This is a genomic window from Ruegeria sp. F5 (assembly GCF_056533845.1).
Genome location: NZ_JBQFOU010000004.1, coordinates 54,173 through 111,843, shown reverse-complemented (window position 1 = coordinate 111,843; position 57,671 = coordinate 54,173). Strand labels below are relative to the sequence as shown.

Annotated in this window: 46 protein-coding genes and 2 tRNA genes (2 of these 48 running past the window's edge); 26 read left to right on the top strand and 22 right to left on the bottom strand. The window is 59.9% G+C overall.

What is annotated here, in order from left to right; genetic code table 11:
- Both ACR0K1_RS07785 and ACR0K1_RS07780 read left to right on the top strand, forming a co-directional pair.
- Positions 1–364, top strand: partial view of a hypothetical protein gene (locus ACR0K1_RS07785; protein WP_480849683.1) — the 3' portion only. 233 nt of this gene lie to the left of the window's left edge; only the last 364 of its 597 coding nucleotides appear in the window; its start codon lies off the left edge, out of view; it ends in the stop codon at positions 362–364.
- Positions 361–1,500, top strand: coding sequence for a hypothetical protein (locus ACR0K1_RS07780; RefSeq protein WP_480849680.1), 1,140 nt, complete (start codon positions 361–363; stop codon positions 1,498–1,500). The genes ACR0K1_RS07785 and ACR0K1_RS07780 overlap by 4 nt, the downstream gene beginning before the upstream one ends.
- A gap of 25 nt (positions 1,501–1,525) precedes the next feature.
- Here the strand turns inward: ACR0K1_RS07780 and tssM are convergent, their stop codons facing one another.
- From tssM to ACR0K1_RS07765, 3 genes are read right to left on the bottom strand one after another with little or no spacing between them, the layout of a single operon-like run.
- The gene (gene tssM / locus ACR0K1_RS07775) at positions 1,526–3,958 is read right to left on the bottom strand and encodes a type VI secretion system membrane subunit TssM (RefSeq protein ID WP_480849678.1); all 2,433 of its coding nucleotides are present in this window, start codon (positions 3,956–3,958) and stop codon (positions 1,526–1,528) included.
- Positions 3,959–3,960: 2 nt separating this feature from the next.
- Entirely contained in the window at positions 3,961–5,919 is a 1,959-nt protein-coding gene (locus ACR0K1_RS07770; RefSeq protein WP_480849676.1) for an nSTAND1 domain-containing NTPase, read from the bottom strand.
- Positions 5,916–7,406 (bottom strand): SIR2 family protein, encoded by a 1,491-nt coding sequence (locus ACR0K1_RS07765; RefSeq protein ID WP_480849674.1) that lies wholly within the window; start codon positions 7,404–7,406, stop codon positions 5,916–5,918. The genes ACR0K1_RS07770 and ACR0K1_RS07765 overlap by 4 nt, the downstream gene beginning before the upstream one ends.
- Positions 7,407–7,624: 218 nt before the next feature.
- Between ACR0K1_RS07765 and ACR0K1_RS07760 the strand changes: the two genes are divergently transcribed.
- From ACR0K1_RS07760 to ACR0K1_RS07740, 5 genes are all read left to right on the top strand, one after another.
- Entirely contained in the window at positions 7,625–7,966 is a 342-nt protein-coding gene (locus ACR0K1_RS07760) for a hypothetical protein (RefSeq protein ID WP_480849672.1), read from the top strand.
- Positions 7,935–9,422 (top strand): N-acetylmuramoyl-L-alanine amidase, encoded by a 1,488-nt coding sequence (locus tag ACR0K1_RS07755; protein WP_480849670.1) that lies wholly within the window; start codon positions 7,935–7,937, stop codon positions 9,420–9,422. Before ACR0K1_RS07760 ends, ACR0K1_RS07755 begins: the two co-directional genes overlap by 32 nt.
- A gap of 65 nt (positions 9,423–9,487) precedes the next feature.
- Positions 9,488–10,675 carry a patatin-like phospholipase family protein gene (locus ACR0K1_RS07750; protein WP_480849668.1) on the top strand — a complete coding sequence of 396 codons (1,188 nt, stop codon included), beginning with the start codon at positions 9,488–9,490 and terminating at the stop codon, positions 10,673–10,675.
- A 12-nt stretch (positions 10,676–10,687) separates the two neighbouring features.
- The gene (locus tag ACR0K1_RS07745) at positions 10,688–12,706 is read left to right on the top strand and encodes a tetratricopeptide repeat-containing protein (RefSeq protein ID WP_480849666.1); all 2,019 of its coding nucleotides are present in this window, start codon (positions 10,688–10,690) and stop codon (positions 12,704–12,706) included.
- A 226-nt stretch (positions 12,707–12,932) separates the two neighbouring features.
- Positions 12,933–14,705, top strand: a complete 1,773-nt coding sequence (locus ACR0K1_RS07740; RefSeq protein ID WP_480849664.1) for an ExeA family protein — start codon at positions 12,933–12,935, stop codon at positions 14,703–14,705.
- 25 nt (positions 14,706–14,730) lie between these two features.
- Here ACR0K1_RS07740 and ACR0K1_RS07735 read toward each other — a convergent pair whose 3' ends face one another.
- The 3 genes from ACR0K1_RS07735 to ACR0K1_RS07725 form a co-directional block, all read right to left on the bottom strand.
- Positions 14,731–15,789 (bottom strand): TAXI family TRAP transporter solute-binding subunit, encoded by a 1,059-nt coding sequence (locus tag ACR0K1_RS07735; protein ID WP_480849662.1) that lies wholly within the window; start codon positions 15,787–15,789, stop codon positions 14,731–14,733.
- 28 nt (positions 15,790–15,817) lie between these two features.
- A complete protein-coding gene (locus ACR0K1_RS07730) occupies positions 15,818–18,592 on the bottom strand; it encodes a coiled-coil domain-containing protein (RefSeq protein ID WP_480849660.1) in 2,775 nt (924 codons plus the stop codon).
- Between the two features lie 283 nt (positions 18,593–18,875).
- Positions 18,876–20,525, bottom strand: a complete 1,650-nt coding sequence (locus tag ACR0K1_RS07725; protein ID WP_480849658.1) for a tetratricopeptide repeat protein — start codon at positions 20,523–20,525, stop codon at positions 18,876–18,878.
- A 160-nt stretch (positions 20,526–20,685) separates the two neighbouring features.
- Here ACR0K1_RS07725 and xylB point away from each other — a divergent pair, with 160 nt between their 5' ends.
- A complete protein-coding gene (gene xylB / locus ACR0K1_RS07720) occupies positions 20,686–22,143 on the top strand; it encodes a xylulokinase (protein WP_480850074.1) in 1,458 nt (485 codons plus the stop codon).
- A complete protein-coding gene (locus ACR0K1_RS07715; protein ID WP_480849656.1) occupies positions 22,140–23,084 on the top strand; it encodes an aldose epimerase family protein in 945 nt (314 codons plus the stop codon). Before xylB ends, ACR0K1_RS07715 begins: the two co-directional genes overlap by 4 nt.
- Positions 23,085–23,114: 30 nt before the next feature.
- Here the strand turns inward: ACR0K1_RS07715 and trhA are convergent, their stop codons facing one another.
- The 5 genes from trhA to ACR0K1_RS07690 all read right to left on the bottom strand — a co-directional run bounded on the left by trhA (position 23,115) and on the right by ACR0K1_RS07690 (position 29,300).
- Positions 23,115–23,783, bottom strand: coding sequence for a PAQR family membrane homeostasis protein TrhA (trhA, locus tag ACR0K1_RS07710; RefSeq protein WP_480609956.1), 669 nt, complete (start codon positions 23,781–23,783; stop codon positions 23,115–23,117).
- Between the two features lie 63 nt (positions 23,784–23,846).
- A complete protein-coding gene (locus tag ACR0K1_RS07705) occupies positions 23,847–26,231 on the bottom strand; it encodes a fatty acid cis/trans isomerase (protein WP_480849653.1) in 2,385 nt (794 codons plus the stop codon).
- 74 nt (positions 26,232–26,305) lie between these two features.
- A complete protein-coding gene (locus tag ACR0K1_RS07700; protein WP_480849651.1) occupies positions 26,306–27,346 on the bottom strand; it encodes a TRAP transporter substrate-binding protein in 1,041 nt (346 codons plus the stop codon).
- 68 nt (positions 27,347–27,414) lie between these two features.
- On the bottom strand, positions 27,415–28,743 hold the full coding sequence (locus ACR0K1_RS07695; RefSeq protein ID WP_480609962.1) for a TRAP transporter large permease: 1,329 nt from the start codon (positions 28,741–28,743) through the stop codon (positions 27,415–27,417).
- Positions 28,740–29,300, bottom strand: coding sequence for a TRAP transporter small permease subunit (locus ACR0K1_RS07690; RefSeq protein WP_480609964.1), 561 nt, complete (start codon positions 29,298–29,300; stop codon positions 28,740–28,742). Before ACR0K1_RS07690 ends, ACR0K1_RS07695 begins: the two co-directional genes overlap by 4 nt.
- A 302-nt stretch (positions 29,301–29,602) precedes the next feature.
- Here ACR0K1_RS07690 and ACR0K1_RS07685 point away from each other — a divergent pair, with 302 nt between their 5' ends.
- The 8 genes from ACR0K1_RS07685 to ACR0K1_RS07650 all read left to right on the top strand — a co-directional run bounded on the left by ACR0K1_RS07685 (position 29,603) and on the right by ACR0K1_RS07650 (position 38,568).
- Complete coding sequence (locus ACR0K1_RS07685) at positions 29,603–31,006, top strand: MATE family efflux transporter (protein ID WP_480849649.1); 1,404 nt, start codon at positions 29,603–29,605, stop codon at positions 31,004–31,006.
- Positions 31,007–31,181: 175 nt separating this feature from the next.
- On the top strand, positions 31,182–32,543 hold the full coding sequence (locus ACR0K1_RS07680; protein WP_480849647.1) for a V-type ATP synthase subunit B: 1,362 nt from the start codon (positions 31,182–31,184) through the stop codon (positions 32,541–32,543).
- Complete coding sequence (locus ACR0K1_RS07675; RefSeq protein ID WP_480849645.1) at positions 32,521–33,126, top strand: V-type ATP synthase subunit D; 606 nt, start codon at positions 32,521–32,523, stop codon at positions 33,124–33,126. Before ACR0K1_RS07680 ends, ACR0K1_RS07675 begins: the two co-directional genes overlap by 23 nt.
- Positions 33,123–34,919 (top strand): V-type ATP synthase subunit I, encoded by a 1,797-nt coding sequence (locus ACR0K1_RS07670; protein WP_480849643.1) that lies wholly within the window; start codon positions 33,123–33,125, stop codon positions 34,917–34,919. Before ACR0K1_RS07675 ends, ACR0K1_RS07670 begins: the two co-directional genes overlap by 4 nt.
- Positions 34,916–35,359, top strand: coding sequence for an ATP synthase subunit C (locus tag ACR0K1_RS07665; RefSeq protein ID WP_152457528.1), 444 nt, complete (start codon positions 34,916–34,918; stop codon positions 35,357–35,359). Before ACR0K1_RS07670 ends, ACR0K1_RS07665 begins: the two co-directional genes overlap by 4 nt.
- Positions 35,359–36,036 carry a hypothetical protein gene (locus ACR0K1_RS07660; RefSeq protein ID WP_480849641.1) on the top strand — a complete coding sequence of 226 codons (678 nt, stop codon included), beginning with the start codon at positions 35,359–35,361 and terminating at the stop codon, positions 36,034–36,036. The genes ACR0K1_RS07665 and ACR0K1_RS07660 overlap by 1 nt, the downstream gene beginning before the upstream one ends.
- 1 nt (position 36,037) lies before the next feature.
- The gene (locus tag ACR0K1_RS07655; protein ID WP_480849639.1) at positions 36,038–36,730 is read left to right on the top strand and encodes a hypothetical protein; all 693 of its coding nucleotides are present in this window, start codon (positions 36,038–36,040) and stop codon (positions 36,728–36,730) included.
- Positions 36,727–38,568, top strand: coding sequence for a V-type ATP synthase subunit A (locus ACR0K1_RS07650; protein ID WP_480849637.1), 1,842 nt, complete (start codon positions 36,727–36,729; stop codon positions 38,566–38,568). The genes ACR0K1_RS07655 and ACR0K1_RS07650 overlap by 4 nt, the downstream gene beginning before the upstream one ends.
- A 7-nt stretch (positions 38,569–38,575) precedes the next feature.
- Here the strand turns inward: ACR0K1_RS07650 and ACR0K1_RS07645 are convergent.
- From ACR0K1_RS07645 to ACR0K1_RS07620, 6 genes are all read right to left on the bottom strand, one after another.
- A tRNA-Glu gene (locus ACR0K1_RS07645) sits at positions 38,576–38,650 on the bottom strand.
- Positions 38,651–38,672: 22 nt separating this feature from the next.
- Positions 38,673–38,747 (bottom strand) — tRNA-Glu (locus ACR0K1_RS07640).
- A gap of 98 nt (positions 38,748–38,845) precedes the next feature.
- On the bottom strand, positions 38,846–40,588 hold the full coding sequence (gene recJ / locus ACR0K1_RS07635) for a single-stranded-DNA-specific exonuclease RecJ (RefSeq protein WP_480849635.1): 1,743 nt from the start codon (positions 40,586–40,588) through the stop codon (positions 38,846–38,848).
- A 91-nt stretch (positions 40,589–40,679) separates the two neighbouring features.
- Positions 40,680–41,663: a class II fructose-bisphosphatase gene (gene glpX, locus ACR0K1_RS07630; RefSeq protein WP_480849633.1), complete on the bottom strand. Its 984-nt coding sequence runs from the start codon at positions 41,661–41,663 to the stop codon at positions 40,680–40,682.
- A gap of 69 nt (positions 41,664–41,732) precedes the next feature.
- Entirely contained in the window at positions 41,733–43,019 is a 1,287-nt protein-coding gene (locus ACR0K1_RS07625; protein WP_480849631.1) for a homoserine dehydrogenase, read from the bottom strand.
- A gap of 117 nt (positions 43,020–43,136) precedes the next feature.
- Positions 43,137–43,385 carry a hypothetical protein gene (locus ACR0K1_RS07620; protein ID WP_480609986.1) on the bottom strand — a complete coding sequence of 83 codons (249 nt, stop codon included), beginning with the start codon at positions 43,383–43,385 and terminating at the stop codon, positions 43,137–43,139.
- Between the two features lie 101 nt (positions 43,386–43,486).
- Between ACR0K1_RS07620 and ACR0K1_RS07615 the strand changes: the two genes are divergently transcribed.
- The gene (locus ACR0K1_RS07615; RefSeq protein WP_480849629.1) at positions 43,487–44,074 is read left to right on the top strand and encodes a TetR/AcrR family transcriptional regulator; all 588 of its coding nucleotides are present in this window, start codon (positions 43,487–43,489) and stop codon (positions 44,072–44,074) included.
- A gap of 24 nt (positions 44,075–44,098) precedes the next feature.
- On the opposite strand, the gene ACR0K1_RS07610 is transcribed toward ACR0K1_RS07615, so the two are convergent.
- Positions 44,099–45,010: a pirin family protein gene (locus tag ACR0K1_RS07610; protein ID WP_480849627.1), complete on the bottom strand. Its 912-nt coding sequence runs from the start codon at positions 45,008–45,010 to the stop codon at positions 44,099–44,101.
- Between the two features lie 157 nt (positions 45,011–45,167).
- Here ACR0K1_RS07610 and ACR0K1_RS07605 point away from each other — a divergent pair, with 157 nt between their 5' ends.
- Positions 45,168–45,635, top strand: a complete 468-nt coding sequence (locus ACR0K1_RS07605) for a hypothetical protein (RefSeq protein ID WP_480849625.1) — start codon at positions 45,168–45,170, stop codon at positions 45,633–45,635.
- Here the strand turns inward: ACR0K1_RS07605 and ACR0K1_RS07600 are convergent.
- The 3 genes from ACR0K1_RS07600 to ACR0K1_RS07590 are packed head-to-tail and all read right to left on the bottom strand — an operon-like array spanning position 45,632 to position 48,589.
- The gene (locus ACR0K1_RS07600) at positions 45,632–46,228 is read right to left on the bottom strand and encodes a TadE/TadG family type IV pilus assembly protein (protein ID WP_480849623.1); all 597 of its coding nucleotides are present in this window, start codon (positions 46,226–46,228) and stop codon (positions 45,632–45,634) included. The genes ACR0K1_RS07605 and ACR0K1_RS07600 overlap by 4 nt on opposite strands.
- Positions 46,209–46,799 carry a TadE/TadG family type IV pilus assembly protein gene (locus ACR0K1_RS07595; protein ID WP_480849621.1) on the bottom strand — a complete coding sequence of 197 codons (591 nt, stop codon included), beginning with the start codon at positions 46,797–46,799 and terminating at the stop codon, positions 46,209–46,211. The genes ACR0K1_RS07600 and ACR0K1_RS07595 overlap by 20 nt, the downstream gene beginning before the upstream one ends.
- Entirely contained in the window at positions 46,796–48,589 is a 1,794-nt protein-coding gene (locus ACR0K1_RS07590) for a pilus assembly protein TadG-related protein (protein WP_480849619.1), read from the bottom strand. Before ACR0K1_RS07590 ends, ACR0K1_RS07595 begins: the two co-directional genes overlap by 4 nt.
- Positions 48,590–49,014: 425 nt before the next feature.
- Between ACR0K1_RS07590 and ACR0K1_RS07585 the strand changes: the two genes are divergently transcribed.
- From ACR0K1_RS07585 to rpoD, 4 genes are all read left to right on the top strand, one after another.
- A complete protein-coding gene (locus ACR0K1_RS07585; protein WP_480849617.1) occupies positions 49,015–50,445 on the top strand; it encodes a Glu/Leu/Phe/Val family dehydrogenase in 1,431 nt (476 codons plus the stop codon).
- Positions 50,446–50,576: 131 nt separating this feature from the next.
- Positions 50,577–50,873 (top strand): hypothetical protein, encoded by a 297-nt coding sequence (locus tag ACR0K1_RS07580; protein ID WP_480609995.1) that lies wholly within the window; start codon positions 50,577–50,579, stop codon positions 50,871–50,873.
- Positions 50,874–50,954: 81 nt separating this feature from the next.
- On the top strand, positions 50,955–52,904 hold the full coding sequence (gene dnaG / locus ACR0K1_RS07575; protein WP_480849614.1) for a DNA primase: 1,950 nt from the start codon (positions 50,955–50,957) through the stop codon (positions 52,902–52,904).
- A gap of 114 nt (positions 52,905–53,018) precedes the next feature.
- A complete protein-coding gene (rpoD, locus tag ACR0K1_RS07570) occupies positions 53,019–55,007 on the top strand; it encodes an RNA polymerase sigma factor RpoD (RefSeq protein WP_480609998.1) in 1,989 nt (662 codons plus the stop codon).
- 175 nt (positions 55,008–55,182) lie between these two features.
- Here the strand turns inward: rpoD and ACR0K1_RS07565 are convergent, their stop codons facing one another.
- On the bottom strand, positions 55,183–56,202 hold the full coding sequence (locus ACR0K1_RS07565; protein ID WP_480849612.1) for a helix-turn-helix domain-containing protein: 1,020 nt from the start codon (positions 56,200–56,202) through the stop codon (positions 55,183–55,185).
- 222 nt (positions 56,203–56,424) lie between these two features.
- Between ACR0K1_RS07565 and ACR0K1_RS07560 the strand changes: the two genes are divergently transcribed.
- The 3 genes from ACR0K1_RS07560 to ACR0K1_RS07550 all read left to right on the top strand — a co-directional run.
- Positions 56,425–56,904 carry a thiol-disulfide oxidoreductase DCC family protein gene (locus tag ACR0K1_RS07560; RefSeq protein ID WP_480849610.1) on the top strand — a complete coding sequence of 160 codons (480 nt, stop codon included), beginning with the start codon at positions 56,425–56,427 and terminating at the stop codon, positions 56,902–56,904.
- Positions 56,905–56,907: 3 nt separating this feature from the next.
- On the top strand, positions 56,908–57,450 hold the full coding sequence (locus tag ACR0K1_RS07555) for a DUF4166 domain-containing protein (RefSeq protein WP_480849608.1): 543 nt from the start codon (positions 56,908–56,910) through the stop codon (positions 57,448–57,450).
- Positions 57,451–57,528: 78 nt separating this feature from the next.
- On the top strand, positions 57,529–57,671 hold the beginning of the coding sequence (locus ACR0K1_RS07550; RefSeq protein WP_480849606.1) for a hypothetical protein. It continues 262 nt past the right edge of the window; the window shows 143 of its 405 coding nt (coding positions 1–143); its start codon is at positions 57,529–57,531; the stop codon falls past the right edge of the window.

Genomic DNA, 57,671 nt, shown 5'->3' with positions numbered 1-57,671 from the left:
AATCGCCGCAATCAGTCGCTATGCCTTCAACACAACGCTTTCTATTCCCTTTGATCTTGTCGTTCTGGTGGCAAATGCGTTCGTGATCGCGGTCGCGATTTGCGGTGTTCGCTTTGCCATTGTTGGCAAAGCCGCCAGCCGCAATGGCACGGCGCTCTGGCTCAACCGTTTAGGGGCCGTTGGGTTCGCCGCGATCCTTGCATACCTGCAGTTTCAGACCGCTGTGGAGGCCTTTCTGACGCGATGGCGGCATGATTATTACAACGTTGAGCTTTTCCCGACATACTTTGCCGTTGCCGTCATCTTCAGTGTCGGTGCGATTGTCGCGCTCCTACGCCTGCTGCGTGGTGAGGAGGGGCCATGATCGCCGATCTGATCCTTCTAATTGTCATTGTATTGGGCATAGGTCTGCCAATTTTCTTCGGCATCTGGCCGCCCTTTGTTTTTGCCATTGGCGGGGCAGTGGTCTTTGTCGCGTCGGGCGTGCCGATGCATATGTTTGTGGGTTTCAGCCAGCAAAGCATCCTCAATGTGCTCAGCAGTTATACGATCATAATCCTGTTCTTTGCCGTTTTTGCCGCCCGCCTTTTTGCAACGCTTTACCTGCCGCCCAAGGGCGAGGGACCCTTGCCCGAAAGCTGGGCTGCCGTCGCGGGCGGTGGCGCGGGCGCGCTGGCGGCTGATGAGGCACCGGCCAGCGCTGAATTCGCCACGGCAGCGCCCTTGTCCCAATATCTGGCGGCCATCGCGCAGTTTGCGCCTTTGGCCGTGGGACCGATTGTGGCCGCCCTTGTGTCCGAATCCAGCATCGGTCTGAGCATCGTCCCGTTTCTTACCGTGGCTGTGGTTTTTGTTTTCCTCACGAAATACCTGGGACCAAATGAAAGCCCGCTGGAGCTAGAGGGATACTCGCGCGCCGACTGGTCGGGATACCTAGCTATTCCGGTGTTCAGCGTGGCCGTTCTGTCGGGGGTTCTGACACCGTCCGAGGCGCTGCCGTTTTCCGTTCTGTGGCTGGCTTTTGTCCTGTATCAACGCGCCGGGTTCGGGGCATTGGCCGAGACACTGAAAACCGGGGCAACCGGTGCCGGTTCGCTGATCGCCACTTTTCTGACGGCCTATTTCTTCGGTCGGCTCGCCATGTTTGGTCTTCCGATCCGAGAACTGGATTTCGGATTGGTGCAGATGATGCCGTATATCTCGCTGATCTTCGCAGCCTTCATGGGATTCTGCGGTGGCCCTATCATTGCGGTTCTGACCATTGTACCTCTGACCATGCCTGTGGTCATAAGCACCGGCGTCACAGGCTATTCCCAGTTCGCGATGGCGGTTCTTGTCGCCGGTGAAGCCGGGCGCTTTGCGTCAACCCGGATCGGGATTTTGTCGGGCAACAAAGGGATCGACGGCGGCTCGGCCGTCTGGATCGCGCTATTGGCGCTTGCTTCGGTGTTGGTTCTGCTGGTCGATTTGGTGTCGCTGTTCAGCGTGGTTTATATCTGACGGACCAACCCGCTGCCGTTCCAACTTACAGCGAACTGACACACGAGAATTTCTGGATCGCCTGACTGCTGAACGGGTTGAACACCGACGAAGTGCGTATGCGCAATTGCACGATCCGGCCATTGATGTCGGCAATCGCGCGATAGGTGTCCCGAGATTTTTCGCGGCGGATTTGCAATTTGTCGAACAAACGAAACAGCGCCCAGCTTCCGGTTTCGTACATGCCGAACACTTTGCCATTGGCGTCGGGCAGCAATTCAATCGAGAGCACACCACTGGCCTCGGGCCAGTTGAAAACATAATCGTTGCCGGGACCGGCGTGCCGGTAGATGAACGGCTCATTGTTCTGGAACTTTATCTCGACCCCGTCGGCCCTTGGATCAAGCGCTTCGACCGATAGCGATAGCGTCACGTTGGCGGTGCCACTTGCGCTGAAATACACGTCGCGGATTTCGGATGCGGTTTCGAACATCCGCAGCGCCGCGTCCGACAGCTGCATTTTTGTCGCCGTAGCACGCCAGCGCCAGGGTTTCTGGCTGCGATCGACCAGGGAATTCAGGTTTGCGTTGAAAAACGAGTCGATTATGCCGCCCGGAGCGAACAACCTGTTGAAATCCTGAATGTTCGTGTCCACCGATGAGCCGGGTGAAAACGGGTAGCGCCCCTGAACCGCAGCCTCACAAAACTCCGACACTTGTACTGTGAAGGCCGACTCCAATCGGGACAACACCGGCAGGTCGAACGCATCCGTGGCCAAAGCCGCAAACTGAATCGACCAGCGGTTCAGCGGAGTGGAAAGGTCCTTGCCGAGCGCGCGCAAGGTGTCAGCCGCTGGCAGGTCAGTGCCGATGGGCTGGGAACTGCCGGACTGGTTCAGGTCGTTAAGTTCCCGGTCAAGAGCGCCGAGTTCAATGTCCACGAAATCTGCCAGCTCAGATGGTTGATCCGGGTTGCCATCGACCATCTGATGCAACCAACGGAAATAGTCATCGACGAACTGACCCGGCAGTTCGACCGCGATTTGCCCTTGCTGCTGTTGCTGTTCTTTCAGCAGCGACGTGACACGGGACAAAGCCCGCGTCTGGGGGATGCTGAGGCGCATTGTGATCTGCGACTCCACCGTAGCCTCGCCGATGCCTGCCGTGGACTCGTCGACTTCCGCCAGTTTTGTTTCGGCGGAAATGGCCCGCATCAGTTCCAGGATTGGTGAGTTCTTACCCGCCGCCAGATTTGTGACCTGGACCGCCTGGGTCAGCGAGTCACCATGAATGATGTCGATGTCAGCCAGCAGTTCCGACCAGAGGCGGACGTAGTCGTTGTAGTAAAGAGACAGGATATCATGCGCGATTGCGGCTTTGTCTGCCTCGGTCGGTTCGAGCAGCGCGTGGTCCCCCAAAACCCAGTTGTGTTTCTGCACATCATCAATTGCACCGGCCAGACCGGTCAGCAGAACCTCGTGAAATCCACGGCGCGTGTATAGCCCTTCAACCCCGGCGGTCAGAGGCTGACCGGAAGCGCGGGTGAAAACCCGCGCGGTGTCGGGACCGCCATGCTCGCTGATGCCCCATTGCGGCAACTTCTTGGCGTCGGGGCCGTCGATGATTTCCCAGTATGCCCGCGATGCCAGCGGCTCGCGCGCCAGCACGGCGCGGACATTCTCAATCAATGGTCGGTTCAGGGGATAGCGGCTGCGGCGGGCGTTATCCAACATGACGTTCAGGTGATTTTGCAGAACCTCCTGATCGCCAAACTGCCCCGGAAGAGAGGTTGCCCAGTCCGCGTGCATCCAGACGCGGATGGTCTCAGCGTTTGTTGGACCGGCCTGACCCAACATCAGGTACACGCGCAGCGCCTGATTCAGATAACGCGGATTGTTCAGGTTTTGCGACATCTGCTGTTCCAGCCGGTACATAAGGCTGGTTCGGAAATGGCTGCCAATCATTTCGTGGTAGTGATCGCGCAGCCTGCCGGCCTCGGAAACCGGGTTCAGCCGGGGCAGAGACAGGAACTTCTCATCAACCCACTGCATTCTCTGGGCCCGGTCCAGAAGCAACCCGGTCTGCTCGAGCCGACGGTCCGGGCCAAGCTGGTTGGCGCTAATCGAGAGGTCTTCCAGTTCCTGCTGCAGCGTTGTCATGGTATCGGCGCTGTGGCGGTAGGAGCGTTCGATGATCCAGAAGCACGCAATGGCAATCAGAATGGTGGGGGCCAATTGAAGCGCGACGTAAAATCGGGTGCGCCGCATCTGGCGGGCGGCTTCGGATTCGGCGCTACGCGGCTTGGTTTCCTTTTTGCGGAACCGAGCGATAAACACGCCCGCGACCACAAGGAAGGCCAGGGTCACAATGCCCGCGATTGCGCCATCTGACAGAAACATTGCGAAAAGAAAAATGAAGACAAGCGCGATAAGCCCTATCAGGACCAGGGCGATCAGCACGCGGAAAAGAAACCGGATCATCGTCAGGATTCCTTTCTCACGATGATTTCAATACGGCGATTGCGGGCGCGACCCTCGGGCGTTTCGTTCTGCGCGATAGCTTCCAGATCACCGCGGCCTTCGGCGAACAGGCGCCTGTCGTCCTGAATGTTGCCTTTCATCGCCTCCAGAACCGATTGCGCGCGGGCCAGCGACAGCTGCGTATTGTCCCCCCGGATGCCGCGCAGAGGCACGCTGTCTGTATGGCCGACGATGCCGATCGGGCCGGGCAGGGTGTCCAACACGCTCGCCAGTTTGTCGATAACGGGGGCGTAGTTTTCGTTTACTTGGTCCGACCCCGAGGCGAACAGGTCCGACGCGCTGAGCGTGATGACCACAAAACTGCCGTCAGGTTGCAGGCTGACGCTTCCATCGTTGATTTCCGCGCTCAGCGCATCGGCCAGACGGGTCAGCGGGTCCTGCTGCTGTCCCTGCGCCGTTTCCGTGTCCTGGACCCCGTAGTCGGTGCGTTGCAGACGCACGACCGCCTGGATCTGAGTGTCGATGGCGTGTTCCTGAAGCTCATCCAACTGAAAGGTCAGGTCATCGCGGGCACCGTTCAGCAGGGCGACGCGGGTTCCGTAGAAAATCCCCAGCAGCACCAGCCCGGCGCAGGCCAGCAGCAGGTTGAAACGGGTCGCTGCCCGCATAATGCTGTGATGCCTCTCGGCTGCCGCTTTGGCGGCAATCAGGTCGGCGGTTTCGGCCTGATGGATCAGGTCGCGCTGCCATTCCAGAATCGCGCTGCCCAGAACGTCATGATAAATCTCGAACCGGTTGCCCATGGTGTCGTCGGCGGCGACGACCTCGCGCAGGATGCGGGATTCCCGTTGGCACAGGCGCTTCAGAACCTGTTCGATTTCGGTGGTGTCGCACTCGGTGTAGTTTGCCAGATCCTCGGCGGAATGGGCGATTTTCGCCCCCGAGGGGGTCACGAGGTAATAGAACACCTTGCGCGCTATGTCCTGTTCGGCAGGGGCCAGACGGTTCAGCACGCGGCCCAGATGGGTGCGCAATATCTCTTGCGCGCCGCCAAGGTCCTTGAGGGTCTGCAGCCGCAAGGCATTTGACCCGGCCTCGCGCTCTTCGCTCCAGATCCGTTGCATGACCAGTTGCAGATAGGGGGTTTCGATTTCTTCGCGGGGCTGCCCCTCGTCCTGCGCGACGCCGCGGCCTCGGTGGCCAAACCCCTGTTGCCCAAGTTGAACCTGACGCAGAACCTCTTCCCGCAGTTCCGGCTCGACGGTCACTTCGGGGTCTTGGTCTCGCTCGCGGTTTTCGTTCCAGCGGTCGACGGGGCCGTCTATGGCCAGCCGCCCGGCTTCGAAATCCAGACGGTCGATGCGCAGATAGTTGGAAAACAGCTTGGGAACGCGGCCCTTGAACCGGTCCATCTGGCTGAGCGCATCGTCGCGTAGCGACACCAGCAGGTTCACCGGCAAATCCTTGGCCGACGCGATCCGGGCGAGCGTATCTGCGAAGTCGCCGGGAATGTCGGTCGGGTGATATAGAAAATACTCTTCGAACTGGTCGAGAACCAGAAACAGCTCGCCGTTCAGACGCTCGCACCATGCGGCCAGCCGGTCCAATGTAGTATCACCATCCACCGGCCCGCCATCCCCACCCATGGCGTCAGCGACGGCCTCCCGCACCGCCCGTTCCAGCCGGATGCTCGGGTCGCCGCGCCATTCGCTGAGCCAGGCCACGGCAAATTCCGGCAGTCCCAACCGATCTAGATTGGTACGTGCCTCGGTCCGCATGTCACGCAAAACCCCGGCGCGCAGGACCGAGGTTTTGCCGACGCCCGAGGGGCCATATAGCAGCGTAAATCTGGACGCGGACAGGTTTGAGGCAATCACCTTCCTTTCGCGGTCGCGGCCAAAGAAATAGGCGGCGTCTTCTTCCTGATAGGGCATCAGGCCGCGATAGGGGTCGGACCTCATGACCGTTTCCACGAAGAACTTTCGCCGATCCAGCTTACCAGACCGTTGGCAAACTCGGGCAGTGAGGCCTCGATCAGCTCGGCGTTGCGATACGTCCAGAAATCGCGATCCTGTTCGTCATTTGTCTGATCCACGACCCAGCTGCGCGCGGGCAGGCGGCCACACCCGAACACCCGGCTGAGGATGGATCTCAGGGTCCAGTGCGACAGGGAATGACCAAGGAACAGGTAGTGACAGCGAAACAGCCGCGTCTTCAGCGCCGGTGGCAGCAATTGCTTGATGTCGCGATCAACCACGTAAGAGAAATGATCGTCTTCGGTGACAACGAAATGCTCGATCCCGGATTCGGCCCGGTCGACCGTTCCGGCGAGTTTGAGCAGCAGCGGGCGTTCATGCTCGCCCAGCGAGAATTCTGAATTCTCATTGGGGCGCTTGAGCAATTTGGTCTCGTTGTCCGGCGAGATATGGCTGAAAATGCCGCGATTGTTCTGATCGACGGAATAGGCCAGCACATCCAGCGGTTCACCGATTTCGGCAAAGGCGCGTTCGGTCAGGTCGTCGTAATTCACCGTGATGAAGATCGGATTTGGATCGGTCCGGCCCGAGGCCCGCAACGCGCCCGGCAACTGCGCCATGGCGCGGTGAATGTCGTTTATCGCGTAATCGAGGTTCAGCAGATCGTGCAGGTCGGAATAGATCGGCGCGATGCCGTCCCGCACCGCTACCCGCTGCGCAACCTCTGCAAGGCAGGCGTTACCATCGACGGGCAAAGAGTTGTTTTCGGCGATGAACTGCGCGATCTCACCGCTCAGGGGCGGGGTAGTTGTACTTCCGTGCTGCCATCCGGAATACACGCTCGGATCGGGGCGGTTCACACCTTCACCCAGAAAGACGGCGACACGCCCCAAGTCCAGCGCGCGGAGTATGGTGTTGTATTTATCTGCAAAAGGTGAGGCAGGCTCAGCCTTTTCCGGCTTTGGTTGTGCCGGTGCAGCGTCAGCCTGCGGTGCGGGGGCCGTTTTCATCTCCTGAACCACGTCAGCGAAGGCATCGCCGACATCCGCCCAGGCCTGATCCCGCGCGCCGTTTTCTGTTGAAAACGAAACCACCGGAAGCCCGTCTTTCGGCAACACCTGCAAATCCGCAATCTCGCTGGCCTTCCAGCGGCAGGGGCGCAGGATGATCGGGAACATCTGCACGTTGCCAGCCTTCCAGCGTTTCAGAAGACGGCCCCATTCTTCGGAAAAGATGAAGTCCGAGTCGAGAAAGTTGGACGACACCAGCAAGACCGCGATATCGCAGGATTCGACGCGCTCCCGAATTTGCTGCAGCCAGGCGTCGCCGGGGCTGAGTTGCCGGTCATCCCACAGATCGATTTCACCGCCGCGGGTCAGGTCGATCAGTTGCTGGCGGAAGGTTTCCTTATGCTCCTCATCATCATGCGAGTAGCTGACAAATACTTTGAGGGATGAAACTTCAGTATCCAAAGCAGCGTCCGTTCAACCTGTTTGGTTCTCGACGTAATTCCAAATTACATCAAAATACGACCTGCCGCCAATAACTTCGGCCCGCATGGCGAAATTTCCTTTTGAATCGGGCCTTTTATGCCTTGGTTTTGACGCAGGGTGTTTTTTGGGACTCGAGCCTTGATTGGGGCCTGATTTCTCTTTCAGCGCCAAATCGTGTAAACTGCTAACTAATTTAATTGAATTTTATTTTTCATGTGCAAGCGGCGCCGAAAATAGGGCCCGGAAAGGTTAATTTTTTCAAGTTCTTAACGCGTTCTGTGGGGGCAAAGGGAATTCAGCAATTGATATATGCGTCTTCTGTCTTCGAAGCTTCGATGCCGCCCGTACGCACAGATGCCGGAACCTGCCCGGTGCTGATGCTCAAAAAGTCCCCTCATCAGGGTAAGAGCCCGTTCCGCCCGACCGGCCGGACAGGGATTCAGGAGGAAGCAAATGCGAAATATCACGGAAATCATTGTTCATTGCAGCGCGACGCGTCCAAACTGGATGGAAGGCAAAAAAACCTCGGAAAAGGTTGAGGAAATTCGCCGCTGGCATACCGACCCCAAACCAAAGGGGCGGGGTTGGGCCGATATTGGCTACCATCACGTGATCGACCGCGACGGAACGATTGCAGCAGGCCGTCCGATTGGTAAGGCCGGTGCACACACGAAAGGGCATAACGCCAATTCTATCGGGGTTTGCCTGCTTGGCGGGCATGGGTCTTCGGAAAATGACCGGTTTGAAGACAATTTCACCCCAGAACAGGACGCGGCGTTGAGGGAATATATCCGAACCCAGAAAGAACGCTTCCCGGCAATCGAAAAAATCAGCGGGCACAATCAATATGCAGCCAAGGCCTGTCCGGGGTTCAATGTGTCGGACTGGTTCAAAAGCGGCTTGCCGGTCTCTTTGGTTGCGTTGGCGGATGCTGGTTCAGACCCCGCATTCCCGGTTGGCGGTGCCCCGGACGCCCGGTTCGAAAAGCTGCACGGGTTCGTTCGGCAATGGGCAAGCCGGACATCCGGACATCACGGCGTCGAAATCGAAACCCTGGCAGAATGGCGGAAGTCCGAAGTATCGATGGACGATCTGGCCGCGCTAACGCAGGCCGAAGCGGATGAGATTTTCCGTACACTCTATTACGCGGCCTGCCGCTGCAGCGAAATGCCCGAGAGGATGGCGCTGGTTGTCTACGACGCGGCAACCCAATCGGGGCCCAAATCCGCGATCGAACTGGCACAGGGCGCATTCAACACGCTGGGCCTGACCGTCGACGGAGAGCCGCTGGACGTTGATGGCATCAACGGGCGCCTGACAATAGCGGCGATCAAAAAGACCGATCCAAGCGTTCTGGCCGAGGCGTTCATGGACGCACAGGAAGCGCACCTGCGCGCCGACAACGACACGGACGGTTTGACCCGGCTGGCGGCCCTTCGTGAGTTTGTGAACACATTGCCTGAGGGAGCGGGCGTGCGCCCGAACAAGAAAATGGACGTTTCCGACAGAGATATTGATCTGAAAGACATTCTGGAAATCGCCGGCGCGGCCAAAAGTGGGGATACCGCAGGCTCTCTGGTCAAGGTCGCCAGCCTGTTGCTGCGGGACGACTCTGATGACAGCGACTCCAGAACGCGCAACAAGGCGCTGGCGCGGATGATCCTTGGCATCAACGATGGCGCACCAATTCCGGCCGAGGTGGCGGGAACGGTTACAAAGGGTCCTGACGGTAAACCTCCGCTGACGCCAATTAATGCGGCTTTGGGTCAGACTATCGGCAATGCCCTGAACGGAAAGAAATCCGTTTCGGGTATCGTGGGGCTGTTGCTGACCGTATTGTTGCCGAAGCTTGGTTTGTCCGGGGATATCGTCAATTTTCTTTCGAACAATGCAGAAGCTTTGATCAGTGTTTTTGCCCTGATCACCGGGTGGGGCATGTTTGGTAAACTCGATAAGGCAATTCGCCTGATGGGAATGATCAGCAGCCGGAAATAACCGGCGTTCCCACGGTCTGGCCTCTGGCTTTGACCCGTTCCCGGTGACTATGATCGGAGCATGTCATGACACATTTGAATGTTTGGAGCGAAAAATACTCTACTGAGCGTCCGCGCCGCCTTTTGGCGCTGGATGGCGGGGGGATTTTGGGTATTATCACTCTGGAAATCCTCAAGGAAATCGAAAGCCAGCTGGCCGAAGACACAGGTCAGGGGGCGTCGTTTCGGCTGGGGGATCATTTTGATTACATCGCCGGGACCTCGACCGGGGCGATAATTTCGACCGGTCTGGCGGTTGGCATGTCCGTGGATGAACTGACCGATTTCTATGTGAAATCCGGCAGCAGGATGTTCACCAAGCAATGGCTGCTCAAGCGGGCAAGGGCGCTGTATGACGCCGACCCCCTGCGCGAAGAGCTTCAGAATGTGCTTGTGGACGATCAGAAAATGGACAGAATCCTCGGGTCCGAGGATTTGCGCTGTCTGCTGCTGGTCGTGACACGAAACGCAACAACGGATTCCCCGTGGCCGGTGTCGAACAACCCCTTTGCCAAATACAATGACAGGGTGGGCTACGCCGATCGGAACAATCTGGATATTCGCCTGTGGGAGCTTGTGCGCGCGTCAACGGCGGCCCCGGTCTATTTCCCGCCCGAGTCGCTTGAGATGGACAAGGATATGTCCTTCACCTTTGTCGATGGCGGTGTGACCCCGTACAACAACCCTGCCTTCCTGCTGTACCGAATGGCCACATTGCCTCATTACCGGCTGAACTGGCCCAAGGGTGAGGATAAGCTGATGCTGGTCTCTGTCGGCACAGGATCGGCTGCGAAGGTCGAGCTTGATCTGGATGATCGCGGTGAGCTGCTGCCCAAGAACGCAGCCGCCATGCCCGGTGTTCTGATGGGCGGTTCGGCGGTGGATCAGGATATCAACTGCCGCGCCTTTGGCCGGTGCCTGTTTGGCGACGTGATCGATCGGGAGCTTGGCGATATGAAACCGCGCGAGGGCGATCCCGTGACCGGGGACGAAGTGCCGCGCGAAACGCCAACCGGCAGGGATTTCCTGTATGCACGCTACAACCCCGATGTCAGCCGCGCCGGTCTGGATGCGCTTGGCCTGCAGGATATCCCGGAACGGAATGTGCAGGCGATGGACAAGGTGGAATTCCTTGGCGACATGCGCAAGGTTGGTAAGGCTTATGCGCAGAAACATGTGGACATGTCCGTATTCAGCCATTTCGGCAGCGACTAAGGAGGCTTTGAAATGCGCGCCTTCATCATCCGGCCCTTTGGCACAAAAACCGCCAAAAGCGGGCGGGAGATCGATTTCGACCTGATCGAGGATACCTTGATCGGCCCGGCCCTGACGGCCTCTGAAATCGAGGGGCGGACAACCGGTGATATCATCGCGCAGGGCAACATCCGGCGCGACATGTTCCAGCGGTTGCTGACGGCGGATCTGGTTGTTGCCGATATCACAGTCGATAACGCAAACGCGTATTACGAACTTGGCATCCGCCATGCGATGCGCGACCGGGTCACGATACTTTTGCGAGGAACCGCTGCCACGGGTACGCCGGAACCCGATCCGGTGCCCTTCGATCTGAAAACCGACCGCTACCTGTCCTATGATCTGGATGATCCGGCGGCCTCCGTGGACGATCTGACCCATGTGATCAAATCGAGCCAGCGAAACCTCGAATCCGACAGTCCGGTCTTTCAGATGCTGCCCGGCGTACAGCCGCAGGAGAAGCTGAAGTTCCAGTCCGTGCCACGGGACTTCAACGAAGCCCACGCCGTCTATTCGCATGACCAACGGCGGTCTGAACTGTCTTTGCTGTCCGAAGAGATCGCGCGCTTTAAACCGGAATGGGAGTTGCTGGGGCAATTCATGATCGCCAAGTCCCTGTTCGAACTGGGTGCATACGGGCGGTCGGCCAAGGCGTGGGAGCACGTCTTGCAGCTTGAGCCGGACAACGTCCATGCGAACCTGAAACTGGGAACCTGCTATCAAAAACTGGGCGCGCCGGGGCGGTCGAACGTGGCCCTTGCCCGGGTCGAGGCGGACCGGCAGACGGCGCATGACAATGCGGAACGCCTGTCGCTGATGGCCAGCAACAAGAAAAGCCTGTGGATCGATGATTGGGAGGGTAAGCCAGCCGATGACCGCGCTGACGCCGCGCTGGCCTCGGGCCATTTGGACGAGGCGCGGAACCTATATGCCGCAGCCTTCAAGCGCGATCTGAACCATTATTATTCGGGCTTCAACGCGCTGGCCCTGACAGTCATTGAACTGGAACTGGCAAACGCAAATTTGGACGCATGGCGCGCTGCATTCCTGTCCGAGGATGAGGCCGACACGCGCCACGCAGCACTGGTGCGCGAACGCGATGAGCTGGCGGTTGCCGTGCAGGTGTCTCTGGACGCGGCAACGCGACCGGATGAGAACGATGAATGGCTGCTGCTGACCCGCATTGATCTGGCGCTGCTGACCATTGACAGGCCCGACGCGGTTGCGCGCCAGTATCAGCGCGCTTTGGGCGGGCTCAGCCCTCAGCAACGGGATACGGTTTTGCGCCAGTTGGAGATTTACACCGGGCTTGGCGTCCGCGCAGAGGTCGCTGTGAAAGCCGCCGAAACAGTCGAGAAAATGGGGACGGAACGGGCCCAGTCCGTGGACAATCCAATTCCGCTGATCTTTACCGGTCATCGCGTTGACGCGCCGGGAAGGGAAACGCCGCGTTTCCCGAACACGCCCGCGGCTATCGACGCCGCAACGCAGATGATCCGCGGCGCAATCGAGAAAAGCACCGACGGTCTTGAAAACGTCATGGGCTTTTCGGGCGGCGCGAACGGAGGGGACCTGATCTTTCACGAGCAATGCGCCGAGCTGGGTATCGAAACCACGCTGCTTCTGGCGCTGCCGCGTGAAGACTACATGAAAGCTTCTGTAAATGATGGCGGGGCGGACTGGATAGACCGGTTCAACAAGGTCTATGCCGCGCTTTCTGACCAAAACCGCGTTCTGGTTCTTCAGGAAGAGCCCGATCTGCCAGCCTGGCTGTCGGATGTCGAAAACTACAGCGTCTGGCAGCGCAACAACATCTGGACGCTTGGCTTCGGGCTGCTTGCGCCCCCGGGACAAGCGCGGCTGATCGCGTTGTGGAACCAGGAGCCGGGCGACAGCCCCGGCGGAACGCAAGAGATGGTCGGCCTGGCGCGCGACTACGGCATGGGCATCGAATTGCTGCCAGCGGCCGAGCTTGCTGCGGCGGCTGACTAGGTGCTCGGCCCAGTAATTCCTAGATTTTTTGCCTGTTTTCCGGCAGACTTCACAATGCTGCCGACCTACGGGTTATTTAAGGGCTCGATTCAGTTAAGGGGGGCAAGGATTACCTTCCTTGTAACCACAAAGGATTTTCTCCGGCATTTGACCGGAACATGACCACAGGCTGATATCGGGCCAACCACGAATGTTTTGATTTTTACTTTTGACGAGTTGGGGGAATATGGAAGGCACCAGGGCGCAAACCGCGTTATCCTCGGGCATGGTCTCCGGGGCGGAGGGGCTTGGGCCGATTTATTGGAGCAAGGCCCACAAGCTGGCCATTGATCGCCTGCGTTTTGCCGTCACTAGCCAGGCGCCGCTGACGATATTCATCGGCCAGATCGGAACCGGGCGAACCCGTCTGATCCGTGAACTGACCAAGCGCAAGTTTTCAGATGTCACCATCGGGACGCAGTACAACCCCGACGCGTTTTCGGGCGAGGTTTGTTCCGACGTGCTGTCGGTCTTCGACCCCAAACACAAACCCAGCGGCGACATCGAAACCGAGCGTCAGAAGCTTTCGACCCTGTTGGACAAGTTTCACGGCAAGAAGCGGTTCCCGGTTCTGATCGTCGATGATGCCGATATGCTGCCCAACCAATACCTGGGGGCCTTGTGCGCCTTGTGCGACCAAAGCGCCGGAATGCGGCCCATGCTAAAACTCGTTCTGGTCGGGCAGCCCGGACTGACGGACGTGCTGGCCTATGAGCGCCCAGACCTGACCGGCCCGGCCTTTACGCTTAGCGGGATGAGCGAAGAGGACGTCACCGGATTTATTGAAGCGAAGTTTTCCAATCTGGGTGCCGACAGCAGCATCTTCACCGAGGATGCGGTGGCCGAGGTTGCCGCCCAAACCGATGGCATCCCATCACGCATCAATGCGCTGTGCGACCGGGTGCGGCAGTTTGCGGCCAAAGAGGGGCTGGTCGCCCTCAACCGCGAACACATTCGCCGCGTCGTTGCCCTGACCCGGATTTTTGGCACGGGCCGGTTTACCTCCAGCGTTCCACCCCCGCAGGACGATGATGAACAGGCTTCGGAGGTTGAAGCCGCATTGGGGATTGGGCAGGTGGAAACCGCCGCTTCGGATGCGCCGGACAGCCCGCAAACCGCACCAGAGGTGGAAGAACCCAAGGCCGAGGCCGTCCCTGAGCCGACAAAGCGTTCAGGCCGCAGGAAAACCCTCCTTGCCGGTGCGGTTGTTCTGGCGGGCATAGCCGCCGTCGCCGTGTTGCCCGAGACCGGAACGCCTGTGGGCGAACGACTGCTGCCTTTGCGCGACGATGCCATTGCAGCCTCGCAGCGGTTTTGGGCGGGCCTGTCTGACGGCGCTCAGGGGGAAGTCATTGCCAACTTTGATCCCGATCAGATTACCGCCGCGCAGGCCCGTGTGGCCCGAATTTCCGACGCCCTGACAGATACCGAATTGTCTGCCAGCGGACAGTACCGGGCCGCGCTGGACCTTGCAGACTCCACCGCCGACGCGGCTGTTGTCGGCTTTGCCCGCGCGGCGCTGTCCGGTCATGATCGGTCGGCCTATTACCTTGGCCAGATTTTTGAGACCGGCGAGGGCGTGCCGGTGGATCTGGAACTGGCAAGAGCCTGGTACAAAGCCGCCGGGCCAGAGGTCAGCGGGGCGGTCAGCCGTCTTAGCGATTTGCAGCCCGCTGTCGAGGGCGGAGCGCCGTCTTCGCCCATCCAGCTGTTCTCGCACGAATTGCCGGGTGGGACGGTCGAACTTGTCTGGACCAGCGGGGACGGGTCAGACCCGTCTTTCTATCGCATCGAACTTGCAACCGCGGACGGGGATATCACGCTGAGCGTGCAGCCCATTGCGATCTCGGCGATCCGGCTGACAGCGCCCGAGGACGCGCAGCAATGGCGCGTTGTTGCGGTGGATGAAAGCAGCGGCACGCAGGTCGCCTCGCCATGGGTTGCAATCGGCCCGACTTAGGCCAGCCACGGCAAGGCGCGGGACCTCAGCAGCCAATCACAGCGCAAATTCTGCTGCGGTAGGCGGCGTTGGCCTCGCTTTCGATGCTGTCCTGCGTTGGCGCGGCGGCGACCGGTTCGCAGGCGAGGTTGTAATCCTCGCTCAGCCCGGCGTTCACGCATTCCGAGATGTTCCAACCCGGCGGAATATCGTTCAGGTCCACATCGTTCCACTTTGGATGACCTGACTGCTGAAGGGTCTGGAACTGCTTCACAATAAGGTGTGCGGCGTCCGAGACCGCCCGGCAGCTTTCCCGGTGATAGGCATTGCGCCGCGGGTCATATTCATAGGTCATCAGCACGGCCTTTACCGCCACGACATCGATAGTGTCCTGCTGAAACGGGTAGGTGCCGGCATCGATCTTCGAGGGTGTGTAGACCGCCGACAGCGTCGGGTCGGTGATGGGCAGAAGGTGCAGTTTTTCCGGGTCGATCTGATCCGTCTGAAAGATCTTCGTTGGGGCCCCGGCGACGTAGAAAAACGCGTCGATATCCCCGGCAAGCAGCATCTGCAGCGATGTGTCGGCGTTGATGGTCAGACGTTCCGCAGGGGTAACACCGGCCAGATCAAGAACCAGCGAGGCGGTCAGAAACGTGCCGCTGTCCTCGACCCCCACCGCAACGCGACGACCGTTCAGGTCAGACAGAGAATTCACGTCGCGCTTGGCCAGAATGTGGACCTCTTCGTTGTACAGGGGAAAGGCGATGCGGACGCCGAAAATGGCCCGCGCAATCTCGGGGTCTTCGCTTGAATAGGTCTTGAGATATTCCAGTACGTCACTTTGCACGATGCCCAGTTGCGTGTGGCGACGCTTGCGGACACCCAGAAAGTTCTCGAGCGACCCCGCGCTTTCCTGCACGATCAGGTCGATGCCGCAGGCCGAGGCCAGATCGCTCATGTCACGCCCGATCTGAATGTAAGTGCCTGTCGGCCCGCCGGTCAGGATGTTCCGTTCGAACGCCGAAGCAGAGACCGGCAGCGTCAGCCCAAAGACTGCGATCGCCGAGATCTTGGCTAAAATCTTCTTTAGTTTAAATAATTTCATTTCACCCTCCCAATAAAAACCCTGAAAACTAGCAAATTTCTCCGGACCTGATCAAATGCAGCAGCGTCTGGCGGTTGATCTCTCCGGTGGCGGATTTCAACGCCTCGGTTGCGCAACTGCCGCTGGCCAGTTCGGCAATCAGGTCTTCGATAACGCTTGCAGACAAGTCGCTCAGTCCCGGCGCGCCAATCAGCAGTGAACGGACACGTTCCACAGGCCGGGCGACCTTGTCGGCTGGCGGGGACGTGACCGGCAGTGCTGCGGGCTGCTGAGGTTCTTCTGCAGGCTCGTTCTGAGGCTGCGGGTTGAGCGACGAAAACCGTGAATCCGCTTCATCGGCGAAGCGTTCCAGCTCTTCAAGGTTGGCAGACAATCTGGACAGTTCATCGCGATAGGCCGCCGCTTGCAGGCGCAGGGAATCCAGTTCGGCCTTGGCGGTGGCGACATCCGTTTCGGATTCCGAAAGATCGGCCTGATTATCCGATTGCTGTTGCCGCGCCGCCTCGGCGTCTGATGCCGCCTGAGCCTTTGCGGCTTCCAGTTCCGCGACCTGCGCGGCTGCAGCTTCGCGCTGCGACTCCGCCTCGGAAACCTCAGAAGTCACGCGGTCCAGTTCCTCGCGGGCGAGGGTGATTTCCTCTCGCATCCCGCGCAGCTGGGCCTCGGCGCTGGCGACCTGAGCGTTCACGTCCTCCAACGATTGCGACGCCGCGGCGGTTTCCGTGGCACGGTCACTTGCCAGTTCGACCTCGGCGGTCAACTGGACCAGTTCCGCGCGGCGCGCATCTACGTCGCTGCGCAGTTGGTTCAACTCTTCCTCTGCCGCAACGGCGGCCTCGGATGTCTGCTGCAGCGAAGCGACCATCCGGTCACGCTCTTCATTCGCGGCGGTGGTTGTGGCGGTCAGGTCGTCGCGCCTTGCCTCAAACTCCGACAGCTCAGCCTGCGCGGCATCGCGCTGGCTGGCGGCATCGGCGATTTCGGCGGCAACGTTGTCGCGTTCAAGACGCATATCTTCCAGTGCCGCCTGCAGGTCCGATCTGGCCTGATTTTCCCCTTCGATTGCCGACTGAATCTCTGCTTGCTGCGCCTGCAGTTCGTCCCGCTTTGCACTCAGTTCAACCAGTGTCGCATTGGCCTCCGTGATCGAACGCTGCGATCCCGCCAGTTCTTCGTTCGACGCGGCGAGGTCCGCTGTCAATTGGTCCTGCTCCTGACGCAGACCTTCAATCGAGGTTGTCAGGTCCTGCAGGGCTTGCTCGTCCGCCTGCAGCGCACTCACCGCGTTTTCCGCTGCGGATTTTTGCTCGGCTGCTGATTGGATTGCGTTTTCAAGTTCGGTGCGCTCTGCCGCCAACGTCTCCAACTCGCCAGAGATCGCGTCGCGGCGGTTGGTCAGGTCGGTCAGGGCTGTCTGGGACTGGTCCACCTCGGACCGGACGGTCTGCAATTCCTGACGCAGCACAGACAGATCATCCTCCACCGACTGACGCTCCAGTTCCAGTTCCGCCAGGTTCAACGAGGCCGCTTCGGACTCTGCACCTGCCGCGCGCGCTTCTTCGATGGTGGCGGCGAGGGATTGGTATTCTTCCCTGCGGACGGCAATTTCGGCCTGCAGCGCGACGATTTCGGACTGCGTGTCGGACAGGGCGGTTTTTGCCTGCTCCAATTCGGCGGCGGCGTCAGATGTCTGCTGGGCGGACGCAGACAGTTCCTGCTGTGCTTGCTCCGTTTCTGCGCGCAACGCTGAAAGGGCATCCGTGCCTTGCGCCAGTTCTTCCTCAGCCGCCAGTTTCTGGCCGCGCAAAGCTTCCAGCGCGTCTTGCGTGGTTGTGATTTCGGCCTGCAGTGCCTCAAATTCTTCTGTGGCGCGCTGCAGATCTAAGCCTGCAGTTTCCTTCTGCTGTTCCATCGCCTGAAGCGACGACTCGGCATTGGCAATGATTGCCGAGAACTCCTCGGCCTCGGTGGCCAGTTTGTCCCGTTCTGACGTCAGCGCCTGAACCTGTTCGCGCAGCTGCGCCTCTTCCTGCTGCAACGCGCTCAACGCCGCCGTTGCGCCCTGTTCCTGACCCTGAGCGGTGCTTATCGCAGCCTCCAGCGCGTCTTTTTCCTGACGACGTTGCTGGGCCGCGGTCTGCAAACGCTTCAAATCCGCCGTGGCGCTGACGATTTCTTCGTGCAGGTTCGACAGGTCGGACTGAGAGGTTTCAAGCTCGCTCCGGGACTGCCCCAAGGCTGCGCCCAGTGACTCAAGCTCATTTCGCTTTTCGGAAAGCTCGGACGTGACCGTCTCAAGATCAATGCGGGATGTGACAAGGCTTTGGTCCAAAGCCTCTATCTCCAGGTTCGCTTTTTCCTGCGTGTCCTGCAGCGCCGTGACCTCGGTCTGCAATTCGGCGGCGAGCGTGCGGTCTGCTGCCAGCTTGCTTTCAAGGTCTTCCATCTCAAGCTTCAGCTGCTCAAGGTTGCCAACCTCGGCCCTGGACGTTTCGACCTGAGTTTGAAGCTCGGCAAGCTCGGCGCTGGCAGTCTGGCTTTTGGCCGTAAGCTCTTGCAATTCGGCTTCGGTTTCGGCCAGCAACGCGCCCTTTACGTCAACCTCGCTTTCCAGCTGGGTCCGGGCCTCTTCCAGCTCGGCAATGCGCGTTGCGTGGTCCAGCCTTTCAGCGTCAGAGGAAGTGATCTGGGCCTGCAGGGCAGACAGTTCACCTTCGGACTGCTCAATTTCCTTGACCAGATTGTCTTTGGTTGTCTGCGCTCTGGCTATTTCTTCTTCCAGCAGCGCGAATATCTTTCGCAACGAAGCGGCTGTTTGCGTTGACCCATCAGGCAGCACCGATGGCTCTACGGGGTCCCGCGCAAACGCGGCAGGGGCCCAGGCACCAAAGCAAACAGTAAAAATTACACAACAAAACAGAGGAAGCCGTGCCATCCCCCACACTCCAAACAAAAAACGGCTCAGCAAGTCTCTCACAGGTTCGTAAAAAAGTCGAATCACGCGTGCATTCAGGTATTTGGGCTCAAGGTCGGGTACCGCAGGCCATCGGCGTTGAACGAAAGGCGCGGGGCCTGTGGGCGCAAGTTTACTCCGCCGCCAGGTCTTTTTGCCTGCAATAACATGAGGCTTTGATTTCCACATCCGCACGGGCAAGGGCCTTATCCAGTTGCAGCCTGATATGCGCGGCTTCGACAGTTTCACCCCGCCGGGTCAGGCATTCGTGTAGCCCGTGCAGGCTCCAGACATTGCCGGGATGCTGGCAGGCCCGGCTGAGCGTTGCGTCCAGCCCGAGGTCAGCGCGATAAACCGCCTCGGCCTCTTCGACCTGACCTTGTTCCAGAAGAAGCGCACCCAGAGCGTGCCGGGTGGGCTGCATCCAGCCCCAGGGCTCATCATAGGGCAGGGCATCGTCGATTTCGACCGATTTGCGCAGATGGGCAAAGGCGGTTTCCGTTTCGCCCTTGTGATAGGCTAGTTCGCCCAGCATCATCTGTTCGGCGACCTGCAGGATATCGCGGCAGGTGTTGTTGAACAGCATCCGGCTGTCTGGAACACGCTCAAAAGCCTCGTAGAACTGCGCTTGTTCAGCCTCTGCTTCATCAATCCGCCGGGTATTGGCCAAAGCCACCGAGCGCGCATAGCGCATCATGGCCAGTGTGAAGCTGTAGAGGTCCTGATCCTCGGGCAGCGCCTGATCCAGAATCTCCTGCCAGCGGCCAAACCGGATCAGCACGTGCTGCTTCATTGGGATGAACGCCTCGAACCAGTCCGCCATCGGGCGCAGCGTGTCTGTCGGCAGGGTTTCGATCAACTCCTCAGCGGCCTCCAGCGCCGCATTGGGCTGGCCCAGAAACATCGCGCCGTAGATTTTGAAGTGGTAGTTGTGGCACCGGTAGACCGAATAAAAATTGTCGGCCCCTTCACGCGCCAGAAATTTCCGATCCGCCACAATCGCCGCTTCGTTGCGCAGGACCACATTCATATAATCCCCGCACAGCACATCCACATGCGACGGCATGTGCAGCAGATGCCCCCCATCCGGAACCAGAGTGCAAAGCGCATCGCCATGGCGCAGCGCGCGTTCGGGGTGCGGCGACATCTCCATCAGGTGGATATACATGTGCAGCAGACCGGCATGCCGCCACGCACCGGGCAGCGTGTCGAACGCCTTATCGAGCACGGCGATGGCCTCAAGCGTATTCGCGCCATCGGCTGGTTGACCGCTGGGCAGGTCCCAAAGCTGCCAGGGCGTTCGGTTCATGATCGCTTCGGCAAACACCGCGCAGACATCCAGATCGTCGGGGTGTTTTTCATAGGCCTTGCGCATGGCATCTGCGAAGGCGTCATTCCACGGGCTGAAATCCTCGATATCCGACGTGTCAGGATAACGCGCGGGCAGCGCTTCGATGAACGCGCGCTCGACCGCCGAGAGGTTGTCCAGCCCTGCAAACGCCGTTTCGATTGCGCTTTTGGCGACTTCAATGCAATCCGACTTTTCGTCGTCTTCGAATGTCTCCCACGGTTTGTTGTAGTTGGGGCCGATGCAATAGGCGATGCCCCAGTTCGCCATTGCACAGTCGGGATCGGCTGCCAGCGCTTTGCGAAAGCACGCGATCGCTTCTTCGTGGTTGTAGGCGTAGGTCCAGGCCAGTCCCCGGTCGAACCACAATTGCGCGTCTTTGGATGGTGTCGAAACCGGTCGAGAGTATGTGCCGAGGTCGTAGTAGTCCATCATTGCGGCCTCCTTCCCCTGTATCCGGTCAGGGTACACCATCCGCCCTTGTCCACAAAGTGGCACAGGGTTGCAGCGATTGCCTTATAGTGCGAGTACGATGCGCCCTGACTGCCGCGCTGAGCGTAAGGGGCTGCTGCACGGTCATAAAGGAAAGACGCGCGTGTATCTGGGTCTGGATTTGGGAACATCGGGTCTTCGGGCCATTCTGGTCAATGAAGACGGGCGGGTTGTAGTCGAGGCTGAAGCGGCCATCGAAACCTCAACGCCTTATCCCGGTTGGTCCGAGCAATCTCCGAATGACTGGATCGATGCGTGCAAACATGTTGTCGGAGCCCTGCGGAACACCAAACCAGCCGCGTTTTCCGCCCTGCGCGGTATCGGGCTGAGCGGTCATATGCACGGGGCAACGCTGCTTGATTCCGCCGGGACGGTGCTGCGGCCCTGCATTCTGTGGAACGACACGCGGTCAGCGCAGGAAGCCGCCGCGCTGGACCAGATGCCCGAGATGCGCGCTGTTACCGGCAACATCGTCTTCCCCGGCTTCACCGCCCCCAAGCTGGAATGGGTGCGTGCGCATGAGCCTGAAATCTTCGCAAAGGTCTCTAAGGTTCTGCTTCCGAAAGATTATCTGAGGTTCTGGCTGACCGGCGACTACATCAGCGACCTGTCCGACAGTGCCGGCACCGCATGGCTGGATGTCGGGCAGCGGAAATGGTCGGACAAAGCGCTTTCGCTGAGCCATATGAGCGCAGATCAGATGCCACGCTTGGTCGAAGGCAGCGCGCCGGGTGGAGAGCTGAGGCCCGAGCTTGCGCAGGAATGGGGTTTGCCCGGACCGGTCGTTGTCGCGGGCGGGGCGGGGGACAACGCGGCGGCGGCCTGCGGGATCGGAAGTGTCAACGAAGGAACCGGATTTTTGTCGCTAGGCACCTCGGGCGTTCTGTTGGTTTCGAAAGACAGCTACGCGCCCGCGCCAGAGACCGCCGTGCATTGCTTTTGCCATGCGGTTCCCGAGCGGTGGATACAGATGGGCGTCATTCTTTCCGCCACCAACAGCATGAACTGGCTGTCGCGCACCCTCGGGCAGCCGGTGGGAACACTGGCCGCTGCTCTGCCGGACAAGGTCGATGGGCCGTCAGCGGTCACCTTTCTGCCCTATCTGTCCGGCGAGCGGACGCCGCATAACGACAGCAACATCCGGGGCGCGTTTCTGGGGCTGGATGTGTCGTCCGGGCCCGCCGATCTGACACGCGCGGTGATGGAGGGCGTTGCGTTTGCCATGCGCGATTGCCTGGAAGCTTTGCAAAGCACCGGAACCGCTCCGGACCGTTTGCTGGCTGTCGGCGGCGGGGCGCGATCCCGGTTTTGGCTTGAAACCCTGGCGACCGTTTTGAAAACACCACTGGCCCTGCCCAAAGGCAGCGAATTCGGAGCGGCCATTGGCGCCGCCAGACTCGCAGCCTGCGCCGCGAGCGAAGCGGAAGTGGCCGACATCATGACACCGCCCGAGATTGCCGAACTTATTGAGCCGCGTGGCGATCTGGTTGACGCATACGAGGGCAAGTATCAGCGGTACCGGCAGTTTTATACGGCACTATCGCCGCTGGCGGCGCGATGACGATGGGGCCGGGAGCGAACATCAAAAGGGTTGTGCTGAAAGACGGCGAGATGTCCGTCGCCCTTCTGAACTACGGCGCGATCACTCAAGGGTGGTGGCTGCGGGACACGCCGCTGATCCTTGGTTATGAGACCCCTGAAGACTATCTGACCGATCCGTATTACATGGGCGCAATAGTAGGCCGCGTCGCCAACCGGATCGGCGGTGCGCGGTTCGAGTTGGAGGGCACTCGATATAATCTGACAGCGAATGAGGGCGGCAACACGCTGCATGGCGGCAAGGCGGGCCTGTCGCATCAGCACTGGACCCTTGAACAGGTTTCCACGACCGAGGCCGTTTTAAACTTCACCTCACCCGACGGGGAAAACGGTTTTCCCGGCGAGGTCCGGTTTGAACTGCGCGTCCATCTGAAACATCCACGCCTGACCTATGTGATCACCGCGCAGCCGGATCGCCCGACGCCGATCAGCATCGCGCAACATAATTACTATACGCTGGGCCGTCACCGCACCGTGTCAGAGCACCGGCTGAAACTGGCCTCGGACCGGTTCCTTGAGGTTGACGATCAGGGGATCCCTTCGGGCGCGTTGCGTAGCGTGGGGGAGGGTGGTCTGGATTTCACCCGCTCAAAACCAGTTGGCGAGGCCGCAACAGACTTGGACCATTACTTTGTTTTTGACGCAGACCGGGATCATAACGACCAAGTGGCGGAGGTCCGCGCGCCGTCGGGCCTTGGCATGGCCGTCTATTCCAACCAACCGGGCGCGCAGGTGTATTCTGCGGCGCATCTGTCCACGCCTTTCCAAAGCCGAGCAGGGCTGTGTATCGAGCCCTCGGGATACATCAACGCGCCCAACGTCCCTGCGTTTCCGTCAATCATCTGCTCGCCGGATAACCCGTACCGCCAGACGCTATCGCTGGAGATTTCCGAAAGCCGCTGAGGACCAATTGGCAGGCCGACGTGGCGAACCCTATCCGTTGGGTGCGGGCAGGTTCGAGATATGCATTGAGACCGCGACAAAAAACAAAACGCTGCCGATCAGGACAAAGACGTGCCAAATGGTGTTGTGGAAGGGCATCCGGTCCATTAGGTAAAAGACCACCCCGGTGGTGTACATCACCCCTCCGGCCAGCATGAAACCCACGACTGTCAGGGGCAATTCGGTCAGCATCGAACTGCCGGCCCAGACGGCGGCCCAGCCCATCGCAAGATAGAGAAACAGCGCGAACCACTGAAAGCGGCCGGGGTCCACCATCTTGAGCGCTGTGCCGATGATGGCCGACCCCCAAAGCCCGGCCAGAAAGCCGGGTGCAGGAACGCTGGACAGCATGATGAACGGCGTGTAGGTGCCCGCGATCTTGACGTAGATCGCCGAGTGATCCAGCCGCCGCAGGAGCCCGCTCCACCGGTCGTTTTCGACCATGTTGTACAAGGCGGAAAAGACCAGCATCAACAACAGCGACACGCCATAGATATTGGCGCTGAGGATGGCGGTGGTTTCGGATCGGTATGCAACAGTCAGCGCAATCAACGCCGGGACGGCGACCAAGGCAAGGCCTATGCCCAAAACATGGACGACACCGTCACTCAGGCGCTCGGCCCGGCTATATGCCGGTCGGATGTGCGCAACTGACCACATATGTATAAGGTAAGGCCGAAGGCCTAACGCTTCAATAACAATAACGAAATCGTGCCAGAGGGATCAGGTCGGATCGTCGCCCGGTTTGGGGTCCTTGTACCGGTTGAGGTCCAAGATCCCCGCCTGAATGGCGTCTTGCTGCAGAAAACTTGCGTTTATCTGGTCGCTTATGGCCCAGAAATCGGGGCTGGTTCGGCGCACGCCGTATTCTGCGACGACATTCATCCAGTCGTCTGGTCCGCGCATGGATTGCAGGGCCCTTGCGAAAGGTTCCAGCTGATTGTCCTGAATTTTGAAAAAGAAGTTCGGATAGCTGCCGATTATCCCCGGAAGGATGGTCAGAGTGTCTTCTTCGGGGGCCCGGCGAGCCTGTTCGTCGAACAGAAAGGCCACGTTGTCATGCGCCTTGTCATGGATCAGCGTGAATACCTCGGCTGGGCCGCTTTCGGTTTCGATAACAAGAACAGACAGGTCCGGCAGATACTTCACCCATTCTCCGGGATCGTTGGCCAATGTGCCCAAAACCCGAGCGGTTGGATCTGACGGGCAGTTGCCATCTGCGCATCTGTTGATTGGGTCCGTGGTCGCCCACAGCCCTTTGCCGCGTTCAAGCAGGGCCAGAAGGAACTCTTGCTTCGGGGTTTCGGTCGCAAACTCGATACCGGTGGCAAAACTGTCATCGACGCGGCGCTGGTGCCAATAGGTGTGTATCTCGGCCAAAAGACCTTTGTACCAGCTCGCGTGCAGTCTTGGCCGGACCTCGCGCGGCAGGAAGGTCAGGAACAGATCCTCGCTCTCCATGCGTAACTCGTCCATGTAGAGCCGGGTGGCGAGTTGGTGTTCAACGCGCCCGAACACGTCGTACCCGGCGACAAGATCGTAGTAGATGCGCTCGAACACCGGGTAGTCGATGACCCAGGCGGTCTCGGGGATGCCGCCGTGAAACCCGGTCATGGCCGAGGCATTGTCGAAGTGGCGGAACACGGTGAGCAGCGCGTTGGGATTGGTTCGGTTGCCGTCCCAAATGGCGTCATATCCGAAACCTGTGTCGTGCAGCGGCGTGTCCTGATACCGCGCGTCCCGGAATTCGAGATACCGGACCTGATTTTCATGCGAGAACCCTTGCAGGTCGCCCAGCAATCCCCGGTCGACCTGCGCGACCGGCAGTTCCAGATGCTCCGCACCGTCCGCAAGGAAGGTGGGGTCCGTGATCGACAGATCAAAGTCCGGATCAAGGAAGCTGACCCAAAAGTGGTCTTCGATCACGTCAACGGCGGTTTCGCCGTGACAGACCGGCCCGCGGATGAAACTGCGGACAAAGAACAGGGCGTCGTCCAGCATGAACTGATAGCGGCTGCGAGGCGGGATCGGCGCGAAAGTACTGAACGGGTTGCCGCCCTCGGCGTCGCCGTAAGGGGGCAGAGCCGTCAGCGTCCAGTCCGGGGTCAGGAACAGTTCTTGGAACCGCGCCATCCGGTCCGGGCCGAGGTTGTAGACCAGGTGCTCTTTATGCACGATCGTTTCGTCCACAAGCTGCAGACGGTAGTAGAAAGGGGCGCTGCCCGGATCGTCAAAGGGGCGCCGTGTGGCGATGACCTCGATCTTTTCGCCTTGCGGGGTTGCAGAGCGGACGAGTTGGAAGAACCGGCGCGGGTCGTCGCCCGGAAAGTGAAGCCGGGCGAGGAACAGATGCTCGTACAGATACCGGCTCATCAACTGGTTGCGGGTGTCGGGGGCGTTCAGAAACCCCTCCCACGCGGTGATCTGTTCGGCGATTTCGTCGGGAAGCGGGGCTGAGGCAGCAGGCAGCGGCGTTCCATCATGCACCCAACGGATCAGGGTCTGAAACTCGGTGTCAGACAAGGGCGCGGTCGCATAGGGCATCCCGGCAAGCGGATGGCTTTCGCGAAACGCTTCGAACTCCTGCGGTGCGGGGCAGGCGAGGGGGCGGTCGATGGCAAGGGCCAGTTCGTCCGGAACCTGTGCGTTGGGTTCCATGGGCCTGATCCGTCCAAGACCGAGATAGCGTTCAAGCAGATTCGGAACACCCGTCGGACCACCGGGTTCCGGCACGACCGGGTGGAACCCCAAAGCGCGCCAATCCGGCACGGATTGGGCGTCGAACCCCAAACGGGTCGGTTGCGCGTCATTCAGGCGTTCCGTGTGATACACCGCATCCTTGCTGCCGCCGCGCAGAAGACCTGCGGGCGATGTCAGTTTCAATTGGCAGGGCGCATCATAGCAGCTGTGGCAGACGACGCAGCGCTGGTCCAATACCCCTTTGACCTCGGCCCAGTCGGTTTGGGAGAGGGGGGCGGCGGCCATGAAACCAGCGGTTTTTGAGGTGCCGCTATCCGACTGGGACCAAGCCGGCGTGCAGCACAAAAGAAAGAACGCGGTGGCAAAGCCCTTAGGGATTGCCCGGACGATCGACGGTCGCGTTTTCAATACCCGTTACCTCCAAAGTGTCTGGAGCGCTGCAATCGGGGCGGCCAACGAGGGCCAGCCGCCCCGATCCTTGGTTATTCGAAGTTGTAGGGCACGCCAGCCTGATTGATCACGCTGTTATACTCGCGGAAGATGCCCACGATTTTCTCGTGCACTTCGCCTTCCTGCGCGATCTCGTTCCAGAACTCTTTCGCGGCGTTTTCCACCTCGGCCCATTCAGCAGGTGGTACGGAGCGCAGTTCCAGCTTGTCGCCATTGGCGCGCAGGGCCGCTTCGCCGCCCCAGTACCACTGGTTGCGATAGGTATGGCCCGCCTCGATACCCGCCATCACGATGGATTTGAGGTGATCCGGCAGCTCGTTCCACCGTTCCTGATTGGCGAACCACGATCCGATCCACGCGCCCGAGATGTTGTTGGTCAGGAAGTAATCCGTCACATCGGCCCAGCCCACGGTGTAATCCTCGGTGATGCCGGACCATGCCATACCGTCAAGCTCGCCGGTCTGTACGGCAACCTCGGCGTCTTCGTAGGGGATGTTCACCGGCACCACGCCGAACTTGGCGAGGAAGCGACCGGCGGTGGGGAAGGTGTAAAGCTTCAACCCGTCCAGATCGGCGACGGATGTGATTTCTTTTTTGGTGTTGAAGTTGCACGGGTCCTGACCCGCCGCCGACAGCCACTGAACCCCGACCTTGGCGTATTCATCGCGCCAGATATCCGCAAGGCCGTACTGGTTGAACAGCACCGGGACGTCGAGAATGTGCTTCGTTGCAAAGGGGAAGTATCCGCCAAAGACGCGCAACGGCGTGGGCGACGCCATCGAGTCATCGTCCGAGTGCACACCGTCAATTGTCCCGCGCTGCAGCGCCTGAAACAGCTCTCCGGTCGGCACGATCTGGTCTGCGTAAAACAGTTCGATCTCCATCTCGCCATTGGCATTGGCGTTGATATAGTCGATGGCCGGTTTGGTCACATGCTCGCCCAAAGCGCCGCCGGCATAGGTCTGGAACCGCCATTTGATCGGGGCCTGCGCTTTGACGATTGCGGGCGCGGCGAGCGTTGCGGGGGCCGCAATGGCAGCGGTCCGCAGGAAACTGCGTCTTGTCGTGGTCATTGTCTTCCTCTCCTGTGCTTTTCATTGAACTTCGATCCGGTTGCTCCGGTTTCTCGTTCTTCTTGTGCTCAGTTTCCGTAGACGACGCCCGGAAGCCACAATGCGATCTCGGGGAAGGTCATCACCAATCCCAGAGCCAAGGCCATCACACACACGAAAGGTATGATGGAACGATAAATATCTCCAATAGTTACTTCCGGCGGAGCCATCGCCCGCATCAGGAACAGATTATATCCGAACGGAGGGGTCATATATGCGATCTGGCAGGTGATCGTGTAAAGAACGCCGTACCAGATCAGGTCAAAACCAAGCGCACCGACCAGCGGCACGTAAAGCGGGGCGACGATCACCAGCATGGCGGTGTCGTCCAGAAACGTGCCCATAAGAAGAAAGCTAAGCTGCATCAGGATCAGGATGATCCACGGGTTCAGGCCCAGTTGAACGGTAAACAGGTTCTCGATGGCCTTCACCGCGCCCAGACCGTCAAACACAGCGCCAAAGGCAAGCGCGGCAAGGATGATCCACATGAACATGCAGGTGATCCCCAGCGTCTGCTTGACCGAGGTTTCGAACACCTGCCATGTCATCCGGCGTTTCAGAACGGCGGCCAGAAACGCGGCGATGGCTCCCAGCGCCGAGCTTTCCACGAGCGAGGTCCAGCCGTTCACGAAGGGCACCATCATCACCGCGAAGATACCCAGCGGCAGCAGTCCGGCCCCCAGCAACCGGAATTTCTCGCCCCAGCTGACCTGCGCGCGTTCCTCGGCGCTCATCGCGGGGCCGAGCGAGGGGTTCAGGCGGCAGCGGATTGCGATGTAGATGATGAACAGGGTCGCCATCATCAGACCGGGCACCACCCCCGCCAGCCACAACTGCCCGACCGGCTGGCGCGCGATCATGGCGTAGAGAACCAGCACGACAGACGGGGGCACGAGAATCCCAAGCGAGGACCCGGCCTGAATCACGCCAGTCACCATGATCTTGTCGTAGTTCCGCCGCAGCAGTTCGGGCAGGGCGATTGTCGCCCCGATGGCCATCCCGGCAACCGAAAGCCCGTTCATGGCCGAGATCAGGACCATCAACCCGATGGTGCCGATGGCCAGCCCGCCGGACAACCCGCCCATCCAGACATGGAACATGCGGTACAGGTCATCCGCGATCCGGGATTCGGACAGGATGTAGCCCATGAAGATGAACATTGGCAGCGTCAGCAGGGGATACCAGCGCATCACCTTGATCGCGGCGGCAAAGCCCAGATCATACCCGCCCCGGTCCCCCCACAGGAAAAAGGCGGCGATGACGGCAACAAAGCCGATGGCCCCAAAGACGCGCTGCCCGGTCAGAAGCATCAGCATCATGGTCGAGAACATGAGCGCGGCGATGACTTCGTAACTCACCCGCGATGCCCTCCTTCAAGGTCCTCGGGGGCGATGTGGACCGGCTCATCATCCTTGGGGCCCATGTCATGGCCCTTAAGGCGCAGGATGTCCTTGAACAGTTCCGAGATCGTCTGCAGAAGCATCAGGAAGATGCCGATCACCATGATCGTCTTGATCGGCCAGATATAGGGCCGCCATGCCGAAGACGATCGCTCACCCCCGTATTGGAAGGAATACATCAGGCTGTCCCAGCCGCCCCACAGAAGAAAGCCCAGATAGACCATCAGGAACAGCACGGTGATCGCATCCACCTGACTTTTCCGCCGGTCGGTCCATTCCCCGTACAGCAGGTCCATCCGCACGTTTGCGCCCATCTGCATCGCGTAGGGCCCGCCAAGGATGTAGTAGGCAACCATTGCAAACTGCGCCATCTCCAGCGTCCACAGCGATGGGACAAAAAAAGTCTTGGATACCGAGGAATAGAGCAGGATCGCCATCATCACGAAGATGCCATACATGATGATCCGGCCCAGCATTCGGTTCGAGCGGTCCACGAACCGGATATATGCCTTCATCGCAGCGATCACGAGACGGCAGCCTCTGCAGGATGCGCGCTCGGGGATACGGCCCCGGTCTTCGGATCACGGATTGAAATCTTGTAGCTCACCCTGGCATCAGAACGACAGGTTTTGCTTCTGTCAAGAACGACGAGGCCTTGGAACACCTTGAGAGGTCACGGAATTATCGATCCTGCCTCGGAACGTGTAATTCCTGAAAAATGAGCAGCGGCAGCCGCGAAATCCCGGTTGACTATGGATTGACCGGCGTGCTCGCATACACTGTGACCCGGCGGGTCAGGGGAAGAGCAGGCAAAGCTATGGCCAGTCAGTCACCGAAAAAAGCGGTTTTTCTCAGCGGCAGCCTGATGGGGCATGTCACGCGCATGTCCCTGACGACCAGCGTCGGGTTGATGGCGATCTTTGCCGTGGACTTCATCGATATGGTTTTCATCTCGATGCTGGGCAATGACGCGCTGGCCGCCGCTGTCGGGTATTCCGCAACGCTGCTGTTCTTTACCAACGCCATTAACATCGGCCTTTCGATTGCCGCCGGGGCGCTTGTGGCCCGCGAACTGGGGGGCGGGCGGTCGGATAAGGCGCGGCAGTTTGCGTCCAGCGTTGCGGTACTGGGCGTCATCGTCGGGCTTGTCACGCCGGTTCTGGTTCTGATCAACCTGAGCTTCCTGCTGTCCCTGCTTGGGGCCGAGGGTGAGGTTCTGCGGCTCGCCACCCGATACGCCTCGATCATCCTGCCGACGATGTGGGTCATGTCGCTTGCCATGGTCGCAATGGCCGTCCTGCGCGCGCATGGGGACGCGCGGCGGTCGATGATGGCGACGATTTCCGGCGGGGTTGTGAATGCGGTGCTGGACCCGATTTTGATCTTTGCGGTCGGGTTGGGGTTGGACGGGGCCGCGATTGCCTCGGTTCTTGCGCGCATCTGCATGCTGATCGCTGCGCTGTGGCCGGCTTTGCGGGTCCACAAAGGGTTCACACGCCCGTCGCTGCGGCAAGTGGTACAGGACCTGAGGCCCGTTCGCGCGATTGCCATTCCCGCCGTGCTGACCAATGTCGCCACGCCCATCGGCAACGCCATCGTGGTGCGCGAGATCGCCCAATATGGCACAGATGCCGTCGCGGGCATGGCCGTGATCGGGCGGCTGATGCCGGTGGCGTTTTCGGTCATCTTCGCCCTGTCAGGCGCGATCGGTCCGATCATAGGCCAGAATTTCGGGGCCGAGCAATTCAGCCGCGTCCGCGCCGCCTTTCTGGCGGGCATCAGGTTTACTGCGATTTACGTGCTGGGCATGGCTGCGGTCCTGTTCCTGCTGCGCGCGCCGATTGCCGATCTGTTTCAGGCGCAGGGCGAGACGCGGGTGCTGATCTACCTGTTCTGCGGTCCGCTGGCTTTGGCCTCGTTTTTCAACGGGGTCATCTTCGTCTCGAACGCCAGTTTCAACAATCTGGGTCACCCGGTTTATTCCACATGGGTCAACTGGGGCCGTCACTCGGTCGGGACCTGGGTGTTTGCGGTGATCGGTTCTCATCTGGCCGGGGCTTCGGGCGTGTTGTTGGGGCAGGCCTTCGGCGGCGTTGTCTTTGCGGCGATCAGCTGGGTGCTGGTGACGCGGGTCGTCTCGCGGATGGAACGCGCGCAGGCGCCTGATCCGTTCGAGGATCAGAACCGACTTCATTCCCTTTTCGGACGCCGGGGGTGGTAAGCCGCGTGCCGGTCAGACACTGCGCCGGGCGCTCAACCTCGGGCGGTTCCGCAGCCTCTGCCATCTTCGTTTGCCAATTTGTGAATTCGTTGTAAGCTGCACGTAAGATTGCATAAATCGCTGCTGTTCTGCGCAGTGCCATTCAGAAAATCACTTAGGCGCATGAGGATAGATGATGTCCCGGAGTCTTTTGAAATTTACCCGTATTCTGGAAATTGTCGGGGACACCATCAAGGTCCGCGTGCCCTATGACGGCATAGAAGACGCCGCGGTACGGTTCAACGATCTGGCGGTGATCGAAACGATAGATGGCCGCAAAACGCTGGCGCAGGTGATCTTTATCGACCGGGATGTGGTCACGCTGCAGGTGTTTTCCGGCACCAAGGGAATCTCGACCGAAGCGACGGCCACCTTTCTGGGCCATCCGATGCAAACACCCTATTCGGCCAATATTCTGGGGCGTGTCTTCGACGGGGCCGGGGCGGCAATTGACGGCGGGCCGGACCTGTCGGCGGAACCGCGCATCGACATCGGCGGCCCGACAGTGAACCCGGCTGAACGAGCGGTGCCCAACAAGATGATCCGCACCGATGTTCCGATGATCGACGTGTTCAACACGCTGGTCGAAAGCCAGAAGATCCCGATCTTTTCGGTCTCGGGCGAGCCGTTCAACGCCTTCCTCAGCCGCATCGGTATTCAGGCGGACGCCGATATCGTGGTGTTCGGCGGGCTGGGGCTGATCTTTGACGATTATCACACCTTCCGCACCTCGTTCGAGGATGCAGGCGTGTTCGCGCGCACGGTGATGTTCGTCAATCAGGCGATGGACCCTCTGGTCGAACGCCTGCTGGTCCCCGATATGGCGCTGGCCGTGGCCGAGAAATTCGCGGTGGAAGAGGGCAAACGCGTGCTGGTCCTGCTGACCGACATGACCGCCTATGCCGACGCGATGAAAGAAGTGGGGATCAGCCAGGAACGTGTGCCCTCGCAGCGCGGCTATATGGGAGATCTCTATTCGCAACTGGCACGGCGGTATGAGAAGGCGTGCGATTATGCCAAGGGCGGCTCGGTCACCGTTCTGACCGTGACCACGATGCCCGGAAATGACGTGACCCATCCGGTGCCCGATAACACCGGCTATATCACCGAAGGCCAGTTCTATCTGCATTCCGGCGTGATCGACCCGTTCGGCAGCCTCTCGCGCCTGAAGCAGAACGTGATCGGCAAGACCACGCGCGAGGATCACGGGCAGATCATGAACACCATGATCCGGTTCTATTCCGAAAGCCGCGATGCAGCGCAAAAACAGGCGATGGCCTTTGATCTGTCGGATTACGATCACCAGTTGCTCAAGTTCGGCGACTTGTTCCGCACGCGGTTCATGGACATCAACGTCTCGATCCCGCTGGAAGAGGCGCTGGATCTGGGCTGGAAAACCCTGGCCGAATGTTTCGCGCCCGAACAACTGCTGATGAAGCAAACCCTGATCGACAAGTATTTCCGCAAGGATGCCAATGGCGCGGTTGCAGCTGAATAAATCGTCGCTCGCGCGCGAGCAGACGCAGCTGAAAAGCTATGAGCGGTTCCTGCCGTCGCTGGACCTCAAGCGCCAGCAGTTGATGGCCGAGCGGGTCAAGGCGCGCAAGGATGTACAGCGCCTGCAGGACGAAGTGCAGCAACTGGCACAACAGGTCGGGGAAAAGCTGCCCATGCTTGCGCAGCAGGGGATCGATCTGGATGGTCTGGTCGAACTGAAGGATTACAAGGTCAAAGAGGTCAACGTTGTGGGCGTCAAAATGCCCGATCTCGACCGGATCGAGGTTGCTGTGCGCCCCTATTCGGTGCTGGCTAAACCGCATTGGGTCGATGCCGCCGCCAACCTGTTGCACGACATGATCGAAGCCCGCCTGCGCGTCAAAGTGGCCAAGGAAAGGGTGCGAATCTTCGACAAGGCGGTGGCCACGATCACCCAGCGGGTCAACCTGTTCGAAAAGGTTCTGATCCCGCGCGCGAAGGCCAATATCAAGAAAATCCGAATCTATCTGAGCGATGAGCAGATGCAGGCCGTTGTGCGGTCGAAAATCTCGAAACGCAAACACGCGCAGGAGGCTGCGAGATGACCGTTGCGCGGCTGAAAAAGATGTCTCTGGTTGGGCCTGCCGCGCATAAGGGGGATACGTTAAGTGCGTTGCAGGATTTGGGCTGCATGCACGTTCTGCCTTTGGTGCCGCCGCCGGATGAGCCGGAAAAGATCAGCGACCGCACGGCAAGACAGGCCTATAAGGCCCTGCGTTTCCTGACAGAAGTTGCCGATCCCCGGCGCCAGATACAGCGCGACCCTGATTTTGACATGGACCGGTTCGTGCCAAAGGTGATCGACCTGATGCAGCGCACTCGCGACACCTCGGACCGCCGGGATTTTCTGGCGCATCGCATTGAGCAGGTGCGCCCGTGGGGCGATCTGGATTTCCCGCCGACGGACGCCTTGGCGGGCAACCGGCTGTGGTTCTATCAACTGCCCGTCAAACATCGCGCGGCGCTGTCCGGGATCAAGCTGCCCTGGGCCATTCTGGAAGAGGACCACCGCTATCTCTATGCCGTTCTGATCGCACCGGACGAACCCGATGACGACGTTCTGCCGGTCCCGCGCACCCATACCGGGTCGCTTCCCATTCACGAGTTGGAAGCGCAGTTGGAAGAGGCGGAAATCGAACTGGAAGCGCTTGAGGCCGAACGGGTCGCGCAAACCCGCTATCTGACATTGATGCGGCACAACCTGTCGGTTGCCGAAAGCGCCGCCGAACTGGCCCATGCGACGCAAAAAGTACGGGACGCCGAGGCCGTGTTCGCCGTGCAAGGCTGGGTGCCCGAAGATCGCATGGATGCGGTACTGGAGATGGCGGACGCAAACGGCGCAGCTGTGTTGATCGAGGAACCGGGGCCGGATGACGCTCCGCCCACCTTGTTGGAGCAGCCCGAAAACCGTCGTGCTGCCGTCGATCTGGCGCTGTTCTATCAGGTGCCCGGCTACCGGGACTGGGACCCGAGCGTCATCGTCGCGGCCTCGTTCGCGATCTTCTTTGCGATGATCATCGCGGATGCGGGGTACGGCGCGGTCATACTGCTGGGTCTGCTGGTCTTTTGGAAGAAGCTGGACGGCTCGGCGGACCAACGGTCATGGCGGCGCTATGGTCTGATCATCTCTGGCGCGACAGTCCTGTACGGCGTTCTGGTCGGCAGCTATTTCGGCGTCGCCCCGCCGGACGGATCGGTTTGGGCCAGGGTCAAAGTGCTGGATATCAACAATTTCAACGCGATGATGATGCTGTCCATCGTGGTGGGCGTGCTGCATCTGATACTCGCAAACGCTCTGGCCGCGCGGGCGGCGTGGGGGCGGCGCAAAGCCATTGCCAATCTGGGCTGGATCGCCGCGCTGACGGGCGGGTTCGTTCTGTGGCTCAGCTATATGAACGGCAAATCACCGGTGCCGGGGGCGGCGATTATCGGCGCGGGGGTTCTGGCCATCGTGCTGTTTTCCAGCGAGCGGGTGATCACCAAACCAACCGACTGGCTGTGGCGGTTCATCGAGGGGGTGCAAAGCCTTGCCGGGGCCATGGGCGCGTTTGGCGATGTGCTCAGCTATATGCGCCTGTTTGCGCTGGGCCTCGCCTCGGCCTCGCTGGCGATAACGTTCAACGATCTGGCGGTGCAGGTGATGCATGCGCTGAAAGGGCCGGGCATCCTATTCGGGCTGCTGATTCTGATCGTCGGCCATGTCCTGAACTTCGCCCTCGCGATCATGAGCGGCGTCGTTCACGGATTACGCCTCAATTTCATCGAATTCTTTAAATGGGGTCTGCCGGACGAAGGCACAGTCTTTCGCCCGTTCGCCCGCAAGGAGGTTCAGGAATGAATGAGCTTGTTTTGACATTGGGCTGGCTGGGCATCTACGCACCTATGGCACTGGGCGCGGCGGCCAGCGCCATTGGCTGCTCGATTGCCGGAATGGCCAGTATCGGCGCGATGACCGAGACCGAGGGCGGGTATGGCCGGTTCGTGGGCGTCTCGGCCTTTCCGTCGACGATGGTGATCTACGGCATCGTCATCATGTTCACCCTGAACCGCGACGTGACGCCCGAGAATGCGGGCGGCCTGTTCGGCATCGGCATCCTGTCGGGCATCGCGCTGATGTATTGCGGCATCTGGCAGGGCAGGGCTTGTGCGGCTGCAATCAACGCGACCAAGGAAAAGCCCGAGATATTCGGCCTCGCGCTGGCCCCGGCGGCCATCATCGAAGGCTTCGGGGTCTTTGCCTTTGTCTTCGCCCTGGTCATCAGCGCGGGGATTAGCTGATGGCACAGGACAGCACGATTTCCCATGGCGTCGACGCCCTGATCGACAAGCTGCGCAACGATGGGGTGGCTGCTGGTCAGGCCGAGGCCGAGAAGCTGCGCACCGAGGCCAAGGCCGAAGCCGCGCGCATTGTGGCCGACGCCAAGCGCGAAGCCGAGGCGTTCCAGAAAAAGGCCCGCACAGATACCGACAACTACCGCGCGGCAGGGGAAGAGGCGCTGAACACCGCCATGCGGGATGCGGTGCTGACGATGAAAGCTGGGCTGACGGATCGGTTCAAACAGGATGTCGAACGGCTTGTGACCAAGGAAATGGCCGACCCCGATCTGCTGAAACAGATGATCCTCGAAGTGGTTGGCCGCGCGGGGGAAGGAGCCGCTTTGGACGGCAAGGTGCAGGTGATCCTGCCCGCCAAAGTCGCCACGCAGGAAGATATCAAGCAAAACGCCGACGACATTCAGTCGGGCAAGCTGACGAAATATGTTCTGGGCCTGACGGCCAAGATGCTGCGCGAAAATGTGGAACTGCACAGTTCAGACGACATTCAGGACGGCATCCGTGTGCGGGCCGAGGATCAGGGGGTGGTGCTGGACCTGACAGACAAGGCCGTTGCCTCGTTGCTGATGGAGCATCTGCAGCCCCGGTTCCGCGCCGTTCTGGAAGGGGTGATCCGGTAGGATGCCGAACCCCGACGCCTATATCGCGCTGATCTGCAGCCTGCCGGGGTCCGAGCGGTTGTTTGTCGCCAAGCAACCGCCCCTGTCGCGGATCCGGCTGGATCGCCGCCTGAAAGCTCTGACGCCCGAGGATGCGCAGGTGTTGCGAGTGCTGGAACACACCCTGAGTTGGAGCGCTTATGACATGGACGTCACTGATGCGCAGGCGGTCCAGCGCTGCAAACAGGCGCTGCGGGACATCCCTCAGCCAACGTTGAAGAAAGCTTTTCTGGAGCGGATGGAACTGCGCTCGGTCATTGCTGCCCTGCGCCTGCGGAAACGGGGTGAGGGCGCGCCGCCCGGTCCAATCGGCGTCGGACGCTGGTGTCGCCATATACCAGCGAATTGGGGCGATCCGGGGTTCGGTCTGGAAACGGCCCTGCCATGGGTGAAAGAGGCACAGCAGCTTTTGGACAGCGACGACCCGTTGGGTCTGGAACGCCTGCTATTGTCGGTCAGTCACAAACAACTGAAACGCCACGCCGCGCGCCACATGTTCGATTTCGAAGCCGTGGCGATTTACGTCCTGATCTGGAACATTTTCGACCGATGGGCGCAAAGCAGCGCGCAGGCGGCCGCCACGCGGTTCGAAGCCCTGGCGCAGCAGGCCATGTCCGGCGTCGCCGATATCGATTTTGAGAGAGCAAACGCATGACAGCCCCAACCTCATCCACCCAAACAGCCACGGCCCGCGTCGTCTCGGTGCAGGAGGGGCTGGTGCAGATTCAGGCCAACCCCGACGCCTCGGGCCACCCCGGCCAACTGGTCAAGAATGAGGTTGTCTACATCCTGCCATCCCGCCCAGGCCCGCGCGGACGTCAGGAACGGCTCAAGGCCGAGGTGCTGCGTGTGCGGGGCGACACGGCGGATGTGCAGGTTTACGAAAGCACGGATGGCGTCGCTGTCGGCGACCCGGTCGAGCAATCCGGCCAGTTGCTGTCGGTCGAACTGGGGCCGGGCTTGCTGGGGCAGGTCTTTGACGGGTTGCAGTCACCGCTACCGAAAGTGGCTGCCGAGTTCGGAACCTTCCTGCCGCGCGGCGCAGATGTTGCGCCGCTGGACGATCAGGCCAAGTGGTCCTTTTCGCCAACCGTGAAAGTAGGCGACACGGTCACCGCCGGGGACAGTATCGGCACCGTTCCCGAGGGGCATTTCAGCCACAAGATCATGCTGCCGTTCAATTGGGTGGGCGATTACAAAGTCGTTTGGGTCCAAAAGGGCGCTGCCACGATCCACGATATCGTCGCACGGCTCGAGGATGAGCAAGGCGGCGAGCACACTCTGACCCTGTCGCAGAAATGGCCGGTGCGCCGCCCGCTGCCCGAAAGCATCCTGAAACGCGCCTTGTCCGAGCGGCTCTACCCGACCGAACCCGTGCTGACCTCGCAGCGCCTGATCGACACGTTCTTCCCAATCGCGCGCGGCGGTACGGCTTGCATTCCGGGGCCGTTCGGGGCGGGCAAGACCGTGTTGCAGAACCTGATCGCCCGGAACGCCAAGGTCGATATCGTGATCGTCGTTGCCTGCGGCGAACGCGCCGGTGAGGTGGTCGAAACGATCCACGAATTCCCGAAGATGACCGATCCTTCTACAGGCAGCAGCCTGATGGACCGGACCATCATCATCTGCAACACCTCTTCGATGCCGGTCGCCGCGCGCGAGGCGTCAATCTTCACCGGCATTACCTTGGGCGAATATTACCGCCAGATGGGCTATGACGTGCTGCTGATTGCCGACAGCACCAGCCGCTGGGCACAAGCGATGCGCGAAACCTCGGGCAAGCTCGAGGAAATCCCCGGCGAGGAAGGCTTCCCTGCCTATCTCGAAAGCTCGATCAAGGGGCTGTACGAACGGGCCGGAGCAGTCAAAACCAACGATGGCGATCTGGGTAGCCTGACCCTGATTGGCACGGTTTCACCCGCAGGCGGAAACTTTGACGAGCCGGTCACGCAGTCGACCCTGTCCACGGTGAAATGCTTCCTCGGCCTGTCATCCGAACGCGCCTATAAACGCTTCTATCCAGCCGTTGATCCAATGCTCAGCTGGTCGCGCTATTCGGATCAGTTATCAGCCTGGTACGACAAAAACGCCGAGCCCGGCTGGACTGGGAAAGTGCGCGATCTTCTGGCGCTGATCGAAAAGGGCGAACAGGTCGACCAGATGATGCAGGTCACTGGCGAAGAAGGCGTGACCATCGAGGACTTCGTGACCCAACAAAAGGCGCTGTTCGTCGACATGGTCTACCTGCAGCAGGACGCTTTTGACAAAGTGGATGCAACTGTGCCGCTGGAGCGGCAAAAGATGACCTTCAAACTGGTCTACGACGTCACGCAATCCACCGCGCAATTCACCGACAAGGCCGAGGTTCGTCAGGTTTTCACGCGGTTGACGGGGTTGATGAAGAACTTCCACTATGCGGCGGAAAATACGCCGGAATACAAGTCGATCTGGGGCCAGATCGAAGATCTGTGCCGCAAAAAGTTTGGAGTGTAAGAGAAAATGGCAGCCCGTAGGGGAATCGAACCCCTCTTTCCAGGTTGAAAACCTGGCGTCCTAACCGATAGACGAACGGGCCATTTGGTCCAGACAAGCAAAAGTGGCAGCCCGTAGGGGAATCGAACCCCTCTTTCCAGGTTGAAAACCTGGCGTCCTAACCGATAGACGAACGGGCCACGCTGGCTTGTGGGGGGCCTTGTACGGTTTACCTCAGACCCCCGCAAGCCGAAAAATGCAGGGATGTGAAAGTTTTTTGGCAGGGATAAAATCGGCTCTAGCCTGCCTCGGCGGCGTCTTCCAGCCTTAGTTGCACGCTCTGCCGTCCGCCCCAGGTATTGACCTCGAGCCGTCCCGCAAAATGGAACCGCGCGCCGCCGTGATTGGACAGTTTGTCGCCCATCGGGCCGTCGAACGCGCCAAAGGCGATGGCGTCCAGCCCGCCACCGACCCCGTCAGACAGCGAAAGTTTCAGGTGGGTCTCTCCGACCCGCTTGGCAAAGCGCACCTGCAGGTCGGGCAGGGCATAGCGCGGGGCAGGGGCGCTGGCCCCGAACGGCCCCGCCTTTTCGATCTGTTCGATCAGATCGACCGTGGCCGCGCCGGGCATCAGCGTGCCGTCGAGTTTCAGGTCCGCAGGCCCGCCTTCGCCTGCACCCTGCCTGGCCAATAGCTCGCTCAGCCGTGCCATCGCGGGTTCCAACTGATCGCGCATCACCGTCAGCCCGGCAGCCATCTTGTGGCCGCCGCCCTTGACCAGCAGCCCCTCGGACGCAAGCCGCTGAATCGACGCGCCCAGATCGACGCCGGATATCGACCGGCCCGAGCCTTTGCCCTCATTCCCGTCAAAACCGATGACGATGGCAGGGCGGTTGGCAGTCTCTTTCAACCGCGATGCGACGATGCCGACAACGCCCGGATGCCAGCTTTCGCCCGCAGCCCAGACCAGCGGAGCGTCCAGCCCCCGTTCCTCGGCCTGTTCCAGCGCCGCTGCGCGGACAGCGTTTTCGATATCCCGGCGTTCGGTGTTCAATTCGTCTAGCCGTTGCGACAGCGCCTCGGCCTCACGTTGCGAGTCCGTGCTGAGCAACCGCGCGCCCAGATCGGCTTGACCGATCCGCCCGCCGGCATTGACGCGCGGTCCCAACAGAAACCCCAGATGATAGCTGTTGGGCGCCGAATCCATCCGCGCAACATCCGACAAGGCCACCAGACCGGGCCGCTGCCTTTGCGCCATAACCTTCAGCCCCTGCCGCACAAGCGCCCGATTGGCCCCGATCAGGGGGGCCACGTCCGCAACAGTCGCCAGCGCGACCAGATCCAGAAGCGAGATCAGGTCCGGGCTTTTGACCCCGGCCTCACGCAATTGCCGGCCCGCTTCGACCAGCATCAGGAACACAACGCCAGCCGCACAAAGATAGCCCAGATCGCCACTTTCATCCTGCCGGTTCGGGTTCACGACTGCGACGCAATCCGGCAGGGTTTCCCCGCCCAGATGGTGGTCCAGAACGATAACATCGGCCCCCTTTGCCGACGCAATCGGCTCATGGCTGAGGGTGCCGCAATCCACACAGATGATAAGGTCATGGGTCGCCGCCAACTCCTGCATTGCCGGAACGTTCGGTCCATAGCCCTCGTCAATACGATCGGGCACATACAGCGTCGCCTGCAGCCCCATCTGGCGCAACCAGACCAGCAACAAAGCAGCCGAACTGCCGCCATCCACGTCATAGTCCGCAAACACCGCAATCCTCTGCCGTTCGCGCACGGCATTCAAAAACCGGCTTGCGGCAGTCTCCATGTCTTTCAGGCTGCGCGGATCGGGCAAAAGCTCTTTCAACTTGGGGTCCAGAAAACTCAGCGCCTCCATCGGCGGCACGCCCCGGCGCGCCAGAACCTGACACACAGCGCGCGGCAGATCGGCCTGTTGCGCCAGCATGTCCGCTGCGCGCTCGACCTCGGGCGTGGGGCCAACCCACCGCCGCCCGGTCAGAGACTGTCCAACATCCAAAAACGCCACATCTCACCTCATGCACCAAGGCCGGACCCAATCGGACCCGGCCTCTTCATCTTTTTACAAATACTCTCGCCGAAGGCAGCGGCGCAAGCCGCTAAGCTTCGTTATGCGGCCACATTGGCGTGCGGTAAGACATACGCCGGACCGAGCCCGTCTTGGACCGCATCAGCAATGTCGTCGTCTCAACCCAACCCGGTTCGCGCTTGATGCGCGGCAGCAGCGAGCCTCCGGTCACGCCAGTGGCGGCAAAGATCACATCCGCCGTCACCATCTCATCCCGCGCATAGACGCGGTCCAGATCGGTAATGCCCGCCTTGGCCGCGCGGCCCCGTTCATCATCGTTGCGGAACAGCAGGCGGCCAAAGATTTGCCCGCCCATACATTTCAGGGCCGCGGCAGCCAACACACCCTCGGGCGCACCGCCCTGACCCATATACATGTCGATGCCGGTCTCTTCGCTCTCGGCGCAATGCATGACACCGGCCACATCGCCATCGGTGATCAGACGGATTGAGGCGCCGGTCTCTCGCACCTCGGCGATCATTGCCTCGTGGCGCGGGCGCTCAAGAATGCAAACGGTGATATCGGCGGGTTCGCAGCCTTTCGCCTTGGCCAGCGCTTCGACCCGTTCGCGTGGGCTCATGTCCAGATTGACGATGCCCTCGGGATAGCCCGGGCCAACCGCCAGCTTGTCCATATACACATCCGGCGCATGCAGCATCGAGCCGCGCGGACCCATGGCGATCACGGTCAGCGCGTTGGGCATGTCCTTGGCGGTCAGGGTGGTCCCTTCCAGCGGGTCCAGCGCGATGTCCACGCCGGGGCCTTCACCGGTGCCGACCTCTTCGCCGATATAGAGCATCGGCGCTTCGTCGCGCTCCCCTTCACCGATGACAACGACGCCTGCGATATCCAGCAGGTTCAACTGCTCGCGCATGGCGTTCACGGCAGCCTGATCCGCTGCTTTTTCGTCGCCCCGCCCAACCAGCGAGGCCGAGGCCAGTGCAGCCTGTTCCGCAACCCTTGCCAGCCCCAGTGACAGCAGGCGGTCGTTAAAATCGATCTTGGCAGCACTCATGTTTTGGTATCCTTAGGTCAATACAGCCGTAATGTCCGGCATAGCTTGCGTTTCATGCAGGCCGCAAGCTCAAACCTCTTCAATCCGCAAGGCAACGGGCTCGCCAGCGATGACATCGGTGTCGCGCAGACCCTCCAAAGCGACGTCCAGCGTTGTGCGTGTTGTCTTGTGGGTGACGATCAGCACCGGCGCGGTGCTTTCGGCATGCGCGTACTGGCGCATCCGGTCGATCGAGACACCGGCATCGCCCAGAATTGCGGCCACCTTGGCCAGCGCTCCGGGTTTGTCCAGCAAGGCCAGCCGCAAATAATATGGCGCAGGCAGGCCGGTCACGGCGGGGCGCGCATCCTGCAACGACGTGGCGGGGCGCCCAAAGGTCGGAATGTGCAGCCCACGCGCCAGGTCGCAGACATCGCCCATCACCGCACTGGCGGTCGGGCCTTCGCCTGCACCCGGGCCGCGCAAAACGATCTGATCGACCGCGTCGCCATCCAGCACGACCATATTGGTGCCACCTTCCAGTTGACCCAGAGGCGAGTCACTCGGCACCAGACAGGGCTGCATCCGCTGCTCCAGCCCGCGCGCGGTACGCTGCGCTACGCCCAGCAGTTTGATCCGGTAGCCCATGTCGTCAGCCTGATGGATGTCATCCAGGCTGATCTGCTGGATGCCCTCGATCTCGATCCCGTCGAAATTCGGCTTTGTGCCAAAGGCAATCGAGGACAGCAGCGCCAGTTTATGCGCCGCGTCGATGCCGCCGACATCAAGGTTCGGGTCGGCTTCCAGATAACCAAGCTGGGCGCATTCTTCGAACAGGGCGTTGTAGCCCAACTGCTGCGACTGCATCCGGGTCAGGATGTAGTTACAGGTGCCGTTCATCACGCCCATGACGCGGGTAATGTCATTCCCGGCCAGCCCTTCGGTCAGCGATTTGATGACCGGGATACCGCCTGCCACGGCGGCTTCGAACCGGATCACGCGACCGGCGGCTTCGGCCTTTTCCGCCAGTTCCTGCCCGTGGATCGCCAGCAGCGCCTTGTTGGCCGTAACCACATCCTTGCCACTGGCCAGTGCAGCCTCGACCGAGGCTTTGGCCGGGCCGTTCTCGCCGCCCATCAGTTCGACAAACACGTCAATGTCATGGCGTTTGGCCAGAGCAACCGGGTCGGTTTCCCAGGCATAATCCGACAAGCTGATGCCGCGATCCTTGCTGGCATCGCGCGCAGAGACCGCCACGATTTCGATCGGACGACCGGTCCGTGCCTGCAACAGCTCTGCATGGCGGCGGATGATCCTGACGACACCCACGCCGACCGTTCCCAAGCCCGCAATTCCCAGCCGCAGCGCCTGTGTCATTCCGTGGGTTCCTTTCCGCTCGTAATATTCTGATTTCGGACCCGTTGTCCGTTCAGCGCTGCCTTAGCCGGTTCAGACCAAGGGTGCAATCCGTCAGAGGGCCTTAGGCCCGCGCGATCAGTTGATCTGGGCGTTTTGCAGGGCCTGAGCCTTTTTCGACAGCGCTTCGCTGCGGGCGGTCAGGTCTTCTTCGACCTCGGTGGCCTCGCTGATCGGGTCCACCGGCGGGCCAAGCGTGTCCTGCAGCGGGATAAGGCGCGGGTAGCGGGCCGATTTCACCGAGGCTGGTTCGCTGCCTTCCAGTTCGGGAAAGTCAGCGCAGCCAGCGCAGAGGATTAACAATGCCAGCAGGGGCAGAGGCTTCACGGCAAACCCTTTCGATAGCGGTCTCAGCCCTGTGATGCACGGTTTATCGGAGCGGTTCAAGCAGGGTTCTATTTGAACGATTGTTCAGATACGGTGCGCATATGGCAAGAACGCAAGGATCACATTCCGACATTACCGGCCCGCGCATCCGGAAAGCGGCGCTGGGACTTTTCGCGCGCCATGGTTACGCGGCGGTGTCGATGCGCCAGATCGCAGGTCAGGTCGGCGTTCAGGCCGGGGCGCTTTACAACTACACACCCGACAAGCAAAGCCTGCTGTACCGGCTGATGCGCGAGCATATGAACGAGCTTCTGGCGGCCTATGACGCGTTGGACAAAGACGGCACTGCGCAGGACGCGCTGCGCCGCTTCGTCGGGTTTCACATCCGGTTCCACCTGCAGCGCCCGGATGAGGTTTTCATCGCCTATATGGAACTGCGCAACCTGACGCCCGAGAACTTTGCCGAGATCGAGGACCTGCGTAGGCAATATGAAAACGCGCTGGAAAGCGTCCTGCATGACGGCCAGCAGGCGGGTTTGTTTTCCATCTCGGACACCAAGATCACCGCGCTGGCGGTGATCGCCATGCTGAACGGTGTCATGACTTGGTATCGGGCAGGGGGGAGGTTGTCGCTCGACGAGGTCGAGCAGATTTATTGGGATATGGTGCGCCGTGCGGTAATCGCCTGACCCGAACCGGGTCAGGCGCTAGGTTTAGTGGGCCGGGCGAATGAAGGTCCCGTTGCGCAGTTCCTGAAACGCCTGTTCAAGCTCGGCGCGGGTGTTCATGACAATCGGTCCGTGCCACGCCACAGGCTCGTCAATCGGAGCGCCCGAGATCAGCAGGAACCGCACGCCTTCCGGTCCGGCCTGAACGGTGATTTCATCCCCGGTGCCAAAGCGCACAAGCGTCCGGTCGCCGGACATGTCGCGGATGTTGACCTCTTGCCCCGCGACCTCTTTCTCCAGCAAGATACCGGTGGGCTGCGAGGCGTCGGCAAAGGCGGCCTGCCCCTGAAACACATAGGCAAAGGCGCGCCGGTAGGTGTCGATGCGAAAGGTCTTTTTCACGCCCGCGGGGATCTGGATATCCAGATATTGCGGGTCCGCCGCGATGCCGTCGACCGGTCCGGTTTTGCCCCAGAATTCCCCCACGATGACCCGCACCGTGGTTCCGTCGTCATCCGTGATCTCGGGGATGTCACTGCTTTGCACATCCTGATAGCGCGGGGCCGTCATCTTCTGGTCCGAGGGCAGGTTGCCCCAAAGCTGAAACCCGTGCATCTGGCCCGCGTTGTTCCCATGCGGCATCTCCTGGTGCAGAATGCCCGATCCGGCGGTCATCCATTGCACATCTCCGGCACCCAGCGTGCCGCTGTTGCCCAGCGAATCCGAATGCTCGACCGTTCCGGCCAGCACATAGGTGATCGTCTCGATCCCGCGATGAGGGTGCCACGGGAACCCGGCCTGATAATCGCGCGGGTGTTCGTTCCGGAAATCGTCAAACAGCAGAAACGGGTCAAGTTCCGAGGGGTCCTGAAACCCGAAAGCCCGGTGCAGCTTCACACCTGCGCCTTCCATCGTCGGGACTGATTTCCGGGTTTCCAGTGTAGGTCTTAAGGACATGGTCGCCTCCTGTTCGTTTGAACAGCATGTAACCTCTGCATCCATGCGGTCAATTTGCGGCAAAACACCGGCTCTGTGCAGAAATGTCAAAACCTTCCCGACCTGTTGTCCGCGGCAAAAACCCGCTACATCAGGGCAGAGCAGACAGGAGGCATCAATGCAGGACGAAGTTCTGGCAACAATCCGGGCGTCATCCGCCAGACGGTGGACCGGGGTCGGGTTGTTGATCCTTGTGGGTGCCTCGGTGATCTATGTGGCGTTTGCGTCGCCTCCTGAACCGTTCTGGCAGGCATTTCTGCTTGTCTTTGGCGGCGGCGCCTTCTGGCTGTCGTATCGCATGTGGCAGGTCGCGTTCGACCGCATCGAGCTCACGCGGTCGGAGCTGAGAACGGGGCAGGGGGTTCTGATCGCAAAGGTTCAGGATATCGAGGCGGTTGACCGGGGCTTTTTGGCCTTCAAACCCTCGAACGGGTTTGTGATCCGGACACGCAGCAAACAGGCGACCAGCTGGGCCCCGGGTCTGTGGTGGCGCGTGGGTTACCGGGTTGGCATCGGCGGCATGACAGCCGCCGCCGAAACCAAAATTATGGCTGATGTTCTGTTAGTGAGATTGGCTGAAGGTTAGGTGACTTCACAATCGGGATTGTTGATGTTGGTGTAGCCGCGCGGGTGCGTGAATATGAAGTTCTCCATGGGGAAGGAATTGTCCCCAAAACCCGTTTTGAACGGGCGCGTGTACCAATCCCGGGCCTCGACGAGAATCATGGTGCTGTCATCGGCCATCGTTGGAATGCGATCCAAAATTCCTTGAAAGGTCGCGGTATTCCACTCGGTGAAGTAGACGCCGCGTTCACAGGACCATTCGACCACATGCCCGTCGTCCGGATCCTTGCGAATAAACGAAATGCGCATGGATACGTCCGAACGGGACGCCAGCATGGCCTGCAACAGTTCATACATTGTGTCGATATACTGATTGTTCATCTCGCGGCTTTCACGAGAGACGATATCCGCCAGCGCATATGTCGCCTTTAGATTCCGCGAACTTTGGCGATATCCGTCAAAATACGACAGAGTGGACCACATGCCCCAGAAGAGCAGGGGAAGCATCAGGATCGCCTCGATCGAAACCGCGCCGCCGTCTTCCTTTCGCCAGAGACGAGTGAAGAACCGAGAGATCTTCTTGCGGGGGGAGTGCTTAGTTGGGTTCATGGACAAACACCGACATTGCATGCAATTGATAACGACCATTTTCTTTGTGTTTACGGAGCTGCTGAGAAAGCGTAGAGCCGACGATTAGTGGCTTAACTTCCACGCAAGCCCGAATGATCATTAGTTCGTTCGAAGCGCCCACTTCAAAAATCCTGGCGTCGGGCTCACGTATTTCTTCAGGTGTATCGAGACACAGCGGTTCAAAGGTGAACAGAGCTTCGTTGCCAGCCGCGTTTGGGTCGTCCATTGGGTCAAAGCTTTGCATCTCTACCGAAAGATTGGCGAAGCAATCGGGGATCGCACCTGCCTTCTTGCAGATCTGTTCTTTCAGCAACGTATGCGACCAGGCTGCGGTGGGCGAGGGATCGTATTTCTCGATCTTGTTCATACGAACGTCTTGAATGATTTCGTCCAGAGCCCGTTCCAGGTTGGCATGGTTGTACGAGAGAATCCCGTACTCAACGCCCGAATAGGTACTCATCAGGAAAATCGGAAACCACATCACGAACTCGATGGTCGACGTGCCTTCCTCATTCCGGCGAAAGCGGCGAACTCTTGAGAATAGGCGGTTGATCATTGGGTAAGCCTCAGGCTGCGGATGCTGGACCCGATCGAGGCAAAAACGTCCACGATCTGATCGCCGGTCGCTTCGTAATAGGCGCCGTCGTCACTGCTGCAATCTTTCAGCAGTGATTTACCGGCGTCCGGAGCTTCGAAGGCGATGGTGAAGACAACGATGTTCTTGCTGGCCGCATTGGCGCAGAGCGCGCGTGCCCGAGCGTCCTTGGTGCTGCGCCCAATGTACTCGACCGCATTGTTGTACCAGTTGTCGGCAGTTGTGGTTCCCAGAGATTCTCTGAAAAGGTCGCGAATCGCGCGGTGTGTCGTGCGTTTCCAGACGTCCGGCCATGCCAGAACGGTCGAGTTGATTTCGTTTCCTGCACTGTCCGTTACGAAAATCTGACGGGTGAAGTTGGTGTCAAACGACGTACATTCGTAATCTCCGTTGGCATTCTGACGAAAACCGGTACAGCGTGCTTCAGTGTACGAGTTGGGGCAGTCCGGCTGAGCTCTGACCAGATAGGGGTCAGTACCTTGGTACCCACCGTAGGGGCACTGCTGCCAAACCTCTCGGGCCCAGTAAAATCCGCGACCGCTGTCCCATTCGTAGTTTGGGACATCGTGCCAGTAGTACATCTCTCTGGCGTAGTCATAAGTGGAATAGTTGCCTTCAAGGCGGTGCCACCACAGGTTCGACACGCCCTCACGATAGGGTTCCTTAACCTTGTATTGCGTAGTGTTCGCGCCGTCTGTCATCAGAACGACAACCTTCATCGCGTCATTGCTGGCATAGGTGTTCGGCCGGGTCGCGAATTCTGACGGGATTTCATTGTTCGACGCTAGGTCGGCCGCAACGGGCTGAAAGCTCTGGTCAAGCAGGGTCAGGCCCCATTTCAAACCAAGGTCGATCGAGGTGTTACCCGAAGCCTCGAGGCTGTTGATGAAAGCGTTCAGCGTAGCTGGGTCTTTCTGCAAAACCTCCACTTCACGGCTGGGGCGGATGTCGCAGACTTCGTTGTATACGATGTTGTTTGTCTGGCGGCGGTCATAGGTGTACCACGGCGTGAAATGCAGTGTACGGGGCCGGATCATGTCCAGGTCGAACGTACTGGTGTTGAACTCGTTGCTCGTGAAGTTCAGGCAGTTTGCGTATTCGTTCACGCCGGTGAACGCCGAACCCGGATCTGGTGCTCCTGACATGAAATTGGCTTGCAGGCTGTTCATCAGACTGTCCGACACAGCGACCTGAGTTGCGTAGGGAATGACCGAGATCGACAGCTTGCCATCTTCGGTCTTGTCCGCCATTTCCTGCACGAATTCGGTTGCGGCTTTTTTCAGGTTTGTCAGACGGCTATAGCTGTTCATCGAACCGGAAACGTCCAACACCAGCGAAATCTCGACATCATCGATAGATTCTTCCGCGACACTGTGAACCTGAGCCAGAATTGTGGGGTTTTTCAGACCGTCGGTCTTCCAAATGCCCGCCATGCCCATGAAGTGAGTGGGCACGTCCATTCTTACGATGGCCTCGACCCGGCGATAGCCATCGATCGTCACGGCGGTCGAGCCGCAGACATTCGGCTGCACGTCGACATAAGCGAGGAACTGGTCCAGACCCTCTTTGCTAAGGTAGTCTTTGATAACGTCCTTGGGGCACAGATCCTGATCCAGATCAGCAGCGGCCAGAACCGCCCGGTCCAGGGCATATTGCAATCTGGCGCGCTCGCGGTCGTAGCGCATCACGTCAACGGCAAAACCCGTGACGGTAATTATGATCATCAGAAAGCCCAGCGTCATCGGAGTCATGGCGCCGCTTTCGGGGTTTAGAAAGGAATCCCGAAGCCATCGACGAACGCCAAAATGCTTCCGTTTTTCCAATCCCGATTTCCAAACAAACTTCTTCATAACGTGTCCCTCTGCTGGCCAGACACACCGAACCCAGTTCTTTGCAACTTTAATTTTTTATCGTTCGAACGTGGCGAGAATTGGGCGTCAATGCCACTATGATGCTATTTTTGCATGAAAATCGGCTGCAGTTACTGCTGCCAGGCGGTGTTTGTTTCGACCTGTGGAACAATGCGGCCACTGCTGAAGTCGGGCGACTCGGCACAGGCCGGGAAGGCGGTTCTTTCATATTTTGATGAAAAAAGCAGCAGATGAAGATTGCGGCGACTGGTGAGCGGTGCGACAAGTTGACGTTACGTTTGCCAGTTACCAGTGCGGAGGAATTCATGGACGGTATCAAAGAACCGAGCTTTCGTGAGAGCGTCGATCTGATGTTCAACAGGGCTGCGTCCCTGATGGATCTGCCGCCGGGGCTGGAAGAAAAAATCCGTGTTTGCAATGCCACCTATACGGTTCGGTTCGGGGTGCGTCTGCGAGGCGAGATTCATACGTTCACCGGATATCGCTCGGTCCATTCCGAGCATATGGAGCCCGTGAAAGGCGGAATCCGCTACGCTCTTGCCGTGAACCAGGATGAGGTCGAGGCGCTTGCGGCGCTGATGACATACAAATGCGCACTGGTCGAAACCCCTTTTGGCGGGTCCAAGGGGGACTTGTGCATTGATCCCCGTCAGTACGAAGAGCACGAGATGGAGCAGATCACCCGACGGTTCGCTTATGAGCTTGCCAAACGCGATCTGATCAACCCGTCCCAGAACGTACCCGCCCCGGACATGGGAACCGGCGAGCGCGAGATGGCCTGGATGGCGGATCAATACGCCCGGATGAACACGACGGATATCAACGCGCGCGCCTGTGTCACGGGCAAGCCGCTGAACGCTGGCGGCATCGCCGGGCGGGTCGAGGCCACCGGTCGCGGCATCCAATACGCCCTGCGTGAGTTCTTCCGCCATCCCGAGGACATTGCAAAAGCGGGTCTGACCGGCACGCTGGATGGCAAGCGGGTCGTTGTGCAGGGGCTCGGTAACGTGGGCTATCACGCCGCGAAGTTCCTGTGCGAGGAGGACGGATCACGCATCGTCGGGATCATCGAGTGGGACGGGGCGCTTTATAACCCGGACGGCATAGACGTTGAGGCGGTGCGCCAGTGGATCGTCAAGCACGGCGGCGTCAAGGACTATCCCGATGCGACCCATTCCGCCGCAGGTGCGGATGTTCTGGAAGCCGAGTGCGATATCCTGATCCCGGCCGCTCTGGAGGGGGTCATCAATCTTGAAAATGCCGAGCGCATCAAAGCTCCGCTGATCATTGAGGCCGCGAACGGCCCGGTTACGGCGGGTGCCGATGAAGTCCTGCGCAAGAAGGGCACGGTGATCATTCCGGACATGTATGCCAATGCTGGCGGTGTGACGGTGTCTTATTTTGAGTGGGTTAAGAACCTGAGCCATATCCGCTTTGGCCGGATGCAACGCCGTCAGGAAGAGGCGCGGCACGAGTTGATCGTCAGTGAGTTGGAACGGCTGGACCGCTACCTTGGCGATGCGTGGTCCATGTCGCCGGACTTCAAGGCCAAGTACCTGAAGGGCGCCGATGAGCTGGAGCTGGTGCGCTCGGGCCTGGATGACACGATGCGCATTGCCTACCAGTCGATGCGCGAGGTGTGGCATAGCCGCGACGATGTCGAGGATCTGAGGACGGCGGCTTATATCGTGGCCATTGATCGGGTCTCGAAAAGCTGTCGCGCAAAAGGGCTGTGAAGGATCGAACGGCGGGGCAACCTGTTTGCCCCGCTGCGCAAGCTTTTGGCCGTGCCGACTGATTTGAACGATGGCGGGCCGCCAAAAGCGCGGTTAATCTGCCCGTGACTAAACGATTCCCGGAGAACCCAATGTTGCGTATCGCACTTGCCGCCGCTTTATTCGCCACCCCTTTGGCCGCTGCCGAAACCAAAGAGCAAAGCTGTGGCTACCAGGCGGAAGTTGTCGCTGCGATCCAGAAGGCGCGGCTGGACCGGGTCAAGGAACGCGACGTGGCGCAGGCAATCGCGGATTCGGGGCCGTCGTGGCCCGAGAACTACAACGCAGCCATCCCTTTGATCACCCCGTGGGTCTATGAGCAAAAGATGCGCGACGTGCGTAAAAAGGACCTGGGTGCTGCGTGGCTGGAACTGTGCCTGCAGCAATAATCCACAGGGCCGCGAATTCGCTGTGGACAACCGCGCGCCATCCCCTTGGCGCGCGTTTCGGTTTCTGGCAGGTTTGAACCCATGTCACTGCCCCCCGGATTTCTCGATGAATTGCGCACGCGCCTCAGCCTGTCTCAGGTCGTTGGGCGCAAGGTCATGTGGGATCAGCGCAAGTCCAATCAGGGCAAGGGCGACATGTGGGCACCTTGCCCGTTTCACCATGAAAAGACGGCCTCGTTTCATGTGGATGATCAGAAAGGGTTCTATTACTGCTTCGGCTGCCATGCCAAAGGCGACGCGATCAGCTTCGTGAAAGAGACCGAAAACGTCTCGTTCATCGAAGCAGTTGAGATTCTGGCACGCGAGGCCGGGATGCCGATGCCCGCGCGGGATCCCAAAGCGCAGGAAAAGCAGGACCGCCGTTCGCAATTGGCCGAGGTGATGGAACAGGCAGTGCAGTTCTTCCGGCTGCAGCTCAAGACCGGGGCAGGCGGGCCTGCGCGCGATTACCTGACCCGCCGGGGGCTGGATGCACAGGCGCTTGACCGGTGGGAGATCGGATTTGCCCCCGATGGCTGGCAGGCACTGTGGGATCATCTGCGCGGCAAGAACGTGGCCGAGGATTTGATCCTCGGGGCCGGGTTGGCGAAGCCGTCGAACAAGGGCAAGAAGCCCTATGACACCTTCCGCAACCGGATCATGTACCCGATCCGCGACCCGCGCGGGCGCTGCATTGCGTTCGGTGGGCGGGCGATGGACCCGAATGACAACGCGAAATACCTGAACTCGCCCGAGACCGAGTTGTTCGACAAGGGCCGCAGCCTCTATAACCACGGCCCTGCGCGTCAGGCGGCGGGGAAGGGGAAACCGCTGATCGTGGCCGAGGGCTATATGGACGTGATCGCTCTGGCCGAGGCCGGGTTCGGCGCGTCAGTTGCGCCTTTGGGGACAGCGATCACCGAACATCAGTTGCAATTGCTGTGGCGTATTTCGGACGAGCCCATCATCGCGCTGGATGGCGATATGGCAGGCCTGCGGGCGGCGATGCGTGCCGTCGATCTGGCCCTGCCCCTGCTCGAAGCCGGAAAATCCCTGCGTTTTGCCCTGATGCCCGAGGGCAAAGACCCCGACGACCTGCTGCGCGCCGAAGGGTCGGGGGCGGTGCAGGCGGTGCTGGAAGGCGCGATTCCGATGGTCAAACTGCTGTGGCAGCGCGAGACCAAAGGCAAGGTGTTCGACAGCCCCGAACGCAAGGCGGCGCTGGACAAATCCCTGCGGGACAAGATCAAGCTGATCCGTGATCCCTCGATCCGGTCGCACTATGGGCAGGAAATCAAGGACCTGCGCTGGCAATTGTTTCGCCCGCAGCGACAGTCGCAGAATCGCCCGTGGCAGCCGCGCGGGAAATGGCAGCCGCAGGCTCAGCCCGCGACGCCGGGCGCGCGGGCCTCGTTTCTGGCCTCGGCCGAGAATGCCGATATTCAACTGCGCGAGGCCGCCATTCTGGCCATCGCCATCCTGAACCCGCAGGTCGTGGTGCAGTTCGAAAACCAGTTGGAGGAGATGGATTGCCACGATCCAGATCACGCCGCCCTGCGCGGGGCGATCCTGCGGCATGCGATTGACGATCCCGATAACCTGCAAGACCACATCGTTCAAACTTTGGGCCCTCAACCCCTTGAAAACCTGCTGGCCCTTCGCCATGTCGCTGTGATCCCCTGCGTGTACAAACCGGGCGACGTTGAAAAGGCCGAAATGACGCTGGCCGAGGAACTCGCAAAGATCAAAGCGCTCCGGGGGTTGGATGCTGAAATTGCCGAAGCTGCAGAGGAACTGTCCGATCTGGCTGATGAGGCGCTGACGTATCGGCTGGCGCAGGCCGCCGAAGAGCGCAACAGAACTAGCCGCAGCCAGAATGAGGACAGGGCCGTTTTCGACATCGCCGACAACGGCGCGCGAATCAACCGCGACGAGAAAGATGCGTTCGAGGCAATTACATCCGGTATCAAATTCGAGCGGAAACGCCGGTAAACTGGTGTTTTCATAAGGCACTTGAAAAGAAAAACGGGTAAACGGGTGGCCGAATCACTTTCACGCGCTAATGATTCGGCTCTAACGAATCACCCATCCCTGCAGGAGCATTGAATGGCCGCCAAGGATACGAACGAAGACCGCAAATCCGACGAGCAGGAACAGGAAATCTCGCTGGATATGAGCCAGGCCCAGGTCAAGAAGATGATCGCCGAGGCCCGCGAGAAAGGCTACATCACATACGACCAGCTCAATCAGGTCCTGCCGCCGGATCAGGTCAGCTCGGAACAGATCGAAGACGTTATGTCGATGCTGTCCGAGATGGGCATCAATATCATCGAAGATGAAGAGGCCGAAGAGGAAGAGAACAAGGGCTCGACCGAACTGACCACCACCGAAAGCAACCGCGAGGTTGCGCTGGCCGGTGCCGCGACCGAAAAACTGGACCGCACTGACGACCCCGTCCGCATGTATCTGCGCGAGATGGGCAGCGTTGAACTGCTGAGCCGCGAGGGCGAGATTGCCATCGCCAAGCGGATCGAAGCGGGCCGGAATACGATGATTGCCGGTCTGTGCGAAAGCCCGCTGACCTTCCAGGCGATCACCATCTGGCATGACGAACTCTTGTCCGAGGATATTCTGCTGCGGGATGTCATCGATCTGGAAACCACCTTTGGCAACCAGATGGACGAGGACGGCGATGTTTCCGAGCCCGTTGTCGACACCTCGGCGGTGCAGGCGGCGAAGCCTGCCAAGGATGAGGGGCCGGAACTGGACGCGGACGGTAACCCGATTGCCAGCGACGATGATGACGATGACGACGATCAGGCCAACATGTCTCTGGCCGCGATGGAAGCAGCGCTCAAGGATCAGGTTCTGACCACGCTGGAGCGCATTTCCAGCGACTTCTCGATGCTTTCCGAAATGCAGGACAGCCGGATTTCGGCAACCCTGAATGAGGATGGTTCGTTCAGCGAGAAGGACGAGGAGACCTATCAGAAACTGCGCGCTGAAATCGTTGAACTGGTGAATGGCCTTCACCTGCACAACAACCGGATCGAGGCGCTGATCGACCAGCTTTATGGCATCAACCGCCGCGTCATGTCGCTGGACAGCGCGATGGTGAAACTGGCCGATCAGGCCCGCATCAACCGTCGCGAATTCATCGACGCCTATCGCGGCCGCGAACTGGACCCGAACTGGCTGGCCGAGATGGCGGAAAAGCCGGGCCGGGGCTGGCAGATGTTCATCGAACGCTCGACCGACAAGGTTGAGGAGCTGCGCAACGATATGGCTCAGGTCGGTCAGTATGTCGGTCTGGATATCTCTGAATTCCGCCGCATCGTGCAGCAGGTTCAGAAGGGCGAGAAAGAGGCGCGGCAGGCCAAGAAGGAAATGGTCGAGGCCAACCTGCGTCTGGTGATCTCAATCGCCAAGAAGTACACGAACCGTGGCCTGCAATTCCTTGATCTTATTCAGGAAGGTAACATCGGCCTGATGAAGGCGGTGGACAAGTTCGAATACCGCCGGGGCTACAAGTTCTCGACCTATGCGACCTGGTGGATCCGTCAGGCGATCACACGTTCGATTGCGGATCAGGCGCGGACCATTCGAATTCCGGTGCACATGATCGAGACGATCAACAAGCTGGTCCGGACCGGTCGCCAGATGCTGCACGAAATCGGCCGCGAGCCGACGCCGGAGGAACTGGCCGAAAAGTTGCAGATGCCGCTTGAGAAAGTGCGCAAGGTGATGAAGATCGCCAAAGAGCCAATCAGCCTTGAGACGCCGATTGGCGACGAGGAAGACAGCCAGTTGGGTGATTTCATCGAGGACAAGAATGCCGTGCTGCCGCTGGACAGCGCCATTCAGGAAAACCTCAAGGAAACCACGACCCGGGTTCTGGCCTCGCTCACCCCGCGCGAGGAACGGGTTCTGCGGATGCGGTTCGGCATCGGCATGAACACCGACCATACGCTGGAAGAGGTCGGACAGCAGTTCAGCGTGACCCGCGAACGTATCCGCCAGATCGAAGCAAAGGCGCTTCGCAAGCTGAAGCACCCCAGCAGGTCGCGTAAACTGCGGTCCTTCCTGGATCAGTAAGGATCAAGGCGCCTCTGACCGAGGCGCCTTTTTTCTTTGAAGCCGATCACAATGGCCGGTTCGCCCATCAAATTGGCGGGAACTCACAAAGATCACGCACGCGCCGTCTCTATATCCGCCTTGTCCACTCATGGGACGGGCCGGGGCGAGGCGGCAGCGCTGATGACCCCCGGTCTCACACCCGTATCGGATGCTCCACCCGCGTTTTGAATCGGCCCGGCGTTTGGCCCGTCCATCGTTTGAAGGCGGTCGAAAACGCCGCTTGATCCGCATAGCCAAGTGAATAAGAAACCTCGGACAGAGGCATGCCGTTCGACACAAAAGTCTGCGCCAGATCGCAGCGCAGGTCCGAGACGATCTCGCGATAGCTGGTGCCTTCGACCTTTAATCGGCGGGCAAAGGTTCTGGGGCTCATCCCCAGATTTGCAGCGGCCTCTTCCGCCTGAATGATCGTGCCGGGCAGGGACCGTGTGATCAGCCCTTCGACCTGAGCGCGCAGTTTCTGGTCGGTCGTGCGTTTCTCGGCCAGAACCCGTTCGCCATATTCCACAAGATGCGCGCGCAGCTTGGGATCGTAGGTGGGAACAGGCAGGTCAAGCGAGGATAGGGACAGGATGATCTCCATCTTTTCCGCCCCAAACATCACCGGGAAGCCCGACAGTTTGCGGAAACTGGCCGCATGCGCCCCGACCTCGTGTTGAAACCGCATCTCGATCGGGAAAAAGTCCACCTGAGTCAGATTGCGCATGCGCGCCAGGGCGGCAAACAGCAGGAATTCGGTGCGCCGGTGATAGCGGGCATAGCTGGCGTCTTTCCATTCGGCCTCGAACGAGGCGAAATTCCCCGCATAGCGCAGGCTGAACACGACAGCCGGATCAATGATGCCATGAAAGCGCGAGGTGTTTTCGATCACCTGTTTCAGATCGCGCGAGTATTTACTGATATAAGCCGTCAGGCTCGAGGCAGAGGTGACAGCCAGACCGGTTCGCGCGCCAAAGGTGATGTCGTTCACCGCATCGCAGGCGTAGCGCACGAACAGAGCCTCTTTCTGCGCGCTGCAGACCGAGGCCGATTGCGCGATGTCATCAGGCGAAAGCCCGGTCTGGGCCAGAACGCGCCGCGACACAGCAGCATCGCCAGTATGGTCGTCAAGCGATTGGATCAGGCGATGAATGCGCGCGATATCAACGTCCATGGATGCCTTTCCGATCAGGTGCCCGTGCTGTTTTGTCAGAATATCACAAAAACTTGTCCAATGACAAAAAGCACTTGTCGGCCCACGCATTAGGTTTCCTGCGTCGGGTAGGCACCTTTTTGGGGATGGGGTCAGAGCCTCGGAGCGCGCATTCAGAACGCGCCCGAGGTTCCCCGGCGCATCCATCGGCCCTTCTTGTCGCATTGGCGGTTAAACACTCGCATGACACTATCGCGCCAGGGTGTGACCAAAGGCGCGGGCGCCATGCAGAGTGTTCAAAATCAAGAACTTTTCAACCTTCCCGATCTGATCGTCTTTGACGGAGAATGCGTGCTGTGCTCGGGCTTTTTCCGGTTCATGCTGAAACACGACCGCGCAGGACGGTTTCAATTTGCGACGGCGCAGTCGCCTTTGGGGCAAAGCCTGTACCGCGACCTTGGGCTGCCGACCGATGATTTCGAAACCAATCTGGTTATCGTGGACGGGCAGGTTCACCAGAAGCTGGACGCATTCGCCGCTGCCGTGTGCCGCTTGCCCGGCGCGTGGTCGGCTCTGGCGGTATGCAGGTACCTGCCGCGCGTGGTGAAGGATCCTATGTACCATCTGATCGCGCGGAACCGATATGCGATATTCGGACGAAGCCCGACATGTCTTGTACCAACCCCAGCGCTGCGCGACCGGTTCGCGCCGCAAGGGTTCTGAGGAATGGACCCATTCCTACAGGCACTGCCCATTGCCGCTGAGTTGCCTGCTGCGGTGCAGCACCTGCACAGTTCCACCGGGGTCTATGCGGGGCGCTGCCAAATCGAACGGGGTAAGGGTTGGCTTGTTGCGCTGGCCCTGCGATTGGGGCGGTTTCCCCCGGGCGGGGCGGACGTGCCGGTCACGGTCAGGATCAGCGACACAAAACAGGGCCGGATTTGGGAGCGTGACTTTGGCGGGCACAAGACCCGATCCTGCCTGACCTATGACCACCGCACCGGATGCGTGCGCGAGGATTTCGGGCGAATGATCCTCTGGCTGAAACCCGAACTCAGTAAGACCGGTCTAAAGATCGGTATCAGCAGGTTGACCATATTCGGCATACCGATCCCCGCGTTTTTGCTGCCCTTGTCCTCGACTGTCGAGTGGCAGGATGAGCAGGGCCGATTCAGGTTCGATGTCTCTGCAGACGCGCCGGGGCTTGGTTTTCTGATCCGCTATCAGGGCTGGCTCACGCCTGTTCACGCGGGGGCCCGTGCTGACTGAATTCATCGTGAAGCGGCTTTGTCTGATCGCGCGACAAACTAAATCAAGACCTGTCTCAGAACAGGAGAGAGTACGGTTATGAAACAGGTTTTGACTTACGCAGTTCTTGCCGCAGCAACATTAAGCGCATCGGCGTCGTCCGCCACTTTCGCACGGTTCAGTTATCAGACAGCGGCGGTGAACAACTCGGTGTTCGAAGTGATCCCGCGCGGGCGCGATGA

Excerpts from the sequence above, each read along its gene's own strand:
- ACR0K1_RS07780 (WP_480849680.1), top strand. The coding sequence starts at position 361 with ATGATCGCCGATCTGATCCTTCTAATTGTCATTGTATTGGGCATAGGT.
- tssM (WP_480849678.1), bottom strand. The coding sequence starts at position 3,958 with ATGATCCGGTTTCTTTTCCGCGTGCTGATCGCCCTGGTCCTGATAGGG.
- ACR0K1_RS07770 (WP_480849676.1), bottom strand. The coding sequence starts at position 5,919 with ATGAGGTCCGACCCCTATCGCGGCCTGATGCCCTATCAGGAAGAAGAC.
- ACR0K1_RS07755 (WP_480849670.1), top strand. The coding sequence starts at position 7,935 with ATGGAAGGCAAAAAAACCTCGGAAAAGGTTGAGGAAATTCGCCGCTGG.
- ACR0K1_RS07750 (WP_480849668.1), top strand. The coding sequence starts at position 9,488 with ATGACACATTTGAATGTTTGGAGCGAAAAATACTCTACTGAGCGTCCG.
- ACR0K1_RS07745 (WP_480849666.1), top strand. The coding sequence starts at position 10,688 with ATGCGCGCCTTCATCATCCGGCCCTTTGGCACAAAAACCGCCAAAAGC.
- ACR0K1_RS07740 (WP_480849664.1), top strand. The coding sequence starts at position 12,933 with ATGGAAGGCACCAGGGCGCAAACCGCGTTATCCTCGGGCATGGTCTCC.
- ACR0K1_RS07735 (WP_480849662.1), bottom strand. The coding sequence starts at position 15,789 with ATGAAATTATTTAAACTAAAGAAGATTTTAGCCAAGATCTCGGCGATC.
- ACR0K1_RS07725 (WP_480849658.1), bottom strand. The coding sequence starts at position 20,525 with ATGATGGACTACTACGACCTCGGCACATACTCTCGACCGGTTTCGACA.
- ACR0K1_RS07715 (WP_480849656.1), top strand. The coding sequence starts at position 22,140 with ATGACGATGGGGCCGGGAGCGAACATCAAAAGGGTTGTGCTGAAAGAC.
- trhA (WP_480609956.1), bottom strand. The coding sequence starts at position 23,783 with ATGTGGTCAGTTGCGCACATCCGACCGGCATATAGCCGGGCCGAGCGC.
- ACR0K1_RS07700 (WP_480849651.1), bottom strand. The coding sequence starts at position 27,346 with ATGACCACGACAAGACGCAGTTTCCTGCGGACCGCTGCCATTGCGGCC.
- ACR0K1_RS07690 (WP_480609964.1), bottom strand. The coding sequence starts at position 29,300 with ATGAAGGCATATATCCGGTTCGTGGACCGCTCGAACCGAATGCTGGGC.
- ACR0K1_RS07685 (WP_480849649.1), top strand. The coding sequence starts at position 29,603 with ATGGCCAGTCAGTCACCGAAAAAAGCGGTTTTTCTCAGCGGCAGCCTG.
- ACR0K1_RS07680 (WP_480849647.1), top strand. The coding sequence starts at position 31,182 with ATGTCCCGGAGTCTTTTGAAATTTACCCGTATTCTGGAAATTGTCGGG.
- ACR0K1_RS07675 (WP_480849645.1), top strand. The coding sequence starts at position 32,521 with ATGGCGCGGTTGCAGCTGAATAAATCGTCGCTCGCGCGCGAGCAGACG.
- ACR0K1_RS07670 (WP_480849643.1), top strand. The coding sequence starts at position 33,123 with ATGACCGTTGCGCGGCTGAAAAAGATGTCTCTGGTTGGGCCTGCCGCG.
- ACR0K1_RS07665 (WP_152457528.1), top strand. The coding sequence starts at position 34,916 with ATGAATGAGCTTGTTTTGACATTGGGCTGGCTGGGCATCTACGCACCT.
- ACR0K1_RS07660 (WP_480849641.1), top strand. The coding sequence starts at position 35,359 with ATGGCACAGGACAGCACGATTTCCCATGGCGTCGACGCCCTGATCGAC.
- ACR0K1_RS07655 (WP_480849639.1), top strand. The coding sequence starts at position 36,038 with ATGCCGAACCCCGACGCCTATATCGCGCTGATCTGCAGCCTGCCGGGG.
- ACR0K1_RS07650 (WP_480849637.1), top strand. The coding sequence starts at position 36,727 with ATGACAGCCCCAACCTCATCCACCCAAACAGCCACGGCCCGCGTCGTC.
- glpX (WP_480849633.1), bottom strand. The coding sequence starts at position 41,663 with ATGAGTGCTGCCAAGATCGATTTTAACGACCGCCTGCTGTCACTGGGG.
- ACR0K1_RS07625 (WP_480849631.1), bottom strand. The coding sequence starts at position 43,019 with ATGACACAGGCGCTGCGGCTGGGAATTGCGGGCTTGGGAACGGTCGGC.
- ACR0K1_RS07615 (WP_480849629.1), top strand. The coding sequence starts at position 43,487 with ATGGCAAGAACGCAAGGATCACATTCCGACATTACCGGCCCGCGCATC.
- ACR0K1_RS07610 (WP_480849627.1), bottom strand. The coding sequence starts at position 45,010 with ATGTCCTTAAGACCTACACTGGAAACCCGGAAATCAGTCCCGACGATG.
- ACR0K1_RS07605 (WP_480849625.1), top strand. The coding sequence starts at position 45,168 with ATGCAGGACGAAGTTCTGGCAACAATCCGGGCGTCATCCGCCAGACGG.
- ACR0K1_RS07595 (WP_480849621.1), bottom strand. The coding sequence starts at position 46,799 with ATGATCAACCGCCTATTCTCAAGAGTTCGCCGCTTTCGCCGGAATGAG.
- ACR0K1_RS07590 (WP_480849619.1), bottom strand. The coding sequence starts at position 48,589 with ATGACTCCGATGACGCTGGGCTTTCTGATGATCATAATTACCGTCACG.
- ACR0K1_RS07585 (WP_480849617.1), top strand. The coding sequence starts at position 49,015 with ATGGACGGTATCAAAGAACCGAGCTTTCGTGAGAGCGTCGATCTGATG.
- ACR0K1_RS07580 (WP_480609995.1), top strand. The coding sequence starts at position 50,577 with ATGTTGCGTATCGCACTTGCCGCCGCTTTATTCGCCACCCCTTTGGCC.
- dnaG (WP_480849614.1), top strand. The coding sequence starts at position 50,955 with ATGTCACTGCCCCCCGGATTTCTCGATGAATTGCGCACGCGCCTCAGC.
- rpoD (WP_480609998.1), top strand. The coding sequence starts at position 53,019 with ATGGCCGCCAAGGATACGAACGAAGACCGCAAATCCGACGAGCAGGAA.
- ACR0K1_RS07565 (WP_480849612.1), bottom strand. The coding sequence starts at position 56,202 with ATGGACGTTGATATCGCGCGCATTCATCGCCTGATCCAATCGCTTGAC.
- ACR0K1_RS07560 (WP_480849610.1), top strand. The coding sequence starts at position 56,425 with ATGACACTATCGCGCCAGGGTGTGACCAAAGGCGCGGGCGCCATGCAG.
- ACR0K1_RS07555 (WP_480849608.1), top strand. The coding sequence starts at position 56,908 with ATGGACCCATTCCTACAGGCACTGCCCATTGCCGCTGAGTTGCCTGCT.